This is a genomic window from Iodobacter fluviatilis (assembly GCF_004194535.1).
Classification (GTDB): domain Bacteria; phylum Pseudomonadota; class Gammaproteobacteria; order Burkholderiales; family Chitinibacteraceae; genus Iodobacter; species Iodobacter fluviatilis_A.
In genome coordinates this window covers 2,187,474-2,245,144 of sequence record NZ_CP025781.1, presented here as the reverse complement: position 1 = coordinate 2,245,144, position 57,671 = coordinate 2,187,474, and the positions used below count along the sequence as shown (strand labels likewise).

The 57,671-nt window shown below is 46.9% G+C and carries 47 protein-coding genes and 2 pseudogenes (1 of these 49 only partly in view); 26 read left to right on the top strand and 23 right to left on the bottom strand.

The annotated features are described in order from the left end of the window. Positions 1-67 precede the first annotated feature (67 nt). From C1H71_RS10095 to C1H71_RS10080, 4 genes are all read left to right on the top strand, one after another. Positions 68-2,371, top strand: coding sequence for a penicillin-binding protein 1A (locus C1H71_RS10095; RefSeq protein ID WP_130106449.1), 2,304 nt, complete (start codon positions 68-70; stop codon positions 2,369-2,371). A gap of 91 nt (positions 2,372-2,462) precedes the next feature. Then, positions 2,463-3,053 carry a nucleotidyltransferase domain-containing protein gene (locus C1H71_RS10090; protein ID WP_130106448.1) on the top strand — a complete coding sequence of 197 codons (591 nt, stop codon included), beginning with the start codon at positions 2,463-2,465 and terminating at the stop codon, positions 3,051-3,053. A gap of 116 nt (positions 3,054-3,169) precedes the next feature. Next, a complete protein-coding gene (locus C1H71_RS10085; protein ID WP_130106447.1) occupies positions 3,170-3,913 on the top strand; it encodes a flagellar brake protein in 744 nt (247 codons plus the stop codon). Continuing rightward, positions 3,910-5,364: an NAD(P)H-hydrate dehydratase gene (locus tag C1H71_RS10080; protein ID WP_130106446.1), complete on the top strand. Its 1,455-nt coding sequence runs from the start codon at positions 3,910-3,912 to the stop codon at positions 5,362-5,364. Before C1H71_RS10085 ends, C1H71_RS10080 begins: the two co-directional genes overlap by 4 nt. Before the next feature lie 261 nt (positions 5,365-5,625). Here C1H71_RS10080 and C1H71_RS10070 read toward each other — a convergent pair. The 6 genes and pseudogenes from C1H71_RS10070 to glyQ all read right to left on the bottom strand — a co-directional run bounded on the left by C1H71_RS10070 (position 5,626) and on the right by glyQ (position 11,296). Beyond that, positions 5,626-6,311: pseudogene (locus C1H71_RS10070) on the bottom strand (M48 family metallopeptidase). Next, positions 6,295-7,029: a lysophospholipid acyltransferase family protein gene (locus tag C1H71_RS10065; protein WP_130106443.1), complete on the bottom strand. Its 735-nt coding sequence runs from the start codon at positions 7,027-7,029 to the stop codon at positions 6,295-6,297. The pseudogene C1H71_RS10070 and the gene C1H71_RS10065 overlap by 17 nt, the downstream one beginning before the upstream one ends. Further along, positions 7,030-7,578, bottom strand: coding sequence for a D-glycero-beta-D-manno-heptose 1,7-bisphosphate 7-phosphatase (gmhB, locus tag C1H71_RS10060; protein ID WP_130106442.1), 549 nt, complete (start codon positions 7,576-7,578; stop codon positions 7,030-7,032). It lies immediately after the preceding gene. 85 nt (positions 7,579-7,663) lie between these two features. Continuing rightward, positions 7,664-9,736, bottom strand: a complete 2,073-nt coding sequence (gene glyS / locus C1H71_RS10055) for a glycine--tRNA ligase subunit beta (RefSeq protein WP_130106441.1) — start codon at positions 9,734-9,736, stop codon at positions 7,664-7,666. Between the two features lie 180 nt (positions 9,737-9,916). After that, the gene (locus tag C1H71_RS10050) at positions 9,917-10,396 is read right to left on the bottom strand and encodes a hypothetical protein (RefSeq protein ID WP_130106440.1); all 480 of its coding nucleotides are present in this window, start codon (positions 10,394-10,396) and stop codon (positions 9,917-9,919) included. Between the two features lie 9 nt (positions 10,397-10,405). Next, the gene (gene glyQ / locus C1H71_RS10045; protein ID WP_130106439.1) at positions 10,406-11,296 is read right to left on the bottom strand and encodes a glycine--tRNA ligase subunit alpha; all 891 of its coding nucleotides are present in this window, start codon (positions 11,294-11,296) and stop codon (positions 10,406-10,408) included. Positions 11,297-11,970: 674 nt separating this feature from the next. On the opposite strand from glyQ, the gene C1H71_RS10040 reads away from it, so the two are divergent. The 7 genes from C1H71_RS10040 to yaaA all read left to right on the top strand — a co-directional run bounded on the left by C1H71_RS10040 (position 11,971) and on the right by yaaA (position 20,567). Further along, a complete protein-coding gene (locus C1H71_RS10040) occupies positions 11,971-13,863 on the top strand; it encodes a lytic transglycosylase domain-containing protein (RefSeq protein WP_130106438.1) in 1,893 nt (630 codons plus the stop codon). Between the two features lie 11 nt (positions 13,864-13,874). Beyond that, the gene (locus C1H71_RS10035; protein WP_130106437.1) at positions 13,875-14,810 is read left to right on the top strand and encodes a complex I NDUFA9 subunit family protein; all 936 of its coding nucleotides are present in this window, start codon (positions 13,875-13,877) and stop codon (positions 14,808-14,810) included. A 42-nt stretch (positions 14,811-14,852) separates the two neighbouring features. Further along, the gene (locus tag C1H71_RS10030) at positions 14,853-15,110 is read left to right on the top strand and encodes a hypothetical protein (protein WP_130106436.1); all 258 of its coding nucleotides are present in this window, start codon (positions 14,853-14,855) and stop codon (positions 15,108-15,110) included. Positions 15,111-15,313: 203 nt separating this feature from the next. Continuing rightward, entirely contained in the window at positions 15,314-16,309 is a 996-nt protein-coding gene (locus C1H71_RS10025; RefSeq protein ID WP_130106435.1) for a 2-hydroxyacid dehydrogenase, read from the top strand. A 301-nt stretch (positions 16,310-16,610) separates the two neighbouring features. Then, positions 16,611-18,857 carry a PAS domain-containing sensor histidine kinase gene (locus C1H71_RS10020; protein ID WP_130106434.1) on the top strand — a complete coding sequence of 749 codons (2,247 nt, stop codon included), beginning with the start codon at positions 16,611-16,613 and terminating at the stop codon, positions 18,855-18,857. 115 nt (positions 18,858-18,972) lie between these two features. Then, entirely contained in the window at positions 18,973-19,587 is a 615-nt protein-coding gene (locus C1H71_RS10015) for a response regulator transcription factor (protein WP_130106433.1), read from the top strand. A gap of 218 nt (positions 19,588-19,805) precedes the next feature. Beyond that, positions 19,806-20,567, top strand: a complete 762-nt coding sequence (yaaA, locus tag C1H71_RS10010; RefSeq protein WP_130106432.1) for a peroxide stress protein YaaA — start codon at positions 19,806-19,808, stop codon at positions 20,565-20,567. Between the two features lie 121 nt (positions 20,568-20,688). Here the strand turns inward: yaaA and C1H71_RS10005 are convergent, their stop codons facing one another. Both C1H71_RS10005 and C1H71_RS10000 read right to left on the bottom strand, forming a co-directional pair. Next, positions 20,689-22,389: a potassium channel family protein gene (locus C1H71_RS10005; RefSeq protein WP_130106431.1), complete on the bottom strand. Its 1,701-nt coding sequence runs from the start codon at positions 22,387-22,389 to the stop codon at positions 20,689-20,691. Between the two features lie 10 nt (positions 22,390-22,399). Beyond that, on the bottom strand, positions 22,400-22,783 hold the full coding sequence (locus C1H71_RS10000) for a DUF6394 family protein (RefSeq protein ID WP_130106430.1): 384 nt from the start codon (positions 22,781-22,783) through the stop codon (positions 22,400-22,402). Positions 22,784-23,156: 373 nt separating this feature from the next. Between C1H71_RS10000 and C1H71_RS09995 the strand changes: the two are divergent. Together C1H71_RS09995 and C1H71_RS09990 are read left to right on the top strand one after the other, a co-directional pair. Beyond that, positions 23,157-23,387, top strand: a pseudogene (locus C1H71_RS09995) (hypothetical protein); the annotation flags it as partial. 359 nt (positions 23,388-23,746) lie between these two features. Then, entirely contained in the window at positions 23,747-25,057 is a 1,311-nt protein-coding gene (locus tag C1H71_RS09990; RefSeq protein ID WP_223146034.1) for an MATE family efflux transporter, read from the top strand. A gap of 124 nt (positions 25,058-25,181) precedes the next feature. Here the strand turns inward: C1H71_RS09990 and vioE are convergent, their stop codons facing one another. The 5 genes from vioE to C1H71_RS09965 are packed head-to-tail and all read right to left on the bottom strand — an operon-like array spanning position 25,182 to position 32,550. Beyond that, on the bottom strand, positions 25,182-25,763 hold the full coding sequence (gene vioE, locus C1H71_RS09985; RefSeq protein ID WP_130106428.1) for a violacein biosynthesis enzyme VioE: 582 nt from the start codon (positions 25,761-25,763) through the stop codon (positions 25,182-25,184). Positions 25,764-25,805: 42 nt separating this feature from the next. Then, positions 25,806-26,894, bottom strand: coding sequence for a tryptophan hydroxylase (locus tag C1H71_RS09980; protein ID WP_262488427.1), 1,089 nt, complete (start codon positions 26,892-26,894; stop codon positions 25,806-25,808). Continuing rightward, a complete protein-coding gene (locus C1H71_RS09975; RefSeq protein WP_130106427.1) occupies positions 26,894-28,183 on the bottom strand; it encodes an FAD-dependent oxidoreductase in 1,290 nt (429 codons plus the stop codon). The genes C1H71_RS09980 and C1H71_RS09975 overlap by 1 nt, the downstream gene beginning before the upstream one ends. 3 nt (positions 28,184-28,186) lie before the next feature. Then, entirely contained in the window at positions 28,187-31,213 is a 3,027-nt protein-coding gene (gene vioB, locus C1H71_RS09970) for an iminophenyl-pyruvate dimer synthase VioB (protein ID WP_130106426.1), read from the bottom strand. Between the two features lie 47 nt (positions 31,214-31,260). Continuing rightward, entirely contained in the window at positions 31,261-32,550 is a 1,290-nt protein-coding gene (locus tag C1H71_RS09965; protein WP_130106425.1) for a flavin monoamine oxidase family protein, read from the bottom strand. Between the two features lie 1,320 nt (positions 32,551-33,870). Between C1H71_RS09965 and arcD the strand changes: the two genes are divergently transcribed. The 4 genes from arcD (at position 33,871) to arcC (ending at position 39,431) form a co-directional block, all read left to right on the top strand. Beyond that, a complete protein-coding gene (gene arcD, locus C1H71_RS09960; RefSeq protein WP_130106424.1) occupies positions 33,871-35,298 on the top strand; it encodes an arginine-ornithine antiporter in 1,428 nt (475 codons plus the stop codon). A gap of 13 nt (positions 35,299-35,311) precedes the next feature. Next, a complete protein-coding gene (gene arcA / locus C1H71_RS09955) occupies positions 35,312-36,568 on the top strand; it encodes an arginine deiminase (protein ID WP_130106423.1) in 1,257 nt (418 codons plus the stop codon). A 330-nt stretch (positions 36,569-36,898) separates the two neighbouring features. Continuing rightward, complete coding sequence (locus tag C1H71_RS09950; protein WP_130106422.1) at positions 36,899-37,909, top strand: ornithine carbamoyltransferase; 1,011 nt, start codon at positions 36,899-36,901, stop codon at positions 37,907-37,909. 586 nt (positions 37,910-38,495) lie between these two features. After that, positions 38,496-39,431 carry a carbamate kinase gene (gene arcC, locus C1H71_RS09945; RefSeq protein ID WP_130106421.1) on the top strand — a complete coding sequence of 312 codons (936 nt, stop codon included), beginning with the start codon at positions 38,496-38,498 and terminating at the stop codon, positions 39,429-39,431. A gap of 25 nt (positions 39,432-39,456) precedes the next feature. On the opposite strand, the gene C1H71_RS09940 is transcribed toward arcC, so the two are convergent. After that, positions 39,457-40,389, bottom strand: coding sequence for a LysR substrate-binding domain-containing protein (locus tag C1H71_RS09940; RefSeq protein WP_130106420.1), 933 nt, complete (start codon positions 40,387-40,389; stop codon positions 39,457-39,459). A 140-nt stretch (positions 40,390-40,529) separates the two neighbouring features. On the opposite strand from C1H71_RS09940, the gene C1H71_RS09935 reads away from it, so the two are divergent. The 3 genes from C1H71_RS09935 (at position 40,530) to thrH (ending at position 42,651) form a co-directional block, all read left to right on the top strand. After that, positions 40,530-41,291, top strand: coding sequence for a 2OG-Fe dioxygenase family protein (locus tag C1H71_RS09935; RefSeq protein ID WP_223146033.1), 762 nt, complete (start codon positions 40,530-40,532; stop codon positions 41,289-41,291). A 38-nt stretch (positions 41,292-41,329) separates the two neighbouring features. Further along, a complete protein-coding gene (locus tag C1H71_RS09930; RefSeq protein WP_130106419.1) occupies positions 41,330-41,947 on the top strand; it encodes a LysE family translocator in 618 nt (205 codons plus the stop codon). 80 nt (positions 41,948-42,027) lie between these two features. Then, positions 42,028-42,651, top strand: coding sequence for a bifunctional phosphoserine phosphatase/homoserine phosphotransferase ThrH (thrH, locus tag C1H71_RS09925; protein ID WP_130106418.1), 624 nt, complete (start codon positions 42,028-42,030; stop codon positions 42,649-42,651). Here the strand turns inward: thrH and C1H71_RS09920 are convergent. Further along, the gene (locus tag C1H71_RS09920) at positions 42,648-43,193 is read right to left on the bottom strand and encodes a cupin domain-containing protein (RefSeq protein ID WP_130106417.1); all 546 of its coding nucleotides are present in this window, start codon (positions 43,191-43,193) and stop codon (positions 42,648-42,650) included. The genes thrH and C1H71_RS09920 overlap by 4 nt on opposite strands. Before the next feature lie 245 nt (positions 43,194-43,438). Between C1H71_RS09920 and C1H71_RS09915 the strand changes: the two genes are divergently transcribed. Further along, entirely contained in the window at positions 43,439-44,194 is a 756-nt protein-coding gene (locus C1H71_RS09915) for a gamma-glutamyl-gamma-aminobutyrate hydrolase family protein (protein ID WP_130106416.1), read from the top strand. Between the two features lie 22 nt (positions 44,195-44,216). On the opposite strand, the gene C1H71_RS09910 is transcribed toward C1H71_RS09915, so the two are convergent. Next, a complete protein-coding gene (locus C1H71_RS09910; RefSeq protein ID WP_188053706.1) occupies positions 44,217-44,993 on the bottom strand; it encodes a type 1 glutamine amidotransferase in 777 nt (258 codons plus the stop codon). Positions 44,994-45,132: 139 nt separating this feature from the next. Here C1H71_RS09910 and C1H71_RS09905 point away from each other — a divergent pair, with 139 nt between their 5' ends. The 4 genes from C1H71_RS09905 (at position 45,133) to C1H71_RS09890 (ending at position 49,857) form a co-directional block, all read left to right on the top strand. Then, positions 45,133-46,461, top strand: coding sequence for a glutamine synthetase family protein (locus C1H71_RS09905; protein WP_130106414.1), 1,329 nt, complete (start codon positions 45,133-45,135; stop codon positions 46,459-46,461). A 467-nt stretch (positions 46,462-46,928) separates the two neighbouring features. Further along, complete coding sequence (locus C1H71_RS09900) at positions 46,929-48,326, top strand: aspartate aminotransferase family protein (RefSeq protein ID WP_130106413.1); 1,398 nt, start codon at positions 46,929-46,931, stop codon at positions 48,324-48,326. A 272-nt stretch (positions 48,327-48,598) separates the two neighbouring features. Then, the gene (locus C1H71_RS09895) at positions 48,599-49,450 is read left to right on the top strand and encodes a mechanosensitive ion channel family protein (RefSeq protein WP_130106412.1); all 852 of its coding nucleotides are present in this window, start codon (positions 48,599-48,601) and stop codon (positions 49,448-49,450) included. A gap of 50 nt (positions 49,451-49,500) precedes the next feature. Beyond that, positions 49,501-49,857 (top strand): 5-carboxymethyl-2-hydroxymuconate Delta-isomerase, encoded by a 357-nt coding sequence (locus C1H71_RS09890; RefSeq protein WP_130106411.1) that lies wholly within the window; start codon positions 49,501-49,503, stop codon positions 49,855-49,857. 88 nt (positions 49,858-49,945) lie between these two features. Here the strand turns inward: C1H71_RS09890 and C1H71_RS09885 are convergent, their stop codons facing one another. Together C1H71_RS09885 and trhO are read right to left on the bottom strand one after the other, a co-directional pair. Beyond that, entirely contained in the window at positions 49,946-51,097 is a 1,152-nt protein-coding gene (locus C1H71_RS09885) for a metallophosphoesterase (protein WP_262488426.1), read from the bottom strand. Between the two features lie 224 nt (positions 51,098-51,321). After that, a complete protein-coding gene (gene trhO, locus C1H71_RS09880) occupies positions 51,322-52,266 on the bottom strand; it encodes an oxygen-dependent tRNA uridine(34) hydroxylase TrhO (RefSeq protein ID WP_130106410.1) in 945 nt (314 codons plus the stop codon). 267 nt (positions 52,267-52,533) lie between these two features. On the opposite strand from trhO, the gene C1H71_RS09875 reads away from it, so the two are divergent. Continuing rightward, entirely contained in the window at positions 52,534-53,826 is a 1,293-nt protein-coding gene (locus C1H71_RS09875; RefSeq protein WP_223146032.1) for a methyl-accepting chemotaxis protein, read from the top strand. An 84-nt stretch (positions 53,827-53,910) separates the two neighbouring features. Here C1H71_RS09875 and C1H71_RS09870 read toward each other — a convergent pair whose 3' ends face one another. From C1H71_RS09870 to C1H71_RS09855, 5 genes are all read right to left on the bottom strand, one after another. Continuing rightward, the gene (locus C1H71_RS09870) at positions 53,911-55,296 is read right to left on the bottom strand and encodes an efflux transporter outer membrane subunit (protein WP_130106408.1); all 1,386 of its coding nucleotides are present in this window, start codon (positions 55,294-55,296) and stop codon (positions 53,911-53,913) included. 9 nt (positions 55,297-55,305) lie between these two features. Next, positions 55,306-56,457: an HlyD family secretion protein gene (locus tag C1H71_RS09865; protein ID WP_130106407.1), complete on the bottom strand. Its 1,152-nt coding sequence runs from the start codon at positions 56,455-56,457 to the stop codon at positions 55,306-55,308. Continuing rightward, entirely contained in the window at positions 56,450-56,977 is a 528-nt protein-coding gene (locus tag C1H71_RS09860; protein ID WP_223146031.1) for a DUF3302 domain-containing protein, read from the bottom strand. Before C1H71_RS09860 ends, C1H71_RS09865 begins: the two co-directional genes overlap by 8 nt. 261 nt (positions 56,978-57,238) lie before the next feature. Beyond that, entirely contained in the window at positions 57,239-57,406 is a 168-nt protein-coding gene (locus C1H71_RS20645) for a hypothetical protein (RefSeq protein WP_188053704.1), read from the bottom strand. Positions 57,407-57,480: 74 nt separating this feature from the next. Further along, positions 57,481-57,671, bottom strand: partial view of a DUF5655 domain-containing protein gene (locus C1H71_RS09855; RefSeq protein WP_130106406.1) — the final stretch only. It continues 706 nt past the right edge of the window; only the last 191 of its 897 coding nucleotides appear in the window; its start codon lies beyond the right edge, outside the window; the stop codon is at positions 57,481-57,483.

Sequence of the window (57,671 nt, the reverse complement as noted above, 5' to 3'; positions counted from 1 at the left end):
TAAATGCCAAACATACATTCTCATATTCGCGTAAATTAGCAGCACTTCAAATATCTATATTTTAGCGATGAGCAAACGCCTCCTACTTATTTTTGCCGGTATCCTAATCAGCCTAGTGATCCTTGCCGCAGGCTTGGGTGCATTTGCACTGGTAATCACTTACCCGCGCCTGCCCTCCCTTGAAGCGCTCACAGATTACCGACCTAAAATTCCACTCCGCATTTACACCAGCGATAACGTATTAATAGGTGAATTTGGCGAAGAACGCCGCGCTTTTACCTCAATAGACCAAGTACCCTTGTTAATGAAACAAGCCATTTTGTCTGCTGAAGACGAGCGCTTTTATGAGCATGGTGGCATCGACTACCTTGGTGTACTTAGAGCCATGATAGGCAATCTGACCTCAGGGCAATCCAAATCTGGAGCCAGTACGATCACGATGCAGGTAGCGCGCAACTTCTACCTTTCTAACGAAAAAACCTTTACTCGTAAGTTCAACGAGGCATTACTCTCATTCAAAATTGAACACAATCTTTCTAAAGATCAAATTCTTGAACTGTACTTCAATCAAATCTACCTCGGTCAACGCGCCTACGGCTTTGCCTCAGCAGCTCAAACCTATTACGGTAAAGAGCTAAAACAACTTAGCCCAGCTGAAATGGCAATGCTTGCTGGCTTACCTAAAGCCCCTTCTGCCTATAATCCAGTTGTAAACCCTAAACGAGCTCAGCTGCGTCAGCAATACGTTCTACGACGTATGCACGAACTAAAATTCATCAACGACAGTGATTATGAGGTCGCAAAGAGCGCTCCGCTCGTTCTTAAACGAGGCCAGCAAGAGTACGCCGTGCATGCCGAATACTTGGCAGAAATGGTGCGGCAAATGATGCTAGAACGCTACAAAGAATCAACTTACACTGAAGGTTACAAAGTTTACACCACCCTTCGTAGTGATAGCCAAGAAACGGCCTATCAATCACTGCGACAAGGCTTGGTCGACTACGACATTCGCCACGGCTATCGTGGGCCAGAGGGCTTTGTTGCGCCTGAAGTAATTTTACCTGGCAAGGAAGAGCTACTCGATGAAACGCTTTCAGAGCAGAAAGATTCGGGCGATTTGCAAGCGGCGATTGTCTTAAGTGTCAGCCCTCAATCTGTTCGCGTCTATAAAAAAGGAGGGGAGCTACTAGTAATAGAAGGTGATGGCTTACGCTTTGCTAGAGCCATGCTTTCTGAAAAAGTGGCCCCAGCAATCAGAATTCGGCCTGGCGCAATTGTACGAATCAAGCAAATGGAGAAAGGCTGGGCTATTTCACAACTTCCTCAAGTTGAAGGTGCGCTTGTTGCATTAGATCCACAAAATGGGGCTATTCGCGCACTAGCTGGTGGCTTTGACTTTAACCGTAGCTCCTTTAACCATGTTACCCAAGCATGGCGCCAGCCCGGTTCTAGCTTCAAACCCTTCATTTATTCAGCCGCATTAGAGCGTGGTGTAACTCCTGCAACTCAAATCAACGATGCGCCATTGGTGATAGACCCAGCTCAGGTAGGAGGACAAAGCTGGGAGCCTAAAAATAGCGATGGCAAATTTGAAGGAATGATGAGTGTACGCTCTGCACTTACACGCTCAAGAAACTTGGTCACCATTCGTGTATTGCAAGCCATCGGAGTGGATTATGCCCAAGCACACATTAGCCGCTTTGGCTTTAGCCCTAAGCAACACCCTGCTTACTTAACGATGGCCTTAGGAGCAGGCAGTGTTACACCACTGCAAATGGCCGAGGCGTATGCGGTATTTGCTAACACTGGCTATCGAGTTCGCTCCTATTTTGTAGATAGAATTGAAGATGGCCACGGCCGTGTTCTAGCCAAGACCCAGCCTGAAGTTGCCGGTGAAAATGCACCACGCACTTTAGATGCGCGAAATGCCTTTGTGATGAATAGCCTGCTGCACGATGTGGCCACCCAAGGCACGGGAGCGAAAACCAATAGCTTAGGCCGCAGTGATTTGGCTGGTAAAACGGGGACGACCAATGATGCCAATGACGCGTGGTTTGCCGGTTATCAACCAGGCTTGGTGGCTATTTCTTGGGTAGGTTTTGATCAACCTCGCTCCTTAGGCGCTAAAGAGTATGGTGGAGTTGCGGCACTGCCAATTTGGGTTAACTTTATGAATAAAGCGCTAAAAGGCGTGGATAACGTCAGTTATCCTGTGCCTGAAGGCGTAACACCGCAGACCATGCAAACCGAGCGTGGCTCATATACTGAATATTTCTTCAGCGAATTCCTGCAAACCAATCCAGAATTAGGATTGGGAGGTGGAGCGGGGGCAGCCCAGCCACTGGATGAGATCAAAGAATTACTGTTTTAAAGTTGCAAAGTATAAGGTAAGGATGGGCCGAGCACTGCTTGGCCTGCCCTCATCGCGAGATCAAGGAATACTCTTTTAGGGATACCTAATCATGAGCAAGCCATACGTTCTCGATCGCCAATATGCCCATCTACGCGCACAGATTTGTGAACGTGCCGCACGCTTAATTGCGGAAGATCATCTGCATGATTTTGCCTTAGCCAAAAAAAAAGCCGCCAAGCAACTTGGGATTAGTGAGGGGCGAATGATGCCCTCTAATCAAGAAATTGAAATCGCCTTGGCAAGCTATCGAGCGGTTTATCAACCTGAGCACAACGATAGCCTGAATCATTTGCGGCTAAAAGCACTCAAAATCATGCGTATTTTGGCGCAATTTCAACCCTATCTAACTGGCTCTGTACTTTCTGGCGTGGCAGGCCCCAATTCTGATATTAATTTGCTGCTGTTTTTAGATGACCCTAAATCAGCAGAGATTTTTCTACTCAACCAACACATCGCTTACGATCTTCTCCCTGCTGCCAATGGCCGCCAACTTGCTGACTACCCTTCACTTTCTTTTTGGTATGACAATACCCAAATTAGTTTGCATGTAAAGCCAAGGGCAGCAGAAAGAATTAAAGAAGAAAGAATGCGCCTTGATGAGCTAGAAGCATTACTCTCCTTTAGTGGCATGGTTGTTTAATCAGCCTCTATTTATCAACAGGCCCTTAGCCATAACTAAGTAGCAACGCGTATATCCTAGGATTAAAGTGCCACCAATGATATAAAGTGGCTTATCTCTTACTTGCTGATTACATAATGCAACAACCCCCAACACTAGAGCCGGTCTTTGTTTCTGACCCTGGGCCTTATCTAGTTACCTCTAGCATCGAAATTAAATACCTACTTAGCCAACTACTAGAAAAAGGCGAGATCATTTGCCTGTACCCAGCTGGCAAGCGCGAGCCTTTTGCGATTAGCACCTTCCTGGCGATGGATGATCAAGGCCTACTATTCGATGGTAGTAATGATAAAAAAACCAATGAAGCCCTAACTAAAGAAAACCGTATTTTGCTCGTTGGTGTGGTGAATAAAGTAAAAATCCAATTTGAGCTACCTAATGCCAATCTAGTTAGTTATGAGAGCCGAACGGCAATCCGTAGTGCGGGCCCCGTGCAAACTTTACGCATGCAAAGACGAGACTTTTATCGCCTTGATATTCCCATGTCACAAAAAGTGGTTTGCACCATTCCATTAGCGCATGGCGGTCATCCCGAGTTATTAGTCACGGATATTAGCTTGGGCGGTTTAAGCTTATTGGGCGTTTCGCCGGATCTACCCATGGTGGTTGGAAATACTTTGCATAATTGTCGAATTCAACTGCTTGATGTTGGTTTGATTGAGATCGATATGCAGGTATGCATTGTGATTGATGTAACGCTAAAAAACGGGATTAAAACCCAGCGCGTAGGCTTCCGTTTCTTTGACTTATCAGGAAAAATGCAAACGCTTATTCAGCGTTTTATCAATAAAATTGAACGCCAAAGAATCTCCCGCGAATGAAAAATGCCCCGCTCTTTTTTAGCCACACCTTAAGGCAAATCGAAACCGCTGCGGCCAGCTTGTCGCTCATGCAAAGAGCGGGCAAAACCAGCACGCAATGGGTGCTGAAACACTACCCTAATGCGCAAAATATTTATGTTTTGGCAGGATCTGGCAATAATGGCGGCGATGCTTTACTCACCGCAAAACAGCTACGTCATGCCGGTAAAAATGTTTTTCTACGGCTTAGCGCGCCAGTAACACAGCCAGATGCGCAGCAGGCCTTGTCCGAATGGTTGGCCTGCGGTGGACAAATCCAAAACCACACCACCTTACACGCTGATTTAGCCATTGATGGCCTCTATGGCATTGGGCTTAATCGCGTACTTTCTGCCACTGATAGCCAAATAATCCAAGAGCTGCAAGCGCTGGCCTGCCCTATTATTGCTTTAGATATCCCCAGTGGATTAATGGCCGATAATGGTGCAGGCAACGCGGTGCAAGCCACTCACACACTCAGCTTTATAGCGCATAAACCTGGCCAATTTACCGGCCAAGGCTGTAATGCCTGTGGTGATATTCATTTACTCAATTTACAAATCTCCCAGTCTTTCTACCCAGAGCCAGATGGCTATTTACAAACGATAGCACCTAGCGCCATTGCCAATTTACTGCGCAAAGCGGATAGCCATAAAGGCAGTTACGGCACCGTAGGGATTATTGGCGGAGCAACAGCTATGGTTGGCGCCACGCTACTCGCTGGCCGCGCCGCGTTAAAATTAGGCGCAGGCCGTGTGGTACTTGGCTTACTCGATAAAATATTAAGCGTAGACCCCACACAGCCCGAGCTTATGCTGCATCCTGCAGCAGCTGCGCTCCAACACCCCGCGCTCACCATGCTAGTGATTGGCCCTGGGCTTGGCACTAGCCAAGAGGCAATGGCGCTGGTACAGCAAAGCATTGCCAGCCCGCTGCCACTGCTGCTAGACGCAGATGCTCTTAATCTACTGGCAAGCACTAGCCAGTTAGCCGTAGCCATCACCCAGCGAAGTGCAGCCACTATTCTTACCCCGCACCCTGCAGAAGCAGCAAGACTGCTGCAAACCAGCACCGCAGCAGTGCAAGCCAACCGCATTGCTGCAGCCAAAACCATTGCCGAGCGTTATCACGCCACGGTACTACTCAAAGGTGCAGGATCAATTTGTACGGATGGGCAATCTTGGAGCATCAACGGCAGCGGCAATGCCGCCCTTGCCAGTGCTGGCCAAGGCGATGTGTTATCCGGCATCATCGCCGCACTCATCGCTCAAGGCCTAGCGCCATTGGCGGCGGTACGAAGCGGCTGCTGGCTACATGGCAGAGCAGCAGAAGACTGGTGCAGGGAAAATTTAGGCGGGATAGGTCTAAGCGCCAGCGAAACGATCATCTATGCCAGAGCAGCCTTGAATCATGCTTTAGCGACTTGCGAGTAGATCACTTACTTACGCAATCTATTTCAGGGCCTTCAGCACGCCTCAAAACGAAAGGTAAAGCCCCATGCTGCGAGCTAAGGTGACATCCCGAGCACTTAAGTTTGAAAATACCCAAAGAAAACGGCCCCACTCAACAAAATGCCTTTCTCTATGCAGCCTGTAATTCAAGATGTCTTTTGGGGGACTGCCTTGTGCTTAGCCGTTTTCTGGCTCAGCACAATTGTGAATGAAACGCCAACAGACCCTAGCAGCCTGTCGGGCTTACCACGCAAATAGCAGCGCACCATTTTGCTTAAGCCAAAGCCGTTTTGTTTTCCAATCTGGGCATGCTTCGGCAACGATGTCCCAGAAACGTGAGGAGTGGTTAAGCTCTACCAGATGCGCTAGCTCATGAATCACCACATAATCAATCACCTGCGGCGGAGCCTGCATTAAGCGCCAGTTCAGCCGAATATCGCCTAAGGCAGTGCAACTCCCCAACGGCTTTTGGCTGAGCTTACAAACAACTGCCGTGGCTGCAAGCCCATCTGCTCGCTCCAAAAGCCAAGTCTCTGTAAAAAATAAGCCTTAGCGCTGCGCTGATAAAAGCGAGTAAGCGCTGTTGGAAGGGGGATCAACTCAGAAACGTATAAAATTTCTGCTTCTAGCCGTGTCCTGCCCGCCGCCAGCTGCACAAACTTAGCTTGGCCCTGCCACAGCACGCTACTTCCCGCCGCCAAGGCCACAACGGCGGGCATAGGCTGCGCCAGCTTGGCTAATATCCACTTTAACTTACTTTGGATCGCCCGCTCAGCTTCTTTGATAGGGGCACGTGCAGGCAAAACAATAGTCAGCCCATCGGCGGTGATTTTCAGGCCAATTGAGCGGCGGCGGCTGCTACGCTCTACTTGATAAGCGATTTCTTTATCAGCCAGCCGCAATAAATAAGCTTCATTTTTTGGGCGCATAGCAGGGGCCAACGCCGCCAAAACGCTGGATTTCAGCCTCAATCCAGTTTTCAACTTCTTGGGTGACATCGTGCGGGCTACGCCCTGCAGGATCGATCGGCTTACCCACCACCATCACAATTTCACCAGGCCATTTTAAAAAGGAATTGCGTGGCCAATACTCACCTGAATTATGCGCAACCGGCACAATAGGCACTTCCAAATCCAGCGCCAAGCGCGCCCCACCTTGCTTATAAGGCTTATAAGCACCGGATGGTACACGCGTGCCTTCAGGGAAAATCACAATCCAAAAACCCTTAGTTAAGCGATCTTTACCTTGAGAAATTAACTGCTTTTGCGCCTCAGCACGGTTAGAGCGATCTATCGCAATCGGCGATAGGGTAGCCAAGCCCCAGCCAAAGATCGGCAGCTTTAATAACTCTTTTTTTAGCACCCAAACTTGCGGTGGAAATACATGCTGCAGCGCCAGCGTTTCCCATGCCGATTGATGTTTACTCATCACCACGGCTGGGTTAGCAGGCAAGTTTTCAAGACCTTCCACACGGTAAGTCAGGCCACAGGTAAATTTAAGCCATTTGAGCATAATCCATGACCAGCCACGAATAATGCGGTAACGCAGCATAGGGGGAAGCGGCAGAATGAGAATCGCAATGACACAAAAAATCGGAGTTACTATAGGAACAGCCAACCAGTACAAAATAGAACGCAGCCAAATCATTTAATCCTCACCTTCAGGAGCCAATAAATGCGCGGCAAAAGCCGCTAAATCGTCAAATATCTCCGTACCATCGGGCAGCAGACCTTTTCGTTCAGTTTTAACACCGTTACCGGTGCGCACCAAGATAGGCTTGCCCCCCACCGCCGCAATGGCTTGCAAATCGCGTAATGAATCCCCCACCATCACTAATTGCGCGCTCGGCACATGAAAGCGGCTAGAGATATCTAAGAGCATGCCTGGATTAGGTTTACGACAAACGCAGGTGGTGTCCGGTGCATGCGGGCAGAAAAACACCGCATCAATATGCCCACCCTGCTCGGCAAGGGCACGATGCATCTTGGCATGAATTCGGTTTAATACATCCACACTAATCATCTTGCGGCCAATTGCGCTTTGATTAGTCGCCACCACAATCGTCCAGCCAGAGCGGGATAATTCGCCAATCGCCTCTAAACTGCCTGCAACGGGAATCCACTCTTCCGGCGTTTTGATATAATCAGGACTATCTTCATTGATTACGCCGTCGCGGTCGAGAATCAATAACTTCATACGCGACTCCGTTTTTCATCTAACAAGCAGTAGGGTGGGCACGTTTTTGTGCCCACCCTACACGTGCCCACCCTACATTATTTTTTTACTCAGCCAGTAAAGACAGCTCTGCCACTTGATTCATTAGGCTTGCTAAGGCTGCGAGTAGAGCTTGACGATTACCGCGCACAGCTAGATCTTCTGCCATCACCATGACCGAATCAAAGAAAGCATCCACAGGCTCTTTTAAAGCACTTAATGCTTTCAATGCGCCCGTAAAGTCTTGGCTAGCCAAAGCACTGCTCACCATAGGTTGCAGTTTCAACAACTCGGCGTGTAGTGCAATTTCAGCGGCATCGCTCAGCAAGGCGGCATTTAGTACAGGTAAGTCGCCTTCAACCTTCTTCAGAATATTGCGAATACGCTTATTGGCCGCAGCCAAGGCCGTTGCTTCTGGCAGCGACTTAAATACCGCTACCGCTTGCAAACGAATCACCATCTCATTTAAGAGGGTAGGTTTCAGCGCCAACACCGCGTCAATATCCGCAACTGGATAATCTGCAGCGAGGTAGTTTTTTAGGCGATCTAGCATAAAGCCATACACGCCTTCTACCGTACCCTCTGCTACGACTCCAGCAGGGAAGCTGCCAGCGGTAAGACTCAGCAACTCTTTTAAATCTAGCGGTAAATCAAGCACCATACGCAATACGCCCAGTGCGGCACGGCGTAAGGCGAATGGGTCTTTATCCCCCGTTGGGATCAGACCAATGCCGTAAATCCCCACAATCGATTCCAGCTTGTCTGCCAGCGAAACCGTCTGTGCTACAGCGCCAACCGGCAGGCTATCGCCTGCAAAACGCGGATGGTAGTGGCCTTCAATTGCAGCAGCAACGGCTTCGTTTTCGCCATCAATACGAGCGTAATACATGCCCATCACGCCTTGCAATTCAGGGAACTCACCCACCATATCGGCGATCAAATCTGCCTTAGCTAAATAAGCCGCACGTTTACAATCGGCTACATCGGCGTGCAGTTTTAAGGCAATCGCAGCGGCAATAGTTTGTAGGCGCTCAACACGCTCGAGCTGGCTACCAATTTTGTTGTGATAAACCACATTGGCCAATTGCGGCACACGGGAATCCAATTTTTTCTTTTTATCTTGTTCAAAAAAGAACTCGGCATCCGAAAGACGTGCGCGTAATACCCGCTCATTGCCATGAATAATATGGCTTGGGTCTGGTGTTTCTAGATTGGAAACAACCAAAAACTTAGGTAATAGCTTGCCGTTTTGATCCAGCAACGGGAAGTATTTTTGATGCTGCTGCATAGATAAAATCAAGCATTCCTGCGGCACAGCTAAGAATTTCTCATCAAAATTGCCGGTGTACACCACGGGCCACTCCACCAGCGCAGTGACTTCATCCAGTAGGCCATCAGCGGGCGCAATTTGTGCGTTTAACTCTAGGCAGGCATTGTTAAGCTGATCTGCAATCAAGGCACGACGGGCATCAAAGCTCGCCTCAACAAAGCCATCATCAAACAAACGAGCGGCGTATTCATCCGCATTAGCCAGCTCAATCGCCTCTGTTGATAAAAAGCGATGGCCCAGCGTGCTGCGGCCGGCTTCTAGGTGCAAGAACTGGGCAGGAATAACCTCGCTGCCATGCAGCACCACAAGACCATGCACTGGGCGAATAAACTGGCCGTCCCGATCGCCCCAACGCATCATTTTGGGTGCAGGCAGTTTTTTAAGCGTGGCGGCAATAATGCCCGACAAGACTTTAGTCAGCGCTTCACCAGCCTTGACCGAAGAAAAGACATAAACATCTTGCTTGCCATCTGAGCCTTGCGCCAATTGGGCCACATCCACACCGCAGCTACGTGCAAAGCCTGCCAAGGCAGGGGTTGGCACGCCATCTTTAAAGCCTGAAGCCACGGCAGGGCCGCGGCGCTCAATGGCTTGATCAGGCTGCACCGCCAGCACATTGGAGACCGATACAGCGAGCCGACGCGGGCTAGCAAAGGATTCCATTTCGGCTTCTTTGGCGACAAAACCCAATTTAGCTAATTCATCAAAAATGCCACTGGCAAATACAGCGCCCAATTTAGGTAGAGCTTTAGGTGGTAATTCTTCGGTAAAAATTTCTATTAGCAGTGTTTGAGATACAGAATTGGACATGGGATTTAATTCTCTGATATGACGCAGTGGCATTTTGAAAAAAGGTTTCGCCCACAAAAGATCACGAAAGCTAAGCCACTGATTTCGCCCCTATTTAGTCGGCAACATGCAGCAATACAGGCAACTTTGCCACACATTGTTTATGTCTTTTGTAGGTAAAAGATGTTTTTGTAACATCAGTTAATTTTCTTCTAATTTAGCTTTAGCTTCTTTCTCTGCCATAATTTTGCAGACTTGACGAACAAAATCACCGCCAAAGCTATTGGCTAGCGGCTCATCGAATTCCCACTGATAACCAGGAATATCATAACGTGCCACCTGGCGGTTTTCTGTATCACGCATATCGCTTAAAGTGCCGGCCATTTTCTTAGATGGGCAATCAATCGCATGGCGCGAGTACTTCACGCGAAATTGCTTTTTAGTTACTTCATCCGTTTGGTCTTCATTAAACTTCTGTTGCAACCAAACATAGGTGTACTTAGTAGGCGCGTAGTCGTCGTCGTGGGTAATCGATTTCACATCGACGAACATTTCATAATCCGCCATCACGCCATAACTGCGCCAATCGCCCTCTTTGGGAACTTCAAGCGGGCCATAGACCTCATCTTCAAATTTTCCACAACCCGTCAGCAAAGCAATCAAGATTAAATAGCGGATCATCGCCATCACCTAACTAACTTGGCACATTGGGAAACCCAATGCTTCACGCGAATCGTAATACGCCCTCGCCACTAGGCGAGAAAGCGTACGCACGCGGCCAATATACGCTGCACGCTCTGTCACTGAAATCGCGCCACGCGCATCCAGCAAGTTAAAGACGTGTGAGCACTTCATCACCATCTCGTAGCCTGGCAAGGCTAAGTTGGCTTCCATTAGGCGCGCGGCTTCGCTCTCAAATTTATTAAATAAATCGAGCAGCAGCGGCACATTGGCGTGTTCAAAGTTATACGTCGATTGCTCTACTTCATTTTGATGGTAGATATCGCCGTAAGTCACTTTTTGGCCATTTGGATAAACTGTCCACACTAAATCGTAAACGTTTTCCACACCTTGCAAATACATGGCGAGTCGCTCAACACCGTAGGTGATTTCGCCCAGCACCGGCTTACAATCAATACCGCCAACCTGTTGGAAATAGGTGAACTGAGTGACCTCCATCCCGTTCAACCACACCTCCCAACCTAAGCCCCACGCGCCCAAGCTTGGGCTTTCCCAATCGTCTTCTACAAAGCGAATATCGTGCACACTGGTATCAATACCCAGCTCACGCAAACTACCCAAATAGAGATCTTGGATATTGTCTGGCGATGGCTTTAAAGCCACTTGAAATTGGTAATAATGCTGCAAGCGATTTGGGTTTTCGCCATAACGACCATCCTTAGGACGACGTGAAGGCTGCACATAAGCGGCATTCCAAGGCTCTGGGCCTAGGGAGCGCAGAAAGGTTGCGGTATGGAATGTACCCGCGCCTACTTCAATATCGTAAGGCTGCAATAGCGCGCAACCATTACGGCCCCAGTAGTTTTGCAGCGTGAGCAGAATTTCTTGGAAAGTCAGCATATTCCCATTCTCGTTCTTTAATATTCTTAAACGCCCTGATTCTACTAGCTTTTACCCTTTATCGGGAGATCAGGATGGATCCTCAGCTTATGCTAATCACAGTATTTTGCTGTGTAAGCACTCAATGAAGTGATTTGTTTGCTTCGCCAAGCAACTGAAGTGCCTGCTTAAACTCCCGCTGCTGGACTGCGCATTGAATCTGCAAAAAATACCGCCAACCATAAAAAAAGGGGCATCCATAAGCTTGAAAAGAAAAAATAACGCTGACCAAAACATAATAGCTACCGTACTCGCCACTAGCGCGTTAGCAAGCCGAAGCTTTAACGCAATTGGCTTTCCCTGCTGGCCCTAGAAAATTCGTTGCAGCAGCAAGTATTGATTCCGAATAACTTTGAAAGGTTTAGTTAAAATCTAGTCAGCAAGACTTAACGTTACTTAAAAATAGACCGCCAAGGATCATCGCGCCATGTGTGACATGGTAATCACCTGCAAGAATACTCAAAACCCACCTACACAGCCCAGAGGGGCTTAGCACAGCCGACCTTGCCTCTCGTTAACCTCAGATCATGTCGCGAAAAAATATTTTCTATTTTTTACAATTACTAACCTACGAATAACAACAAGCCTAAGTTATGCTTAAGCTACGCTTGCCTGCTCAATACATTTAAAGAACTATGAAAAAACTATTATTAATTGCTTCCCTAACGCTTTCTGCCAGTGCTCAAGCTCGCTTAGATCTTGCTCAGCTTCGTGAAGCCGCCCGTAGCCGCGATTTACCCAGCATCGCAAAAATGGCCGACTCCAGCGCTGGCGAGCCCTTAGAAATGTATCCACGTTATTACTGGCTGAGTACGCAAATTTCCAGCGTCAGCGAAAGTGATGCGCAAAGCTTTTTTAAAAATTACGGCAATAGCCCGCTTGCAGAACGCTTTAGAGTGGAATGGCTCAAAGAATTGGGGCGCCGTAAAAGCTGGGTGAGTTTTGAGACCGAATACGCAAAGGTAGATAACCCAAGCAATGAATTAGTCTGCCTGAATGCGCAAGCTGGCTTGGCCAATAATGAGCGCGGCCCTTTACTAGAAGCCAAAGCGCTATGGTTTTCATCTAAACCACAAGCAGAGGCTTGCAACCCCGTATTTGATGCCTTATTTAATAGCAATGATCTTGGCACTGCCGATGCTTGGACGCGTATCCGCATTGCACTGAGCGGCAATCGCACTGAGCTTGCACGGCAATTAGCACCCCGCGTTGGTTTCCCTGCTGAATTCAGCGTTAAAAATGTGAATGCAGTCGTTGCCTCGCCCGATAAACAGCTCGGCAAGCTCTCACTCGCCACCCCTGCTGGCCGTGAATTAGCCATCTATGCCTTAGGCAGAATCGCTAGGGCTAGCCCAGATCGTGCGGCTAGCCTATTAAACAATCTAGAGAGCCAATTGCCTGCCAAAGATAAAGCTTATGCTTGGCAACAGATCGGCCTAGTTGCCGCAAAAAAACAGCATGAGCAAGCCTCCAACTGGCTGAGCAAGGGCGATGGCCAAGGCATGGAAAGCGAGGATCGCGCTTGGGCAATTCGTGCGGCTTTGCGTTTCTCTAATTGGGATACCGCGCTTGCCCGCATTGAAGCGCTGCCCACCAAGGAGCAGCAAGAAAGTAGCTGGATGTATTGGAAGGCTCGCATCCTTAAAAGCCAAAATAAAACGCTGGAGGCGAATCAGCTTTGGGCCAGTACGGCTGAGAACCACGACTTTTACGGCTTATTATCAAGAGAAGAATTAGGTAATAGCATCTCGCCCGCCAATGTGAGCTACAAGGCAAGCAGCGAAGAAATCAAACAAGTTCGCGCAATGCCTGGCGTGCAACGTGCCTTAGCACTGATCGATCAAGATTGGCGGATAGAGGCTATTCGCGAGTGGAATTGGGCAATGCGCGGCCTCAGCGATCAGCAATTACTGGCGGCATCGGAGCTAGCGCTCAAGCAAAATTGGTTTGACCGTGCCATTTATTCGGCTGAACGCACCAAGCAATTGCACGATTTTAGCCTGCGTTACCTCACACCTTACCGCGAGGTGATCGAGCCCGCGGCTAAAAACGAGGGCTTAGACCCCGCGTGGGTTTACGGCCTAATGCGCCAAGAAAGCCGCTTTATCAGTAACGCCCGCTCAGGAGTTGGTGCAGGTGGGCTGATGCAAATAATGCCTGCCACAGCCAAGTGGATTGCAGCAAAAATGGGTAATAAGCGCTTTAATACCGCAGAAGTTCACGATATTTCGACCAATATCACGTTTGGTACCTTCTATTTGCGTTATATCTGGGAGCAGCTAGACGATAACCAAATTTTGGCAACAGCAGGCTACAACGCTGGGCCAGGACGAGCCCGTGCATGGCAAGGCAAACAAACACTGGATGGCGTGATTTATATCGAAACCATTCCCTTTGATGAAACCCGCGATTACGTGAAAAAAGTGATGGCTAACGCTATTCATTATGCTCACGCTTTTTCTGGGCAAGGTATGCCACTCAAACAAAGGCTGGCCAATATTAATGCCAAGGCTGGCTCCGCCGAATAAAAGGCCACAAGATGCAAAACATTCTATTGATAGGAGGCAGCGGCTTTATTGGCCGCCAGCTAGCCGCCAAGCTCGCTACGGCAGGACACCACGTCACCTTGCCAACACGCCAGCGTGAGCAGGTGCGGGCTGACTTACTGCCGCTCACCCACCTTAATCTGATCAACGCCGATGTGCACGATCCGGCCACCTTGGCCAAGCTAGTGGCAGGCCAAGACATAGTGATCAATTTAGTTGGTATCTTGCAAGGTTCTGAAGCCAGCTTTAAACGCGCCCATGTCACGCTCACCGAAAAAATCATCACCGCCTGTACCGAGCAAGGCGTGCATCGCTATCTGCATATGAGCGCCTTGGGTGCCGATATCCATGGGCCATCCATATATCAGCGTAGCAAAGGCGAGGCAGAAGCACTGGTTTTAGCCAGCCGCTTAGATTGGACTATTTATCGACCGTCTGTGGTATTTGGTGAGGAAGATCAATTTTTAAATCTATTTGCATCCCTGCTTAAAATAGCGCCATTTGTACCACTGGCAGGGGCGGACACGCGCTTCCAACCTGTATGGGTGCAGGATGTCACGCGTGCTTTTGCCGAAGGCGTGAGCAATACCGCCCTAATTGGCAAAACACTTAGCCTCGTCGGCCCCAAGGTTTATACCCTCAAAGAATTAGTGCGCTATACCGCTCAGACTATTGGTACATGTAGGCCTATTATTTCCTTACCAAATTGGGCCGCAAGGGCACAAGCTAGCCTAATGAGCCTATTACCCAACCCTCCGCTTAGCCACGACAACCTTGACTCCTTGCAAGTCGATAATATCGACTCCGCAGGCTTTGCCCCTGAGCTCGCTTGGCGGCCGATGGCCTTAGAGGCCATCGCTCCTAGCTATTTAGCCACGAACAAAGCCAACCGCTACAACCGTTTACGTCGCCATGCAGGCAGAAAATAAATCACTATTTTTTTACTTATCCTCAATGAAAAGGGTTTAACCATGCAAATTGTTATCGGCAATCTTCCTGCTGAAGTTAGTGTAGAAGACGTGCAAACACTGCTTACCGATGAAATTGGTTTACATGAATTTGGAGCGGTAACGATCACCGAAGGCGGCTCCGATAACGCACTGGCCTTAGTGCAACTACATACAGAAAGTGCTGCGGCGGCAGATGTACTCACCGCAAAGATTTCCGGTTTTCACTGGAAAGGTCGAGCGCTCACCAGTAGCCATACCCATATGTTTAAAGAAGGCTAGCAGCCTGTCAGACTTAAGCGATCGTAGCGAGGGAAAGACCGGTTTGAGACAGATTTCGTGGGTTTTTGAAGCGAATAGCTGGCTATTCAACGAGAAAATGCGTGAAATATGGCCAAATCAGGCTTGTCCGTAGTAGATCAGTCTTAAGTCCGACAGGCTGCTAGGCTCTTAAGTTTTAAATCAAATATCAACCGAGCTTAACCATGCGCATCGCCGTTTTTGATAGTAAAAAATACGATAAAGCCTCACTTAGCCAAGCTAATCTCCCCCATAGACATGAACTGGTGTTTTTTGAAGACCGCCTCAATATTCAAACCGCAGCGCTAGCATCGGGCTTTGAAGTGGTTTGCCCGTTTGTAAATGATCGTGTTGATGCTGCCACCTTGGAGCAATTGGCTAAATTAGGCGTTAAGTTAGTGGCGCTGCGCTGCGCTGGCTTTAATGGCGTTGATCTTAATGCGGCGGCCAAGTATGGCATCAGTGTGACGCGAGTTCCCGCTTACTCACCTGAAGCCGTTGCCGAGCACGTTTTTGCCCTGCTGCTTACCTTGGTGCGCAAAACACACCGTGCGTATAACCGAGTACGGGATGGCAATTTCTCGCTAGATGGCTTAGTGGGCTTTAATTTGCATGGCCGCACCTTTGGTGTAATTGGCGCGGGCAAGATTGGTGCCGCTACCATGTCGATTGCGCATGGCTTTGGGTGCCGAGTACTGGCTTTTGATCGCAACCCCACGGCAGAACGCGCGGCAGAAATGGGCTGCGAGTTTGTTTCGCTGCCTGAGCTATTAGCGCAATCAGATATTATCTCGCTGCACACCCCTCTCACGCCAGAAACCAAGCACTTGATTAATGCCAATACCCTCGCAGGAATGAAGCACGGTGCTGTGGTCATCAACACCAGCCGAGGCGGTTTAATCGATACCAACGCCCTACTCGATGCGCTCAAAAGCGGCCAAGTAGGCGGTGTGGGTTTAGATGTCTACGAATACGAAGAAGGTGTATTTTTTGAAGACCTATCTGGCTTTGCCTTAGAAGACGATACGCTGGCACGGCTCACCACCTTCCCCAATGTCATGATCACCTCGCATCAAGGTTTTTTAACCACTGAAGCCTTAGAAAATATCGCTGAGGCAGTGCTCTGTGAAGTCAGCGCCTTTGCGCATGGCAAGCCGTTGATTAATCCTGTAACGGTGTAAGTCATTACAAGGCCTGCGGGCCTTGCCTTGCTATATAACGCGCCTAACCCAACAACCAGCTAGCCGCCTATCGGACTTAGACGGTCGAAGCGAAAAATCGCATGGTCGAGACCAGATTTTGCCGGATTTGCAGCACCAATAACGAGTTATTGGTCAAAAATCTGGTGAAATATAGGCCGATCAGGTGATTTTGCAGCTGACTGATGCTAAGTCCGACAGGCTGCTAGACAATTCCTGACATCCGTATTAGCCTTCTGTAAAGATTCCCGACCTTCTCGGGGCAATACCTTGGCTTAGCAGATTGACTATCCACTCCATCACCCGTTCCCCGCAATTTGGCCGTTGGCTACAACTACTGCCAGGTCTGATTGCCGCGTTATTTACGCTCGCTTTTTCCAGCTGGATTTTACTAACCACCGACGAAGGTAAAAAAGAACGTAGCAATCAGCTAGAGCAAGATTTGCTCTGGCAAAAACAAGCCATTACCCAACAAATCATCGCTGATACTGACGCGATTACCGCCTTAGCCGCCACCGATTACAGCAGACAATCCGCACTCTTTCAGGCGCGGGCTATGTCTTTAATTCAAAACAGCCCAGAAATCATCAGCCTCGTCATCAGAAACCAAACAGATTCAAATGTTTGGTGGGGCGCCCCGCAACAAAGAACGCTGCCTTTTAACGGTGAAAGTGGCTGGAGCTATTTACGTACCGAGCCAGAGCAGCCCTCTTTAGCCCAATTTGCGCTGCCGATGGCCGATGGAAAGCACTTCATTGTGGCCACAATATCGTTTGATCGCCTCCTTCAGCAACAGGTACCGTGGTGGATTGCTCAGCGCTATCAGGTACTCTTGCTCAACCACAATTTTGCTACCCTCGCCGCAAAATCCAGCCGCCAACTCGACCCCAGCGGTCTAAAAACCCGCATCTCCCTCGATTCCCCACCGCTTGGCCTTGCGATACAAGCCGAGCTATATCATGCACCAAGGCATAGGCTTACCGAATCATTGCCTTGGCTATTACTCGTATTGGCTATAGGTATGCTGGCTTCCACCGCACTTTTGCATCGCGTGATGCGAGTACGCTCCTTTGCCGAATCTCAGCTGCGAGCAGAAACCGCCTTACGCCAAGCGATGGAAGACTCGCTGGTCAGTGGGATGCGCGCGATGGATAAGGATGGCCGTCTTATTTATGTAAATCGCGCTTTTTGCGAAATGACCGGCTATAGCGCAGATGAGCTACTCGGCCAACAGCCGCCATTGCCATATTGGCCGCCGGAAGAATTAGAGCGCTGCCAAGCCGCCTTTGATGCCATTCGCCAAGGCAGAGCCGACCCAAACGGCCAAGCAGTGCGCTTTATGCGTAAGAATGGCGAGCGCTTTGATGTGAGCTTGCACGGCTCCAATTTAATCAATGCCGAAGGCAGGCATATTGGCTGGATGGGCTCACTCTACGATATTACCGAGCTAAAACGTGAGCGCGAAGTATTACAAGCCTCGCACCAACGCTTTGTAACGGTGCTCGATAGCCTCGATACCGCCGTAGCCGTGAGTGATGCAGATAGCGGTGAGCTGCTGATGAGTAACCGGCAATTTGATCGCTCATTCAATCTGCCAGACCGACGTGGCCGCTGTTGTATCGTGCCGTTTAGCGCCCGCCGCTTTGATACTCCGGTCGATTCCGAATGGTATGATGGCCTTCATAAACGCTGGTTTCAGATTAAAAGCCGCCATAATTTATGGGTAGATGATTCCGATGTTTGGCTAGAAGTAGCCACCGATATTACCGCGCTAAAATCTGCCGCCGAACGCGAGCGGCTACAAAACGAAAAAATCCAGCAAACCAGCCGCTTAATCTCAATGGGCGAAATGGCCTCTAGCCTTGCGCATGAGCTTAACCAGCCACTGGGCGCGATTGCCAGCTACGCCTCTGGTTGCCGCAATATTCTGGCCAACCCAACGCCTAATTTACAGCAGCTATCGCAAGCCATCGACAAGATGGGCGAGCAGGCTAGGCGAGCTGGGCAGATTATTCGTGGCATTCGAGAGTTTGTGCAGCGCCGTGCACCACATCGCCGCCGCTGCACTATTACGGGTCTGCTTGATACCGTACTGGATTTGCAATCCCACGAGGCCGTTAGACGACAAGTCGCAATTAGCATTTCAGAGCCCAGCGATTTGCCTGACCTTTATGTCGATCCCATCATGCTGGAGCAAGTATTATTCAACTTGATCCGAAACGCTATGGAGGCCATGAGCGAGACCCCGATCGAACAAAAAACATTAGCAATTATGCTCAGCCGCGAGCATGATTACTTACAAGTTATCATTGCGGATCGCGGCACTGGTATTAGCGCCGAACAAATGGAACAATTATTTAAACCGTTTTACACCACCAAAGACACAGGAATGGGGATGGGGCTGAATATTTGCCGCTCGATTATTGAATACCACCAAGGCCGTCTTTGGGCAGAAAACAATCCTAGCGGCGGTTGCCGCTTTATCTTTACTGTTCCGTTCTCTGAGGAATCTCAGGCAAATGAACCTTGACGCACGCTCTCGCAATCAATGTTGACAATGGCGTATGCGAGATGCAGCGCTTTTTTCCACCCAATATTCAAACTGACGGTAGATTTTACTGCCCCCTCAGAGGAAACCCACGCTAATGAACCTTGATCGCCGCATTGCAATTGTTGATGACGATGACGCTATTCGTGATGCCCTCGTCTGGCTATTTTCCACCCGTAATCACCGTGCCGATAGCTACGCCAGTGCCGAAGCGCTGCTTGCAGATTACTCACCCGAGCGTTACGGCTGCCTGCTACTTGATGTACGCATGCCCGGCATGGGCGGCTTAGAGCTGTTTGATCGGATCAAAGAACACCCATATTGCCCACCCGTGGTGTTTTTAACTGGCCACGGCGATGTGCCAATGGCCGTTGGCGCATTAAAACAAGGCGCAACCGATTTCGTTGAAAAGCCATTTAACGATAACGATATTGTTGATCTGGTTGAGCGCTGCCTTGCCAACGACGCCACCAAGCGCGGTGTATGGCAAATCAAAATGCAAATCACCAAACGCCTTGGCACACTCACCCCGCGCGAGCGTGAAGTGATGAAGCTAATTCTTACAGGCCGTTTAAATAAACAAATTGCCGATGATTTATCCATCTCCATGAAAACCGTAGAAGTTCACCGTGCACGGATTTTAGAAAAGATGCAGGTCAAAACCGCCATGGAACTCGCGGCCCTACTGCGCGGCTCAGGGGTTGAGCCTTAGGCTCTATTGACGTTTCATTCACGGCTGCGCTTGGCCCAGTTTTGAGGCTGAACAAGGAGAAAATTGCAACATGGCACGAGCACCATAAGCGATTTTTAACTTTCATTCCGCCCCAAGGTATTCATGTAGGCTGGGCACATTTTTGTGCCCAGCCTACAGGCCACAGATTTCTTGCCGCTTTTAGTTTTTCAACGCTCATCCAGCCATAAAAGTCCGCCATGCTTATGTTGCTCTCTCCAGCCAAAACGCTGGATTACACGACTCCCCCCGTCACCCCCGACTTCAGCCTGCCTGATTTTTTGGCTCACTCCGCTCAGCTCATTAAGCTGCTTAAGCAGCAATCACCGGCTCAAATTGCCAGCCTTATGAAGCTATCTGATCCACTGGCGGCGCTTAATGTTGGGCGTTATCAAGCCTGGCATCCAGACTTTACGCCAAGCAACGCCAAGCAAGCCGTACTGGCTTTTATGGGTGATGTTTATGAGGGGCTCAATGCGGGGGAAATGAATCAAATTCAACTGGATTATCTATCCAACCATCTGCGCATTTTATCCGGCCTATACGGCCTGCTACGCCCTTTAGATTTAATTCAGCCCTATCGCTTAGAAATGGGCACGTCTCTAGTCAATCCTGCGGGTAATCATCTCTACGCCTTTTGGGGAGAAACCATTACTACAGCAATCAACCAACTACAGCCTAAAACAGTAGTTAATCTAGCCTCTACCGAATACTTTAAATCGGTCAAGCCCAAACTATTAAATAGCCCGCTTATTACACCAGTATTTGAAGATTATAAAAATGGCAAATACAAAATAATCAGCTTCTACGCCAAACGCGCCCGAGGTCTAATGGTACGCTGGGCCGCCAGCCACAACATTAATCAAGCCGAAGATTTAAAAGCGTTTAATAGTGAAGGCTATCAATTTACCCCAAGCGTATCGAACGGAATGAGCTGGGTATTTAGACGCAATACTGAATAGATATCTCATCAGATTGTTCTACTTTATTACACCCAACCCCCAGCTACATGCTCTATTTAAGCCTAATTGTTTGTAGAGCGGGTTAGACAAGCGGCTTATGCTTGGCGTAACCCATCATCACTTAATTATTCTGCCTGCGCTCTGCCCACTTTCTAAATACCCAGCTTTGCGGCTCTATTATCCCTGTGCGAGAAAAATCTAATAAATGGGTCGCCTCCTGCATGGCTATATGCGCAAGATAAGCATCATGGTTCCCAGCAAAGAGTAATTGGTCGCCAAAGCGTAGCGGGGTATCTAAGGCAGGCCAAAGCTGCGCTTCTTCATCTTGCAAACGCAATAGCGCTTGGCATTTTAATTTCCCCTTACCAAAAGGATCGTTAATCCAATGTCCTAAGCGTAAACACGGCAACGGATTGGCTAAAAATGCATACACCGCCGCGGTGTTTTTAGCGTTTAAGGTAATGCTCCAAATCTCTGGTACTTTACCATCACATAAATTAGCCAATTGATCAATCAAAGCCTTGGCCCAAGCTTCATCTTCATCTTTTATTAAGTCTAAGAATTGCGCTAATAATGGCGTTTCAATCGAGCGTAAACATTCATGCGCCACAATTTCGCTGCGAATGGATGTAATATCAGGCTTAAACGCTTCAAACAATAAATGGTTATCGCGCAGATTTTGCCTTGCCACCACAAATAGCTTAGGGTTAATCAATTTAGCTGTAGCGAGTGCCGATAAATTATTAATATCGTGATCATGACAAACCAATAAACCCGAAGCGCGTTCAATACCTGCGGCAATTAAAGCGGTGGCATTCACACCTAGGGCTTGCACAAACTCTTTAGGCAATAAATCAGGCTGCGGGTCAGGATCGATTACAGTTACGCTTGCACCCTCTTGCAGCAAAGCCGCACGCATAGACATTCCAAAGCGGCCATAACCGACTATCACCCAATGCCCGCTAGGAGGGCGCAGTAATCCAGTAATGGGCTGCCCAGGAAAATCTGAAAGTACATTCCATAAGCGATAGGTATGCGGTGCATGCAAAAGCATTTGAAACTGCTTACCTACCGCATTAAACATATTAATTACTTTGTTTGCGCCAAACGATTGCATATTCTCTGCAACCGACTTGTTTTTACAGCGACACACAGAGACTAATTTGGGCTGTAAAACAAAGGCCGCCATTGCAATGGCCAAATTAACATTCTCATCTCCAGTAATCGCCAGCACCCCTCGGCACATTGCGTGCTGAATACCGGCTATTTTTAGTAACTCAGGATTAGAGGCATTTCCTGCGTAATAAATAGGATCTGAATGAAAATCTGCCAAGGCTAAATCATTAACCCGCTCTTCTTTTTGTTCGACCACAACAAAGCGAATATTTAAATCATCTAGTACTTTACACAACAAGCGCCCTGTTTGCCCATAGCCACATATCAAATAAAATGGCTCACGTAAACGCTGTACTTTATTTTTAAATCTAGCGTGTTGAATTGCCCGCTTTAATGCTTGATCATTAAAGAGCGTAAAAATAGACCCTAAATTATAAGCCCAACCGGTCACTGATAAATAAATACAGCATAAAACCCATAAACGCTGCGAATAAGAAAATGGATAGGGTGTTTCCCCAAAGCCAATTGAGGTTGCGGTATAGCTAATAAAATAAAAAGCATGGAAAAAATCCATTTGATAAGGACGGCCCTGATCATCTAAACCTTGAATCAGCACCAAGCCTAAAACCGAAATGGCATATATAAGAATCAGCGTAATAATCGGCGCACGCATGCGCCGCATCACCATAAAGAATATATTAGGCATCACTAATAACCTAACGCCGGTGCTGCAAAGTTTCACCGATCAGCAAGACCACCGAAACTACATTGGCAGCGAGCGCTCCGGCAGAAAATGACACGACCATGGAGGTCACTTCTGGTGTCATCCCAACTTGAGTAACATACATAGCGTGCCCCCAAACTAAAGCTGCAGCAATTAATTGCAAATCGGCCACTAAGCTGGTTGCCAAATGCAAAGCCCCTACTTGAGTACGATCGCCAAATTTAATCACGGTGGCAATAAGGCTAACCACAATGGCCAGAAATAATTCAAAGACATCATGCTGGTGAGCAACATCCATTGGCCCCAGCACAAAGCCAAAATTAAGAGTAAATGCCAATAAGATAAAAAACCCAAATACTACTTTCTCAATATTCATACTTCATACTACCCATGGCAATTAATCAGAGCATGATAAATCATAGGATATATAGCGCAATTTATATCTTTCTTTTGTAAGAAATTACTTCTTTTGAAATTCATTCACCCCCGCCCCAACTAGTAAGAAACGATCACCACTTCAGTAAAAAACCGGCTCGTCACACCCAATAAAAACCCACAAAAAAAGAAAGCAAATTACAAGAAAATGCTTTCATAGCAATTCATTCACCACTTTTAAGTTCAAACCAACTTTGTTGCACAAATCGCCTAAGCCCTACTGCTGGCATCATGAACGCATGAGGCATGCCTGAACCGAAAAAAGTATGGGTGGTCTGCAATGATTGCTCGAAAGTACGGGGATCAAGATGCAGGGCGAAAGCGAGTGGAAAAACTGGAGTGACTATCATCAGCTACTCTTGATTGAAACCAAGATGCGCTGTTTCAAATTGTTGGGTTAACGGGTAATAGCTAGGGATTTTGATCGGCAGGGGGCAGAGTTGCGAGTACGCGTTGCGATCTTAAATCGCTGCACGCAACTAGGCATACCAGTAACGGTACGGGTGGCGAAAATCCGTATGGGGTTTGGAGTGCTTCGTTCTTAAATTGATTTGTGCAACAAAGCCAAGCCACGATAACATCAAGAATTAAAAAAGAATAATAAACTTACTATCCATAATTATCGCTACACATAAAAACAATTCACTTTTTACAACGCTTTAATTAAAAACAAGGACAATTACATCCTAATATTTTACTATCTTTATTTGTATCTTAATAAGGCACATCCATAGTCTGTGCGGCATTTTATAATCGATAACCACCAAGCATGCCTTATGCTCAAACATTAAAACAAACTCAACAAAGGTCCACCATGTCAATGAAATTGGCGTATATAGATGATAACCATATAAATAGTGAATCTCCTCTTCTAAAATCACCCATTTTTCAACAATTTCTATATATGGCACTGCCAACTATTGTGGGTTTGGTCATTAATGGCATGTATATTGTTGTAAATGGCCTATTTATATCCCGCGGCATTGGCCATCATGCAATGGGTGCGGTATCTGCTGTTTTTCCTATACAAATGTTTTTACTTGCAATTAGTACCATGCAAGGAAGTGGCATGGCCTCAATTATCTCAAGGCATTTAGGGGCGAAACAGTACGAAGAAGCCTCCCGCGTTTTTTCTGCATCATTCTTACTTGCCATTGCTAGCGCAATTATTATTTCTGCCTTACTGATGATCTTTAGGCCCACCATTTATGCATTATTGGCTGTGCCCCATGAATTTATTCAAGAGGCCGATAGTTATCTTGTACCGGTACTTATATTCTCTATCGTTGGGTTTATTAGTAATCAAATCACCGAAAGCTTTCGTGCATCAGGTAATCCAAAAGCAATGATGCAAGTATTAGCCACGGGATCAATTCTAAATATTATTTTTGATGCCCTTTTTATTTTCGTTTTTAAGTGGGGCGTTGCAGGCGCAGCTTGGGCCACGGCCTGCGCCATGAGTATAGCTTTAGTGATGGCATTACAACTGCAAAATAAAGGTGAAAACGCAGCAAAATTTAAGCCACAATATTTTTTTTCTAAATTAAAAGTTTATTTAGATATCATCAGCTTTGGCATGCCTGTTTTACTTTCTCATGGTGGCTTTTCAATTATCATGGCAGTATCGGTTTACTCCATATCTGTGGTGATCCCAGAGCAATCGAGCACCCTGATTAGCGCACATGGTATTTTAATGCGTTGTTATATGTTTTTATTTTTACCCATTATTGGCATGATGATTGCACTACAAACATTATCTGCATTTAATTATGGTGCACAGCAATTTAAGCGAGTACAACAGGCTTATATTTCTGCCCTTATTTGTAGCAGCATATGGGGCGTAATCGTTACGGCGCTGCTTTGCTTTAATCCCGAATGGCTATTACTACTTTTCACACAAAGCCCAGAAATTATTTCTGAAGGAAAAAAGATTGCAGCGATTTGCTTTCTTGGTTTTCTAGCTTCAGGGGTATGCATGATGTCTAGTGGTTTATTTCAAGGCATGGGCAAAGCACTACCTGCCATGCTGCTTGATGCAGCTAGAACCTATATTCTACTTATTCCCCTTATTTTTATCCTTCCCCTTTACTTTCACAGCACAGGAATCTGGTTATCTTTCCCAATTGCTGATTTGATTGGCGGAACAATAGCCCTCACATTTTCAAGCCGTTACTTAATGAAACTCACAAAAGTAATAAAAACGAGAGCGCACTAATTTATTGTAATCAACGCTATTGCCCTATCGGGCATCCCACATCAATACGAGATGCCCGCTAAAGAAATTAAATTAAAAAGGCAGGGCAATGATTGCCCTGCCTTTTTAATTGATGCAATGCCAATTAAGCGCCGTTTAAAAACACCTCATCAGCAATAGCATGCGTTGTAAAATTAGGAAAATCACGAATAGAAGCATGCACCTCAGGATCTCCCGTCACCATTCTAATCAATTGATTAGTGCCTTTTACAAAGTAATACGTTGAGGGACCTTTACCTGGCTTAGTAAAAGTCCAAGCTTCTGTTTCCCTGCCCAACAAAGTCTGACTTCCTGCATAGCTGGCTTGGTATTGCAATAAAACATCCTGCCTTAATAAGACTTCGTGGCAAGTTTCTAAATCATCATCAAGAACGACTGCTGCATACTCTGTCTCACCCTGTGCCGGTTCACGATAGTAAGCAATTTTTGATTTCTTCGTTTTACCCTCACTGGCCGTCACAATTTCTGACATCCAGAGGCGATGGCCCGTTTTTTCCTCTGACCATGGGTTAAATAAACCATCAATCCGGCAACGATTTTGCTCATAATCAAACCAACAAATACCCGAGGTAATCTGGTCATCTTTTTGCATAGGCTGCCAGTAAGAAATATAGCTACTGCTCCATTGCTCAGGTAAGCGTGGCGGTAGAATTTGCTCTGAAATCATCTTAATATTCCTTACGCAATAAGGCCATGCCGAGTGCCTGCGCTAAGGCGGCAGGCAAAGGGGGAGCTGCTCGCGACGCTCAGCAAAACTCTTTGCCAATTCGCCAACGCTTAAATCCATTCTTTCTGCCGCAGTTTCAAACCAAGTACGGCTGATATGGGCATGCCCGCTAAATAATTGCATAAGCGGCATAACCTTTTCATTAAAATCCTCTAAAGCGCTATTTAATTCTGCATGCTCATAAAGTGCCTTTACCAGCATTTGCGCAGCAACCACCGCCATAGTCGTGCCATGACCAATAGAAAAATGGCCTGTTTGCAAGGCATCACCAATCAGCACTAAATTGCCTTCATACGCTTTGGCATGGCTCAGCGTTACAAAATTTCGCCATTGCAAACCGGGCTGAGCTTCAACCGGCTGCCGATCAAGCTCAATATTAAAGATATTGGCAATAAATACTTTTGCTTCTGCGGCCGATAAAGACTCAATACCGGCAGCATGATACGTTTCCTCACTGCACTCAACCACAAAAGTGCTCATCGAGCGGGAATACTTATATGCATGTGCAATAAATACACCATGAGCCGTTTGTTTAAAAATTAGGTTCATCGAATCAAATATCTTTGGCGTGCCATACCACATATAGCGATTCTTACCGAACTCAACATCAGGTGCTAAAGCTTCATTAAAATAATTGGATATATTATTAATTCCATTCGCAATAACAATTAAATCGTAGGCATCCGTATCCAAGCCTTCTCCATCAAATAATGGCGAAGAATAGCTAATTGGAATCAGTAAATCACTGCAAAGCGCTCTTAAAGCGCCGACTAAAGATCGTCTTTCTATGCCGCACAAAGTAATACCCGTACTTGCCTTTGCGTATTCGCCTTGATGAACAAAACAAAATTCATTCATATATTGCGCATCAACTTCTTGATCATTAGCTAAATAACTTAATGGATTAGCAGGGTGCTGGGGGGCCCTGCCAGGTAAAACCACACCCCAGCCGATAACCTCATCCATTGTATTTTTTTCTACAATGGCGATATCCCAATTTTGTTTAATTTTCTTTAACTGACTGGCAAACATCAGGCCCGCAGGCCCTGCTCCGACGACTAAGATCTTCATTAGTTGACTCTCCCTAGTTTGTACCAAACATTTTGCTTCTGCTGAATATCTCTTAGCTCCCGATAAGCCATCGAGGTGAAATAAAGCTTTTCAGCCATATCCGGAGGATAGCGGGCAGGGAATTTATTACTCATATAACGAGTATATTTTGAGCGCATAAAGAAAATAGGGTTAGACCGACTCAGCACTTCATAATTATTAATGGCCATCTCTTGCATTGCATCGGCCTCAACTTTCCTTAACTGAGTGAATTCAGGCAGAATTTTTTCAAAATCATCCTCATGCTTTTCGAATAATGCATTCAAGATATAAGCGTCTTCTAACGCCATATTCATTCCCTGCCCCAGAAAAGGCGCAGTGGCATGGGCTGAATCTCCCAGAATTAATGCATTTTGCTTATAATGAAAAACTGAAGATTTTACATTAATCAAATCATTACTTGGCTTTTCTATAAACTGTGATAGCAGTTCTTTTCTAGTTTCTTCAGGCAGCATTGCATAGTACTTATCAAAAAAGCGCCCCATAATTGCGCTGTCTTTAGTATTTAAACTAATCTCCCCCTGATAAGGTAAACAAACTGCAAAGCTAATACTGCCATCAGGAATGGTAGCTGCACGCCCAGCAAATATACCGCCAGAATCCATTCCAAAAAAATAGATTAAATCTTTTCTTAAATTAAGCGGGCTGGCATCTGCGATAACGAGTGTTTTATATCCATGTTTGAAAAATGATTGCTGATATTCAAATCTGCGGATATTATTTTGCATAGCTTGCCGCACAGCAGAGCGTGCTCCATCTGCACCAATCAATAGATCGCCCTTATGCTCAACAATCAGCCCATTATTATCTTTAGTGGTGATTGTTTTATCATCTAAATTAACTTCTAAGCATCGTTGACCATAGTGATAATGAACATTATTAATAACTGCATATTTATTTAATAATTTCTGAAAATCCGCCCTGCTTAATGAAAGAGGCGAAAGAGAATCAATGGCGGGCAATTCTCTGGTTTTAAATTTTCCAGCAATACAAAAAGACATGCCAGTGATAGGAATCCCACATAAATCTAACTCTTCTTTAGGAATACCTGCATTTAAAACCGCTTGAATCCCACGCACCGTCATACTCACGCCTATCGCCCGCGAGCTAACTTGATCTATATAATCTGAATACGCCAAAAAAGGATCGCCACGTTTTTCAAAAACATGCACATCATGCCCACGTTTAGCTAAATAAATGGCGGCCAAACCACCTGCTAAGCCCCCCCCCACAATAATTATTTTCTTCATTTATCAGCCTTCCCGTGAAAGTTTTCCAGTTGCAAGATCCATCATTTGTTTATCATAAAACTCAAGTAATTCAATTTGTGCTATTGCAGGTTTAATCCCTTTTATTTCTCTCGCGTATTTTGCAAGCGCTCGGCATTGCATTGCGAGTGCCTCACAACCGGCCTGATGATCTGCAATCAAGCTAAATTGAATCGCCTGTGGCACAGGTGGGCCAGCATTACGGCCAGGAACGCCTGAAGGTATTGACATAATTTGTACCGATAAAGGCCTTAATATCCCTGCCATAATATCGATTGCAGCATTCATTATTCTTGAGCGGCGCAAACTACCTAAAGGCTTTTGCCCAAAATGTTGAATCATCATATGAAAGGTCAGCTCATGGCAGCCTTTATATAAAACCATAAGCTGCCTAGCCTCGGGGTTTAATACTGTATTGCAGCCAGGTGTTGGGTCTAATGCAGGGTTTTTTAAAACTGAGATTGCAGGCTCAAATGGCACTTCACTTGTGAGTAATGTGCGGGATATTTCTCTTAATCGATTAAAATGGCTTTGGGCATAATAGGGCGAATCTGCTGCGGCCCCTTCGCCCTGCTCTGTAACAAAATCAATGGCGAATAATGCTGTTTCTCGATTATTTACTTCTAATTGATAAGCTGGGAACTTTCTGTTTGTAAGCTCATTTAAAAACAAATGATGCTCACCGCTTGATTTAGCCACTTCTCGACTAAATAGATCAGGGATATTGGCAAATGCCCTGCGAATTAAGGCATAAAAATCTGCTATCGATTTTCCTGTAGATGGAAAATAATGCGGCCATTCAAACCTAACAAACTTTGCTAGCACATGCTCTGAAAACGGTTCAAAAGAAAACTCAGTATCAAGGCCAAATTCTTCAGCTGCTTTTGAACCAAACAAGGGCGTACCTAGGAAAAATGGCTCGCCTAAAGACATTAATAGATTATTCACAATCAAATAATGAATCATTTCTTCATGGGCAATTTCTAAAATTGTGCCACGCCAACCAGAATACTGTCTTCGATCTGCCCCACCGCAAACTAAGGCTAATTGCTCTACGTTCCATCTTTTGCTAGCCACTAATTGCTCACCAGCAGCATAGTTTGGCAAGGAATATGCGGCATATAGGTACTGCAGCATGATGGATAATTCTAAATTCACCGCTTGCTTTAATACCTTAACTAATTCTTCTTTACTGCTAATTTCACCATTTTTTTCATTTTTGACTAGGGCTGTTGTTTTTTGATCGCTTAAGGCCGATTCTTCAACATTTCTTAAATATTTAAGAAAAAGTATCGATTTAGCATAAGACATTTCTCTGGTACTTGGCATGTAATAACTTTTATCACGATTCAACGGATCACACATTTGCCACATTAATCGCGCATAAGTTTCGCATTTGCACTGATCGGCCATGCTAAATACTTTATCGGCCATAAATGGATAAATCAGCTCGTAATAACTCATGACCTGTTCATACAGAAAAGTGTAATCCACCAAATGATCAGGGGTATCTAAGAGCGCCCAATCATCAGAGAGTACACGTACCAATATCTTTCCCCTGTGGTCGCCAACAAAAACCTCACTCACTCCCGATTTTCTGCTCGTAATCATCAGCGAGGCTTGGCCCTGTTCATTGCTAGAGACCATTAATTGAGCCGTGCTAACAATCGCTTTGTTCTCAATGAAAACACAGATATCTTTTTTAGCTTTTGGCTTGCCACGATAGTAGCTAAATATTTTTATATCCTTAGAGAAAAAAGTATTGTTTTTTCTGTCGGGTGCTTCTAAGGAAATAACATTTTGCTCTGCTTGAATCAGCCAATCAGATTCTAACCATTGATTGCCAACACCATGCAATATTAAAGAATCATCTGTGGCGTTTATTAATAATGGTACATCAAAAACTCCAGCCGTTTTCCAGAATGGGAGATATACTGACTCAGGTATTTTGGCCAATAATGCCCCACTTTTAGTTCTGAGCTCTAATGTGCCCAGAGAATACTTTGGCCCTAGAGCATGAGTTAGCTGCTGCCCAGTACATTGGGCTTCACGGCTAGTAAATGGAATACTGCAAGCCATACTGATACTTGCCCACTCACCTTGGATCTTAATCGCCACAGGGCCAAAACCCTGATTATTATCGGGATATAAAACCCTAGCATTGCTAAATGTGGCCATATCTTGCTTTAGCCATAAACCAATACTGCCACTTAAATCATAGAATACCGGCGTATCTGGCTGTTGTGGAGTAGACATATTAAAAACGCTGTACTGAATGCTCAGCCCTAATACATCGTTTCTTTTTAGCTCTTGCTGCAAGTATTCAATAAACTCAGATTTAAGATCTAATTGATTGAAAATAAAATGTTCAGCATCTTTAGCTACAGAAAATTGAAATACCCTAGTCTTAGCAAACTCTGGCCCTAAGAAATGAGCCTGCTTTTGCTGAATATGATTCTCACCATAGCAGCGAACCGAATGCACACAATCAATCGCTGAAGAAAATAAATAGGGGGCATTAGCCGCAGCTGCTGCTTCTTTAATACAGAGCTGCCCAGCATATATTTGCGAAGTATCGTCTCGGCTTGGATCAATATCTACCCACCTTGCCCGATTAAATGTTGTGCGCAAATATTCATTGTAATGTCCCCATAGCTCCAGCTTGCAACCGAGCAATGAATCGTTTTCCACTAGCATACCAGGCTGTATTTGCAGCGCTGTAATCTGTGTATTTTCCCAGGAGAAATGATTATTTCCTAAGAAATTATGCCCAGCAGCTTGATTAAAAACACCCTCGTCATCAGGCAAACCCTGCAAATTAAACCTTGGTGGCAATTGCTTTAGATACTGATGAAACTCGCTTGGGTGCTTTTTTAAATCAAACAACGCGCCATCTTGATACACACGATTATTTGCTATATCTAAAGTACCGGCAATATTTCTATTCCCCGTTGGCACATTAAGCCGTGCAGCACCTTTAAAGTGAATACGTGGAAAATTCAAAATGCTCATTAAATATACATACCAGTTAAAATTAATAAGGTTGTTTTGTGCAGTATTTACTCAGAAATTAATTTATCTCTCTCTGTTACTGCTAATTTTTCTAATTTTTTTAATAGATGCTCTGCCGCATTTTTGCCAGCAATAATCCCCCCCTCCATCCAGCCGCAATGTGAAGTATATGCATCTGAAGCAGCGATAATTGTGCCATTATTTTTAGATAAAATAGGAGGGTGCTCGGGGGAGGTTTCTAAAGCAAACTCTACGCCATTCGGCCAATACTTAAATTTATGACTTACTGGCCAAGGTATTTCTTTAATTGAAATATTTAAGGCTACACTGATTAAGTTCATGACTGTATTTATATACTCATTTTCACTTTTTTTTGTTTCTTCTTGCCAAAAATCAGCATAAGCACTGTCGGTATAAAAGAAGATATATTTATCACTTTTAAAATATAATTTCCTTAATGGGTTATCGACAATAGTTACTTTATTTTCTAAATTGTAATCTTGCCACCAAGGGTGATCAAAAAATATAAACCCTTTGAATAGAGGGATAGATCCATAAGTATAATCGCTCCAGCTATCTGGAAAATCGATATTGAGTGATGACATTGCTGTTGGTGGAAGTGCCAGTATGGTGTATGTACTGTTATGCCATATCTCTTGCTGCTCAGAGCCAGAGAACTCAAGCAAAGTACTATTTGATTTTGTTTGCAGATTGACTAATTTATGTTCAAAATAGAATTCAACACCTAGTACAGCCGCTCTTTCATATAGGCTTTTAACTAATACGGAAAAACCATCGACTAAATTAAACCATTCATAAGATGAATTATCCGAAAAGCACTGAATTTCCGGGTGTTTTTCAATAATATCGTAGCCAATTTTTGGTGAAATTTGTGGCAAAAATAAGGAATCATAGCCTAAGCCATTAATAATGGCATGAGATTTTTCACTCCCTACATAGTTACATAAAAATTGAAAAAATGATTCATTATCGCTATTGAAGATTTTTGGCTTTAATTGTGCCAATACTTCTTTCAACCCCGTATGTTGTGGGTGTGGGTGTGCAATTTTTGTAAAAGGAAAAACCTCTATATTCTCTGCTAACTCACTAACAAGCTTGGAAACATTTGGATGCAAAGCGGGTGAAAACCGCCCTGCCCCTAAGTCTATGCTGAAATCATCCACTTTAATTGAATGCGCTCGGCCACCTGTTTTATCCCCATTCTCAAAAATACGAATCGTATAGCCTTTAGTTATTTCTGAGCCGGCTAATTTTAATGCGCAGCTTAGTCCTGTGACCCCAGCGCCTACTATAGAGATTACTTTGTTGTTTAACACAGTCAAATACCTCAATATAAATCTAAATTAATATTTATTTTTTAGCAATTAATTAAAACACTCAGAGCTAAGCTACAAAAAATATTTATATGAATTAAAATAACGTAATTGATAACAAGCTGTAATGATCTAAATCATTCTTATTTCGGCAAAAAAATTGCAATAACATCAGATGTAGTAACACCACTTAGCGGGAAAATTGTGCCAGCTATATTTACCCAATCGAGGAGGCTACTTCATTTAACTTTGCATCTTTGTGTAAATAGATAAGATCAGGACAAAACTTCAGGTTTATTGCTTTAGTATTAAATAATATTGTGTGAATGTAGTTCAACTATGCAGAGATTGTAAACATAAGCATAGATGTTGTTGTAAATAAGTAGAAATTTAACAAAATACTGTTGAAAGTATTTTGAAAATAAATGTAAGCGTATGTTTGTAAGTTGCACAAACTGCTCAAGAAATAAGCCAACAGCCTCTACTAAGCTCTTGAGCGATCTACAGCTCCATTTACAGTGTTTTTAGAAAGCAAAGTGACTTGCTTGATTATTTTCATTTAACCCACAGTTTTTTCAAAGCAAGCTGAAAAATGTCTACTCATTGATCAGCAGTACACCTCACCCTACCCCTCCCCTCATGCACCCAATTGCTTACAAAAACCCATGAAAAACATCGGCGAAATGACCATGATACTTGTAAGTAATCTTTGTGAAATAAAAAATAACCTCGTGTAACTAGCAAGCATGAACTCTTTAATAAAAATGACAATAACGTACCGCCAATTCATAAACTACAAAAATTTGTGAATGCCTATCCAAGCCCATTTTTTATTTACTTGTCCATTGTTAATTATCAACAATAGGTAGCCATAGTAATTACAGTCCTGTACTGCTTCAGCTCATTTTCAATTTTCCATACAATGAGCTCACCAAAACATCGCAGAAAAACACCCAATAAATGCTTATTTATAAGTTATTTTACGGTAAATTTATGCCAAATACATTTAAATGAGCCAAAAAAACTTGATAAATAATATGATTTAATTTAACAAAAAAGCTTAGGTAATGATTGATAAAATCTTTGTTTTTCTTAAAGACAGCTAAATTCAACAAAGAATAACAATTTTGTTTTTCATCAAAAACAACGTAGTCGCAAAAGAACAGACTACGCACATCTTCTGCTGTGACTCATGCAAGGCTCACAAAATAAGCTTACATTTTGGCGAGTATGCCGTAATAACATCGGTTCAATTTCTTACAATCTCGAGCTAAAGTTCGGCACGAGTAGCGTTTATCTCACTACGCACCGAGGTGCTTTATCATGACGCAATCGTCCCATAAGCTAAAACTAACCGCGCTCATTGCGATGGTGGTCGGATCAATGATTGGTGGGGGTATTTTCTCCTTGCCACAGAATATGGCGCAAAGCGCCGGTGCAGGAGCCACGCTAATTGGTTGGGCGATCACGGCGGTGGGGATGCTGATGCTGGCGTTTGTGTTTCAGACCCTCGCCAACCAAAAACCTGAATTAGATTCCGGTGTTTATGCCTATGCCAAAGCAGGCTTTGGTAATTACATGGGGTTTTCATCGGCTTGGGGTTATTGGATCAGCGCTTTTCTAGGCAATGTCAGCTACTTTGTTTTGCTATTTGGCACGCTGGGTTATTTCTTCCCCATATTTGGCGATGGCAATACCATCCCCGCCATTATTGGCGCTTCTATCTTGCTTTGGGCAGTACACTTTTTAATATTACGCGGCGTTAAAGAAGCGGCGTTTATTAATCAAGTCACCACCGTAGCCAAGATTGTGCCGCTGGTGATGTTTATCATTCTGGCCGCCGTAGCTTTCAAGCTAGATGTATTCACCACCGATTTTTGGGGCAAGGGCAATCTTAAGCTAGGCAGCGTGATGGATCAGGTGCGCAATATGATGCTGGTCACCGTTTGGGTGTTTATCGGTATCGAGGGCGCAAGTGTTTATTCCGCCCGAGCTGAAAAGCGTGCCGATGTGGGCCGCGCAACCGTGATTGGTTTTCTCAGCACATTATTATTGCTAGTGCTTGTGAATGTCTTATCCCTTGGGGTAATGAGCCAACCTGAGCTAGCTGGCTTAAAGAACCCGTCAATGGCCTATGTGCTTGAGCATGTTGTTGGCCACTGGGGCGCAATCTTTATCTCGATTGGGCTGGTGATTTCGCTACTGGGTGCCTTGCTTTCATGGACCTTGCTCTGTGCCGAGATTTTGTTCTCCGCCTCCCGTGATCAGACCATGCCGCGTTTTTTGCACAAAGAAAACGCCAATGGCGTGCCGGCCAATGCACTTTGGTTATCTAACGGCGGCGTGCAAGTTTTTCTCATCATTACTCTATTTGCAGCCAGCACCTATACCAGCCTGCTGCTACTCGCGACCTCAATGATTTTAGTACCTTACTTTTTATCTACCGCTTACGGCGTGATGGTGGCTTATAAGGGCGACGGCTATGCAGAGCATGGTGGCAATCGCAATAAAGACTTAATTATTTCAGTGGTGGCTACGCTCTACAGCATGTGGCTGATTTACGCGGCTGGGGTGCAATTCTTACTGTTATCTGCCCTGCTGTATGCGCCAGGCGCCATTCTTTATACCAAGGCGCGTAAAGAATGCGGCCAGATTGTTTTTACCACCATTGAAAAATTTATCTTTGCAGCCGCTGTAATTGGGGCCATTGCGGCGAGTTACGGCCTTTACACCGGTTTTCTAAAGCTTTAATAGGAGCTATGTGATGAGTACCGAAAATCTACAACTGGGCGTTCACTCTGAAGTAGGCATGCTAAGGCGGGTGATGGTTTGCTCACCGGGGCTAGCGCATATGCGGCTCACCCCCAATAACTGCGATTCTTTATTGTTTGATGATGTGCTGTGGGTAAGCCAAGCCAAACGCGATCACTTTGATTTTGTTTCCAAAATGCGTGAACGCGGTGTGGATGTGATTGAGATGCACAATCTACTCACCACCACCGTGGCTAATCCCGAAGCTAAAAAATGGATACTCGATCGCAAGATCACCGCAGATTTGGTAGGCATTGGTTTGCTGGAAGAAGTACGTAGCTGGCTAGAGTCTCTAGAACCACGCCATCTAGCAGAGTTTCTAATGGGCGGTGTAGTTGCCCCCGATTTGCCAATAGACACGCCATCAGAAGTGCTTAGCATCTTTCGTGAAAACTTTGGCAATGCCAGCTTTATCTTGCCGCCGCTACCTAATACCCAATTTACCCGTGATACCACCTGCTGGATTTATGGCGGCGTCACGCTCAACCCCATGTATTGGCCAGCACGACGACAAGAGACCCTGCTCGTCACTGCTATTTATAAATTCCACCCTGATTTTGCCGCAGCCGATGTCAAAGTTTGGTGGGGAGACCCCGATGTCGACCATGGCAGCGCCACACTAGAAGGCGGCGATGTGATGCCGATTGGCAATGGCGTCGTCTTAATTGGTATGGGCGAGCGCACCTCGCATCAAGCCATTGGCCAAGTTGCAATGTCCTTATTTAAAGCCGGAGCCGTCGAACGAGTGATCGTGGCCGCCCTGCCAAAATCCCGCTCTGCCATGCATTTAGACACCGTATTCAGCTTTTGCGACCGCGATTTAGTCACCATCTTCCCTGAAGTGGTCAAACAAATCGTCGCCTTCAGCCTGCGCCCTGATGAAAGCAAAGCGAATGGCATTGATCTACGCCGCGAAAGCAAACCATTTTTAGATGTGGTGGCTGAAGCACTCAAATTACCTGCGCTGCGCGTAGTGCAAACCGGTGGCAATTCTTTTGAAGCCGAACGCGAGCAATGGGACGACGGCAACAACGTAGTCGCCCTGCAACCCGGTGTGGTTTTAGCTTACGACCGCAATATCCACACCAACACCCTGCTACGTAAAGCTGGCGTAGAAGTCATCACCATCAGCTCCGCCGAACTAGGCCGTGGCCGTGGCGGTGGCCACTGCATGACCTGCCCAATTATTCGCGATCCGGTTGATTACTGATTGTTGGGCGTTTGTAAAACCCAAATCTTGAACCACGGAGGGCACGGGGAACAAGCGGGGAGGGGGATCGCTTGGGAAGGAGTATCCAGCCAATCCCGCCCGCCACCGACCCGATTATCCGCAGCTGAGGGGCTTTCGTGCTTATGCTGTTGTCGCTTTGCTTACTTTCTTGGCGAAGCAGAAATCAACCACTTCGCGGGGGAGTCCCGCACCTAAACCAACGTGCCGAAGGCACTTAAACGATCTTTTTTGCTTTGCTCATAGGAAATCAGCGGCCCCCTGATGCCGCTTGGTTCTTTTTGTATTTCTTTCGTTTGTCTGGAGAAAATCATGTCCTTCAATATGCATAATCGTAATCTGCTTAGCCTGATGCATCACACCCCCCGTGAGCTACGTTATCTGCTGGATTTATCTCGGGATCTAAAACGCGCTAAATACACCGGCACCGAGCAGCAGCATCTAAAACGCAAAAATATTGCGCTCATTTTTGAAAAAACCTCCACCCGCACCCGCTGCTCCTTTGAAGTAGCCGCTTACGATCAAGGCGCAAACGTCACCTATATCGACCCAAGTTCATCGCAGATTGGTCATAAAGAAAGCATGAAAGACACCGCCCGCGTACTGGGCCGGCTGTACGATGCCATTGAATATCGTGGCTACAGCCAAGAAATTGTTGAAGAGCTAGCCGCCTTTGCCGACGTGCCGGTATTTAACGGCTTAACCGACGAATACCACCCCACCCAAATGCTGGCCGACGTGCTAACTATGCGCGAGCACAGCGACAAGCCGCTGCACGATATCAGCTACGCCTATCTGGGTGACGCCCGCAATAATATGGGTAATTCGCTGCTCTTAATTGGCGCAAAACTAGGCATGGATGTCCGCGTTGCCGCTCCTAAAGCACTGTGGCCACACGAAGACTTTGTTGCGCAATGCCGTAAATTTGCCACTGAAACCGGCGCACGCATCATGCTGACCGAAGACCCGCTGGAAGCCGTAAAAGGTGTCGATTTTATCCATACCGATGTCTGGGTATCGATGGGCGAGCCAGTAGAAGCATGGGCCGAGCGAATCAAACAATTACTGCCCTACCAAGTTAACAGCGCAATGATGAAAGCCTCCGGCAACCCACGCACAAAATTTATGCACTGCCTACCTGCTTTTCACAATAGCGACACCAAAATGGGCAAACAAATTGCCGAGCAATACCCATTTTTAGCTAATGGCGTTGAAGTCACCGAGGAAGTGTTTGAATCCCCAGCCAACATCGCCTTCGAGCAAGCAGAAAACCGCATGCACACCATTAAAGCCATTCTGGTTTCAACCTTGGGGGATATTTAACCTTGGCGGCACTGACAGAACCCAAGTCTTGAACCACTTCGGTCCCAGAGAACACGGAGTTTCACGGAGGAATGCGGGTTTGAAGTAAGCCTGTTTTCCTTGGGTCTTGAGCGTGTTCAAACTCAGCAATCTGGATTTTTTTCGCCGCGCATGGCACGGGGCTTAAATCTCCCCTTGAAGTACGTCGAAACGAGGAACAAGCGGGGTGGGGCAGTCGTCAATTCGTGTTTGAGCGAAGCGAGTTGAATTGACGCCACCTCGATTGTCCGCAGTGAGGGGCCTTCGTGCTGGCCGGGGCGGCCTCTTTGCGTACTATGATTTCTGGCCGTTCAAGAAAGTGAGTCCCACGCGGGGGAATCCCGCACCTAAACCAACGTGCCGAAGGCACTAAAAAGATCTTTTTGTATTTGCTAGCGCTTACGAGAAAGCCCCGCCAGACATTGGCATGAAACGCTACAAAAACGGCAAGTTTCACCCGCCCTACGATGATTCAATGCTTGCAGACGTATAGCAGTAACAGTTACTCAAAAACCAAGGTGCCAAAGGCACTAAAAATTGCGATGTAAACCACCATAAAGGATTCATTATGCGTATCGTCATCGCCCTAGGCGGCAATGCTCTGCTTCGCCGTGGCGAAGCCATGAGTGCAGATAATCAACGTGAAAACGTCATCATCGCCGTCAAACAAATCGCCCGCGTTGCCCCAAAAAATGAGCTCGTCATCGCCCACGGCAATGGCCCACAAGTGGGTTTGTTGGCCCTACAAAACGCCGCCTACAGCCAGGTCAGCCCCTATCCCCTGGATGTTTTAGGCGCCGAAACCGAGGGCATGATCGGCTATATGATTGAGCAGGAGCTAGGCAATCTGCTACCCGTCGAAACCCCGCTTGCCACCATTCTGACCCAAGTAGAAGTCGACGCAGCCGATCCTGCTTTTAACAACCCAACCAAACCCATCGGCCCGGTTTATAGCAAAGAAGACGCCGATAGGCTGGCTACCGAAAAAGGCTGGTCTATTGCCCCCGATGGCGATAAATTCCGCCGTGTGGTGGCTAGCCCTAGGCCAAAACGTATTTTTGAAATTCGCCCAGTAAAATGGCTGCTAGAACATGGCACCATCGTGATTTGCGCTGGCGGCGGCGGGATTCCAACTTGCTACGATAAAGAAGGGAAATTGCACGGCATTGAAGCCGTGATTGATAAAGACCTCTGCTCTGCCCTGCTGGCCGAAGAGCTAAACGCCGATTTGCTGGTGATTGCCACCGATGTCAGCGCTACCTATATCAACTATGGCAAGTCCACCCAAAAAGCCATTGCCAGCGCCCATCCCGATGAATTAGAACGCCTCGGTTTTGCCGCAGGCTCGATGGGCCCCAAAGTACAAGCAGCCTGCGAATTTGCCAGCAACACCGGCAAAGTAGCGGTGATTGGTTCGCTTAATGATATTGAAGCGATTGTGCAAGGCAAGGCAGGTACACGCGTTTCAACGCAGGCACTAGGGCTGAGCTATCGTTTAGACTAATGCTTTTCCTGCAAGCGTCTACAAGCTATGCCAAAGTGCTATGAGGGCATAGCTGGGTAGGCACAAGCAAGCTCCCCAATGCCTCATCCGATTTTTGAAACTCTTGCCTAATCCAATCCAAAAACACTAAGCGCCGCTCATCTTGAGCAAACGGCTCTGCGGACAAAACAAAATAACGAGAACCATCCGGCACAAAGCCAAATGGAGCCACTAGGCGGCCATTTATTAGCTCTTCTTCTATCATATAGGCCGAAGCAATCGCGACGCCTAAGCCTGCAGTCGCCGCCTGCAAGCTTAAATAAAAATGCTCAAAATATGAGTTTTGGCGGCTCGTGACCGCCTGCTGCGCCTCCTCCCCCCAACGGGCCCAAGCATTTGCTCGGGTACGAGTATGCAAAAGACTGCTCTGTTCAAGGTTTATGCCCCCATCTTGCAACTGCTCTGGCACACACACCGGCCCTACTTTTTCCTGCCCTATTTCTTCTGAATAGCAATCTTTCCCCCAGTTGAAATCATTGCGCCTGATCGCTAGATCAATATGCCCGCCTTGAAAATCAACCACGCCTCCTGCTGTAAATAAATGCAACTGAATCGCCGGATAGCGGCTATGAAAATCGCTTAAGCGAGGAATAAGCCAGCGCATGGCAATTGTTGGCTCACACGATACAACCAAGGGCCTATCGTAAGGGTTTCCCTTGAGTTTTTGCAATGTAAGCGCCAATTGCGCCAGCATCTCTTGGCACGTGTTTTTTAGTAGCTCGCCCTCTCTGGTCAGAAAAATGGCCCGATTCCGGCGCTCAAATAGCAACACATCCAAGCTTTCTTCTAGCTGCTTAATCTGGCGGCTTACGGCTCCCTGCGTAACAAACAATTCTTCTGAAGCGCGAATCAGGCTGAGATGCCGTGCTGCCGCCTCAAATACCCGTAAAGCATTGAGTGAAGGAATTCGAATACTCATCGTTGACTTTTTCTCATTGATTTTATTGAGCATAAATCGATTTTACTGAACGAGCAAGATAGACAAAATAGCAACAAGCCATGCAATAGCTGACGCACAACTTCCATCAACAAATCAAAAAATGAAAAATAGGTTTTTAAATGCTGCAAACCCCTTACCGTAATAACAAGCAAGCGTCTTCAGATCTAGCGCAAGTTCGTAAGCAAATGACTCAAAAAAACTTCTGTTTTATTCCTGCAGAGCAGGTCAGATCAATATTGCAACAACAGCAAGCTACCGCACTGCAAGACTGGAAAGCCTTTCAAAATAGCTGGTCTGATCTGGCTCTTGACACCTATATGGCCGACCAAGGCAGCTATCGTAAACGTAAGCACGCCACACTGAGCGCCCCAGCCGCCAGCCGCCTATGGCAAAAAGAAGCACATCAACCGCATTACCAAAGCTTAACTTACAACAATTTAAATGGCGGTATTGCTCGCCACTATGCACCGATTAGCGATGCGGTGATGCAAAGCCATAGCATGAATAACTTGCTTACCTTGGCTTGCGATATTTTTAGTCAACTGATGCCAGAGCATGCTTGGCATATTGAAGCACACCAATTTCGCATTGAAGCCAATACAAAGCAAGCAGGCCTGCCCACACCAGAAGGCGTGCATAGAGATGGCGTTAATTTTGTGATGATGCTGATGGTGCAGCGCTCCAATATGGTGAATGGCGCAACCACTATTTATGACCTCAACAAAAACCGCTTAGATCAGTTTGTTTTAACCAACCCACTGGATATGGCACTGGTCAATGATGAGCAAGTGTTCCATGGCGTAACGCCCATCATGCAGCTCGATAGTGACCGGCTGGCTTCACGAGATGTGCTTGTCATTACCTTCCGCCGCAAAACGTAATCCCCAACGACTGCCGATTGATTTAAAGGATAAATCCAATGAACGAAATTTTTGCCGTCGCCCTCATCACCATTCTAGCCGTTATCAGTCCCGGCGCTGATTTCGCAATGGTCACCCGCAATAGCTATCTCTACGGCCGCAAAGCAGGTTTATTGGCCGCACTAGGCATTGCCTTGGGCGTACAAATCCATGTGATGTACACCATGTTGGGTGTAGGGCTGATCATTTCACAATCACCAGCACTGTTTACCGTGATCAAAATAGCAGGTGCGATTTACTTGATTTATATCGGCTACAAAACCTTTACCAGCAAAAGTAAGCTCGATATAGATTTAAGCGCTGATGCAGGTTTAAGCCCTTTTTCTGCGCTAAGAAATGGCTTTCTAACCAATGTACTCAACCCTAAAACCACGCTTTTTGTAGTAAGCACCTACACCCAAGTTGTTAACCCAAGCACTCCGCTGACCCAGCAAATTGGCTATGGCTTATTTATGTCTTTAGCGCACGGTGTTTGGTTTTCACTCGTAGCGCTGTTTTTCTCTCACCAAACTTTAAGATCCGCCATGATTAATGGGCAAAGTGTGCTCAATAAAATCATTGGTAGCGCCCTGCTTGGGTTAGGTGTATCGCTTGCCTTTGCACCACTCACACATTAAGCCAAAGGGTGCGCTCTGCGGTGGCGGAGTGCGTCTTCCAGCTTTACACATCCACACTTTTATCCCCAAAGGCTAAACAAATGAAAATTGCATGCATCGATATGGAAGGCGTATTGATTCCAGAAATGTGGCCACATATTGCCCAATATACTGGAATTCAATCGCTGGCTATTACCACGCGCGAAGAGCCCGATTATGTGCAGTTGGTTTCAAAACGCATCTGCATTTTGAATGAAAACCACCTAGGCCTTGCCGATATTGAACATATGATAGCCAAACTTGCACCCTTGCCTGGCGCAATTGATTTTATCAATCAGCTACAAAAACACTACCGCATTGTACTGGTTTCTGATGCTTTTCAAGAAATGCTCATGCCGCTGTGGAAGATGCTGGGTCAGCCAGAGCTACGCTGCCATCGCTTTGTTTGCAAACCGAACGGGCAAATTCGCTTCGCCAGCTATAGCCGCACTCATGGTAAGCATGAAGTGATCGAAGAATTTGCAGCAATGGGTGCTCGCACCTTGGCCGTAGGCGATGCCTTTAACGATATCAGCATGCTGCGCAAAGCCACACATAGCTATTTATTTTGCCCTTCCGCAGAAACAAGACAAGCCGCGCCTGACATACGTGTAGCACTCAGTTATCAAGAGATTTTAAATGACATCATCCTTGAGCCTGATGCTGTATTAAGCTCGGTAAATTAAAAAGAACTCGGCGTATTGGCGCTAATTACTTCGGCAGCGCCATCGCCGATATTCCGAAAACGATGCGGCAAATTGCTTGGAAAATAATAACCATCCCCCGCCTGCAAATGATGCACCTGCCCTGCGATAGTCAGCTCCATATACCCTCTCACCAACACACCGCACTCCTGCCCCTCGTGCTGCAGCATTTCACTACCGGTATCTGCCCCCGGCTGGTATTGCTCCCGCAATAAACCGATATGCCTATCCTGAAACCCAGACCCAACCAAGTGCATTTGCAAAGCGGCATTGCCCAAATTGGGTTGCTCGCCTGCGGGGAAGATATAGCTGGGCGCAATACTATCTTGCTCAAAGGTAAAGAACTCCGCCAAAGACATCGGAAACCCTTCCAGCAGTTTTTTTAATGAGCTAATCGAAGGGCTAACCCGATTTTGCTCAATTAATGAAACGGTGGCATTGGTTACGCCAGCCCTTTTCGCCAACTCCCGCTGCGATAAGCCAAAGCGCTGTCGCACCCGTTTTAGCCTTGCGCCAACGTCCATAGCCAGCTCCGTTCAAAATAATCAACACCCACTTAAACTATGTCATGCAAGAAGAATAAGCCAGCGAGCCAGTGCTGCATTTTTTTGCGCTACAGGAATTTACTTAGCCCAAGCACAAAGCCACACCTTGTCAAATATATTTAACAGGCTAGTCTTAATACATAAGGTGGCCAAAATCCACTGGCGTGCATCGTTTTAATCAGCACTGCATTCGCTAATCCACCCCATATCAGCAGAGATGCATCATGGCTCAGCCCATTATTGGAATCACTTGCTGCCGCTGGCGCTTAAAAGAAGATGGCCATTTCTTTCATTTAGTTGGGGAGAAATATATTCAAGCCGCCACGGCCGCAGGCGGCTTACCGCTGCTTATCCCCGCACTAGGTGAAACCAGTCAGCTTGAGCAAATATTAAGCAGCATCGATGGCCTGCTGCTCACCGGTAGCCAATCAAACATCGAGCCACGTCACTACCAAGGCCAAGTGCTAGCCGATGATTTTAATGATCCGCAAAGAGACGCCACCACCCTGCCCTTAATTAGAGAGGCGGTTAAGTTGGGAGTACCGGTTTTGGGTATTTGCCGAGGCGCGCAAGAGGTGAACGTAGCATTTGGCGGCACACTAGAGCAGGCCGTGCATCAGCAAGCGGGAAAGCTAGACCATCGTGAACAAGGCGGCAGCCTTGATGAAATGTACGGCCCAGCACATGAAATAGAGCTAGTGCCCGGCGGGCTGCTACACCAGTTATATGGCCAGACGAGCGCCAGAGTTAATTCTTTACATCATCAAGGCGTTGCCACATTAGGGGCGGGCTTGCAGATAGAAGCCATTGCCCCCGATGGGCTGATCGAAGCCTTTAGCGTGAGCCATGCCACCAGCTTTGCGCTGGCGGTGCAATGGCATCCAGAGTGGAAATTTCAAGACAATCCACTCTCTATGGTCATGCTGGCAGGATTTGCGGCGGCGTGTACACAGCGTCAACTTAGCACTAGAAAAAGGTGAGCCTATGCGCAGATACCAGCCCCTATTTAAGCGCCTCCAGCCAGCCAGCACCACCATTTGGCCGCTGTGTTCTAACCAAATGCGCATGCAGAGCACCCGATACCCCTCCCAGCCACTGCCGGTAAACATGATCGGCAACTTGGTGCAGCACGGCTACTTTTTCATCCAAGCGATGCAAAATCTGCGCCTCGCTCTGCACCGAGCTTTGTGCTTGCCACTGCTGCAACACCTGCCTGTCTTCGGCACACCACTGGCGAATGCTCTGCGCGGTGACTTCCAGATGCGATTGCAGCCCCAAATGCGGGCCAAGGGCAAAGCCTTTATTCATGCAGTAATAACCAAACAACATCCGCTTTGCACCACGCGGCACTTCAAAAGTATCAAAGTGCCAGTGAAACAAATCCAGCTCACGCTTATCGCCCAGCCACTGGCGCGCCTCATCAAACTTGGTCACCAGCACCTTGCCCCAGCCGATTTGCGGCACGCTATTACGACGTACCTCGCCCCCCAAGCTTTTGGATAGCAATTGCCCACCAAAACAATGGCCAAGAATGGGGCGCTCCAGCCGTAAAGCATCTTTCAGTAGCGCTTCTTCCCGCTTAATCCAAGCGAGACCATCGTTAACACCGGCATTAGAGCCAAGAATCACCACGCCACTAAATTCGGCGGCACAACGAGGAGGGGTATCACCCGCATCAATAGCAAATACGCGATAAGGCACGCCGTGTTTATCTAGAAAGGATTGTAAATAGCCCGGCCCTTGAGTGGCTTCATGACGACAGATTGCAATGGGTTTCACTAGTACACACCTAGGAGTAATTAACACGTTAATCCTATGCAATCAAAAAGAAAGAAATTGTAAAAACACAGCAGGCCAGTATTAAATTTATATAAAGATGCAGGCCAATCCGTCTAAATAAACCCCAAAGGGAGGCACCATGAGCTTAATTAGCGACTGGCTGCGAGAACGCCGAATCACTGAAGTGGAATGTGTTACCCCCGATTTCACCGGCATTGCCCGCGGTAAAATTGTGCCCAAAGAAAAATTCAGCGAAGACGAAGGCATGCGCCTGCCTATTACCGTACTGGTGCAAACCGTCACTGGCGAGTACGCCCAAAACATCACGCCAGTCACCGATCCGGACATGATTCTGATTCCCGATCCCAACACCATACGTATCGTTCCATGGGCCAAAGACCCCGTGGCGCAGGTGATTCACGATTGTTTTTACTTTGATGGCAGCCCCGTTGAGTTATCGCCACGTTATGTATTACGCCGTGTATTAAAACTCTATGCAGAGCGCGGCTGGAAGCCCGTTGTTGCACCAGAAATGGAATTTTATCTAGTCGATATCAACCGCGACCCAGATCTGCCCCTGCAGCCGCCACTTGGGCGCACCGGCCGGCCAGAAACCGGCCGCAAGGCGTATTCAATTGATGCGGTCAATGAATACGACGATTTGTTTGAAGATGTTTACGATTACTGCGATGCGCAGGGCTTACAGATCGACACACTGATCCATGAAGTGGGCGCTTGCCAAATGGAAATCAACTTTTTGCACGGCGATGCCTTGGAGCTGGCCGATCAGGTATTTCTATTTAAACGCACAGTAAGGGAAGCGGCGATCCGCCACAATATGTACGCCACTTTTATGGCTAAACCTATGGAAAACGAGCCAGGCTCGGCCATGCATATCCATATGAGCGTGGTAGATGCGATCAGCGGCCAAAATGTATTCTCGAATATCGACGGCACGCCCAGCGAGGTGTTTTATCAATCGGTAGCGGGCATGCAAAAATACTTCCCGCAGGTGATCGCGCTATTTGCCCCCTTTGTAAACAGCTACCGCCGCCTAACCCGCTACTACGCCGCCCCCATCAATGTGCAATGGGGCTTTGATAACCGCAGCTGCGGCATACGCGTGCCACACTCCGACCCCGCCGCCCGCCGCATAGAAAACCGCCTACCCGGTGTGGACTGCAACCCCTATCTGGCCCTCGCCGCCACGCTGGCTTGCGCTTATTTAGGCATAGACGAGCAGCTAAAACCCAGCGAGCCCCTTACCGGCGACGCCTACACCCTACCCTTCGCCTTCCCCCGTGGGCTAGACGCCGCCACGCAAATCCTTAGCGATTGCGCCCCGATATCCAAGCTACTGGGAGAGCGATTTATCAAAGCCTATTGTGCTGTAAAAGAAGCCGAATACGTGGAATACGCCAAAGTCATCAGCCCATGGGAAAGGAAACATTTACTGCTGCATGTGTGATGTTGCAAAAACCAAATCCTGATCCACGGAGGGCACAGAGAACACGGAGTTTCACGGAGGAAACCCTTTTAAAATCGGGGCAGATCTTAGGTTTTAAGTAGTTTCAGCGTCAGTAACCTAAATTTTTATCGCTATTCACCGCACGGGGCTTAAATCCCCCCTTGAAGCACGCCGAAGCGAGGAACAAGCGGGCGGGGTTTCGGCGAGGACTGTTTGAGCGAAGCGAGTTCCGCAGCCGCCGCTCGATTGTCCGCAGATGAGGGGCCTTCGTGTTTCGTGGGGTCGCCTTCTTTTGGTTCTTTTCTTGGCGAAGCAAGAAAAGAACGCCCCCGCGGGGGCACCCGCACCTAAATCAACGTGCCGAAGGCACTAATAATGCCTTTAGTTTTTGATTTTATTTGCAAACAACACACCACATTCAAATTATCGCGTGGGCACAGGCCCACCCAGAAACAAGGAGACACTCGATGAATCCAAATCTCATCAACCAAGACCACTCCAACCTTGGCCGCAGTACCAGCGAATACCAAGCACTAGATGCCGCCCATCATATTCATCCATTTTCTGACACGGCGGCACTGAATACCCACGGCTCACGAGTGATTGTTCGTGGCGAGGGGCTTTACTTATATGACTCGGACGGCCACAAGATTTTTGATGCCATGAGCGGCCTATGGTGCGTCAATATTGGCTACGGAAGACGTGAGCTGGCGGATGCGGCTTACCAGCAAATGCTAGAACTCCCTTTCTACAATACTTTTTTTAAAACCACCCACCCGCCGGTGGTTGAGTTATCCAGCCTACTGGCGCAAATCTCCCCTGATGGCTTTAATCACGTTTTTTATACCAACTCAGGATCAGAAGGCAACGACACCATTATTCGCATGGTTCGCCATTACTGGGCCACGCTGGGCCAACCTAAGAAAAAAACCATCATCTCGCGCATCAACGGCTACCACGGCTCAACCATAGGCGGGGCCAGCTTAGGTGGCATGCACTATATGCACGAGCAGGGCGATTTACCTATCCCCGGTATTGCCCATATTGAACAGCCTTGGTGGTTCGCCAATGGCGGCGAGCTTAGCCCCAAAGAATACGGGCTTAAAGCCGCCAGAGCGCTAGAAGACAAAATTCTAGAGCTAGGCGTTGAAAACGTCGCCGCCTTCATTGGCGAACCGGTGCAGGGCGCGGGCGGCATTATTATTCCCCCCTCCACTTACTGGCCGGAAATCCAGCGCATTTGCGATCATTATGGAATTTTACTGATTGCCGATGAAGTGATCTGCGGTTTTGGCCGCACCGGCTCATGGTTTGGCAGCGAGCACTACGGCATTCGCCCACATCTCATGACTATCGCCAAAGGCTTAAGCTCTGGCTATATCCCAATTGGTGGCGTGCTAATACACGATAAAGTAGCCAACGTACTGATTGCAGGTGGAGATTTTAACCACGGCTTTACCTACTCCGGCCACCCCGTGGCATGCGCGGTTGCCGTCGCCAATATTCATATTCTGCAAAATGAAAAGATTATCGAGCGCATGAACCAAGACGTCGCCCCCTACGCCGCCCAGCTCTGGCACGACGCTTTCGATGCGCACCCGCTGGTAGACGATGTACGTAGCTTGGGCTTTTTCTTTGCAGTGACCTTGGTGGAAGACAAAGCCAGCCGCAAGCGCTTTAGCAACGGCAGCGAAATGGCACTACGCTGCCGCGATATTTGCCTAAAGAATAAACTGATCATGCGCGCCACCGGCGACAGCATGATCGCCGCCCCGCCCCTCATTATGAGCCGCGCACAAGCCGCCGAATTTGTAGCGCTAGCACTAAAATGCGTGGATGAATATGCGAGGGAAATTGGCAGATAAAAACAACAAAAGGTCTGTAGACGTAGAAAAAAATAAACACTCTGAAAGAACACTTAAAACAGCTCAGATGAAGAGTTTAATCTGTTTTTCCTGCTCTTTTTTAGCCCTCTCTGTGTTCTCCATATCTACAGACTTTCTTATATCAACTCAGCAAAGCGGTCAAAAAATGATGTGTGCAGCATTTCCTATTTAAAGCGTAATTTATTCTCTACGAATAGGCCGCCATTTCTGTGACAATTGATAGCACTGTCACCCAAATAAATGAGCATCGAATGAATTGGATTGAAATACTGCAAGCCCAGGCCATCAGCTACGCTCCAAAATTATTTTCCGCCATGCTCACGCTCTTTATCGGCTGGAAATTAATTGGCATTGCCACGCAATTGCTAGAAAAAATGCTGACTCGCAGTCATGTTGAACCCACATTACGCCACTTCTTAGGCAGCCTTGCCAATGTGGCATTGAAAGCGCTACTACTGATTAGTGCCGCTTCAATGATTGGTATTGAAACCACTTCATTTATCGCTATTTTAGGTGCGGCCAGTTTGGCAATTGGTTTGGCATTACAAGGTAGCCTCGCCAATTTTGCGGGTGGTGTATTAATCTTAATGTTTAAGCCATTTAAAGCAGGCGACTATATCGAGGCACAAGGCCAAGCAGGTACGGTAGAAGGCATTCAGATTTTTACCACGCGTTTGCGTACTGCCGATAATAAATTAATTGTGGTTCCCAATGGCCCCTTAGCCAATGGCAATCTCACCAACTATTCAGCCATGCCAACTCGCCGCGTCGATTTTGTCTTTGGTATTGGCTACGACGATGATATCGATCACGCACGTAAAGTGATTTTATCGGTACTGAATAAAGACCACCGCATCCACCAAGACCCCGCACCAATGGTGGTGGTTTCTTCACTGGCCGAAAGCTCGGTTAATTTTACAGTACGCGTTTGGGCTAATAGCGAGCATTACTGGCCTATCTTTTTTGATACTACAGAAAACATCAAAAAAGCATTTGATGCGGCAAATATTTCGATTCCTTTCCCACAGCGCACGATCCATCATATTCAGCATCATGAAGCGAGCAAGCCTTTATCAAAAGCTCAGTTTGAGCATGTTGATTAAGGATTAAATAGATATAATCTTCAGGGTCTCTCTCACCCTGAAGGTGTCCCATGCCCCATCTTAATCTTGAATACAGCAAAAACTTAAGCGGCTTTAATCCCCGCCTTGCCCTGCAACAATTAAATAATGCCCTGATTGAATCAGGGCATTATATTGAATCAGATATCCAAAGCCGCGCCATGGGCTTTGATGATTTTTTGATTGGCAATAAAGATGAGGGCCGCGCCTTTATTCATATCAAGCTACGCTTGCTCAGTGGCCGCTCGGCTGAAATCAAAAAAGCACTTTCAGATGCGTTAATTCAAGCCATAGAAATAGATAACCCACAAGCATTAAACATCAGCATTCGAGCCGAAATCATCGACATCGACCGTGGGTCTTATGGCTCAAAGAATATGGTTGGCTAATAGCCCGTAGGGCGGATGCAACCCGCCAATATTTAATACAAGAAAAACGGCGGGTTACACCCGCCCTACAATGGCGCACCAACAAAACTCACCCGCGCCTTAAGGTAATTCGGGTAATTTCCGAAGGCGCAAACAATCGTTTGGGTGGGCCCCAATAGCCTGTGCCTCGGCTGGTATATACCCACACATTGCCTAATAGATTTAGGCCTGCGGTAAAAGGCTGCTGAAAGCGCACAAAGAAGTTCCAAGGGAAAAACTGTCCGCCGTGGGTGTGGCCAGATAATTGCAAATGCAGGCCTAAATCCTGCGCCTTAAAGGCACTACGCGGCTGATGCGCGAGGAGTAGTTTAAACGGTGAATCGGGCGATCCTGCCAGCGCGGCCTGTGCATCGCTTTGATGATCAGGGTAAAAATGCCCAGCGCTGTAATCAGTTACCCCAGCCACCACCAACTGATGGCCGCCGTGGGAGAGCAAAACATGCTCGTTCAGCAGCACTTGCAAGCCTAAACGGCGCAGCTCGGTAATCCACGCTAGCGCGCCAGAATAATATTCATGATTACCCGTTACAAAAAACGTGCCGTGCGTGGATTTTAATCGCGCTAGGGGTGCGGTATGTGCGCCCAGATCGGCCACATTACCATCAACCAAATCACCCGTTACCGCCACCAAATCTGCACCAAGGCCATTTACTTTGTCCACAATCGCATCCAGATAAGGCCGCTTAATCGTTGGCCCTACATGAATATCGCTGATTTGCGCGATAGTAAAACCCACTAATTCTGCTGGTAAATTAGCCACCGACACGGCCACATCCACAATCGCCGCGCTGCGCCTTGCATTAATCAGCCCCAGCAAAGTAAATAGCGCCGCCCCTGCAAACACGCCCAAAGCACTCTGAATCCGCCAGTTGCTATACGCCGCATCGCTTAATAAATAAGCTAAAGGCAGCAAAGACACATCACGCAGCAGGCAGAGTACAAACAAGGACGAAAACAGCCCCATCGCCATTAAACCCAGCCAAGCAATACGATCGGCCCAAGGCGGCTGGCTGATAAATCTGGCAGCTAATCCCAAGGGCAGTAACAGACTAGACAGCAGCAAGGCCAACCAGCCCACGAATAAACCCGTGCCATACAGACCCAAAGCAGGAAACAAACGCACTCCCAAATAGCCATGCGCCAGCAAGATAATGCCAAGCATAAGAAGCAGGGATGAACGAGGAGGCGTGGTGTGTTTCAAAAGGCACTTCCTTAGAGAGGATCGGGCTAGTTTGTATGTATCGTAATATCATTCGTAGGGCGTAATAAAGCCAAGCGTTTTTGCTTGGCTGCATTACGCCGCATGGTGGTTTGCACACACGGCGCAATGCGTCTGAATAAAACCTCAGACTTATTGCGCCCTACTGTTTGTGGCTACTTTTGAGCTTAATTTGATGCCTGCATGGGCACAGTGCCCACCCTAGATTAATCCTTATCCCGCATATTGCGGCCAAGTGGGCTGGGCTGATTGCGCTTTTTGGCGAGCTCGATCTGCTTTTGCCGCTCACGCGCACCGTTTCTGGTTTTCTCACTTAGCGAATTCCAGCAGTGTGGGCAGCTGATCCCCGCTACGTAATGCGGTGATAGTCGCTCTTCCACCGATACAGGCTGGCGGCAGGCGTGGCAGAGGTCGAAATCGCCTTCGCTTAAATCATGGCGAACGGTGACGCGGTTATCAAACACAAAGCAGTCGCCATTCCACTTGGTTTCTTCCTGCTTTACCGTTTCTAGATATTTAAGAATGCCACCTTTCAGATGAAAGACTTCTTCAAAACCCTCGCCCAGCATATAGCTAGATGCTTTTTCACAGCGAATACCGCCAGTGCAAAACATGGCGACTTTCTTGTGCTTGGCAGGGTCGAAATGCTGCTTAATATAATCTGGGAATTCGCGGAAACTGGCCGTTTTAGGATCAATTGCACCTTCAAACGTGCCAATTGCCACTTCATAATCATTGCGCGTATCGATTAGCAGCACTTCAGGATCGCTAATCAGCACATTCCAATCCTCTGGCTCTACATAAGTGCCAACGGCTAGATTCGGATCTATGCCCGGCACGCCCAAGGTGACAATTTCTTTCTTTAATTTAACTTTGCTACGGTAAAACGGCTGCTCATCACAATAGGATTCTTTGTGATCCACATCGATAAAGCGTGCATCGCTTTTTAGCCACGCCAATAAGCCATCAATCCCCGCGCGGGAGCCTGCTACCGTGCCATTAATGCCTTCAAAAGCCAGCAGCAAAGTGCCTTTTACTTCGTTATCCAGCATGGATTGCAATAGCGGCTCTTTGAGCGCTTCAAAATCAGCCAGCGTTACAAATTTATACAGGGCAGCCACCACAATCGGCTGAGTATGCTCTTGCTTCATTTTTTTAATCTCCAGGTGGTCATCCGCGTAAAGGATGGACCGTCAATTTGAGGGCGGAGTTTACCCGATGCAGAGCTTGATCTCACCCTATATAACACTTTTTACTTGCCAAACGGCGGCTAAGTAAGCGCAAGCAAAACACACAATCAACGCAATCTGGCCTTGCTATAAGCCATGTGCAAGAGCTAATTTTATAGAGTGATAGGTAAGCTACGATAGATAGCTTGGCATCTGTAATCTGGGAGGATAATAATGGCTATGCCAAGCATGAAAAAAATCTTTGTCTCTAGAGCGTTATTTTTTGTGCTGCTCATGTTGCTACTTTATGTGTGTATCTATAGTTTTAACCAAATGGGCGAGCAACTTTTTACGGCCCAGCAGCAGCAAAATTCAGCAATGCTATTTAGCCAACAATTACGTGAAGATCCTCAGCTCATCAATAAAAGTAAAACAGATACTTTTATTCAAGAAACGGGCTTTAACGCGCAAGAAATAAATCTAATCCATGCATTCAATAAATCAGACATTCAAGGGTTACCCTTTTTATCTGATCAATTAATGAAAAGCGTTCAAAATAGGCCTAGCATCGCTCAATTAAATAGTAACAAACAAAATTTATTTTATATTGTTAGCCTAGCTACGCTACTTACTTGTATTTTTTCCTTAATACTGATTTACCAGACCTATATGGGAATTATCAATAGAATTGGCTGTGGCCCAGGCGAAGCACGGCGTTTAATATTAGAAGTGGTGGCAGGCAATTTACGCGGGGAATTTTCTGCGAATCATGAAAACAGCCTGCTCTATGCCCTACACAGCATGATAGAAAAATTGCATCTGGTATTAGGCGAAATCCGCGCAACATCGCATTTACTGGCAAAAACATCGCATTTAATTAACTCATCGGCCAAAGATCTGACTTATAACGCGATGGAGCAAGCCACCAGTATTGAAGAAACCAGCGCCTATTTAGAACAACTAACCGCCATCGTGGCGCAAAATAATGAAAACACCCGCATTACCGAAGATATCTCTGCGCATTCATCCATGAATGCCATTGCAGGCGGCGAAGCGGTTAAAAAAACCGTATTGGCCATGCGTGAGATTGCCAAAAAAATCAGCATTATTGATGATATTGCCTATCAAACGAATCTATTAGCCCTGAATGCTGCCATCGAAGCCGCCCGCGCAGGCGAGCAAGGCAAAGGCTTTAGCGTCGTCGCCGCCGAAGTCAGAAAACTAGCCGAGCGCAGCCAAACCGCAGCGCAAGAAATCAGCCTACTAGCCAGCAATAGCGTAGAGCAAGCCGAACGCGCAGGCGCATTGCTGAATGAAATTGTCCCCTCCATTAAAAAAACTGCCGATCTAGTCCAAGAAATCTCTGCCGCATCGCGCGAGCAATTTATTGGCATTGAACAAATTAATCTATCCGCCACTAAATTAAGCAATGTCACCCAAGCAACCGCAATGGCCGCAGAAGATTTATCCACCACATCGGGCGAGCTTTCCCTGCATGCACAAAAGCTAGAAGAGGTAATTAGCTTTTTTAAAATGAAGTAAGCAAGCTCGCAAATAAAAAAACCATTGCAATGGCTGCCATGGTTTTTCGTAACTCCCTCAATGGGCTTTGAATGACATGTCAAATCATGATGAAAAATGCCCGCCCAAAGCCTGATGTAAATTCACTCGATTTGCCAAACGATCACTACTCACCCTCAAGCCACCCGCCTGCGCGCCCAGCCAATTTAGCTGTTGTTGCAGGAGCTGATATTGATCCCCCTTGCCTACTCTTTTCTGAATTTGAGCGAATTCAAACGACTTTTTCAGCTGATCACTCTGCATCTGCAAAGCATTTTGGCGCTTGCTCAGCGCACGCTCCGTTGCCAGTGCGCCTTCTACTTCATTAAAAGCAATCAAGGCGGCCTTGCTGTACTGGGCAATGGCCTCTTGCTGCTTGGCAGTTTTTGCCTCTAGCTGTGCTTCTAGCTGGCCACCTGTAAAGATCGGCGCAAGTAGCTGGCCACTTAATCCCCACAGCGGGTTATCAATGCCAGATTTCAGCATGATATTGGTCTCTTCAATATAAGCCACACCCCCAGTTAGCTTTAATGAAGGCAAGCGCGCACGTTTAGCGACTTCCTGATCCTGAAACGCCGCCCTAAAGCGCTGCTCGGCCGCCAAGATATCTGGGCGGCGCGACATAAGCTCCGCAGGCAAACCGGCGGGCAAGGTAAACTGAGCCACAGGAAAACGCCCAGCCGTTGTGACTTCTGCCGCTGGATAGCGGCCAAGTAAAACCTCAAGCGCTCTTTTGACTTGATCCAGCATCAGCTCATTGCCTGCTAGCTGATTTTGATAAACCGCTAATGCCGCTTGGCTAAGCACCACATCTTGGGCGGTGTTGCGCCCTATCTTCTGGCCAACTTTCATCAATTGCAGCTGTTTATCGGCGATGCGCGCCATATCGCGTGAAAGCTCTAGCTGCAAAGTGGCCTCTGTAGCGCCAAGCCAAGCGCGAATAACGGCAGCGGCAATCGCTTGCTGGCTATATTGCCTATCTAAAGCGGCCGACTGATAACGTGCATCACTACCCGCCTGCTCACTGCGTAAACGCCCCCAAAGATCCACTTCCCAATTCATAACTAGGCCAACGCCTGTAACACTCATACTAGACGTGGGTAAGGTTGAGTCTCCGGTCTGTAACCCTATGCCCAATGCAGGCAATAACGGGCCACCAGCCGCTTTAAGCGCCGCCCTTGCTTGATCTACCCTTGCTGCGGCAATGCGTAAATCACTGTTGTATTGCAAGGCCTCGCTGATCAGTGTTTTGAGTGCGGGGTCTGGAGCAAAGCCCAGTGCCTGCTCGTCAAACGTGCCTGGGCTTTGGGTGTTTTTCCAACGCTCTGGTAGCTGCTTTTCGCCCAAAGCCAAGGACATTAACTCATGCTGGGCTGGCGGCGTTGCTACTGCACAGCCCAGCAATAAACCCGCCCCCAGCAACATGGATAAGCCTGTTTTCAATGATGGCATGGCTATTCCTTAATGCAGCTTAAGTACAAGGTAATTTAAGATGGCCTGACCACGAATCATCACCATGCGTAGCAGGTGCAAAGGTGCCATTTTATCGGTGTAAATTGCGCCACCACCCCTAGCCCCCATCGGAATAAACGGCAGCACTTCGCCATCTTTAGCCACTGGAATTAACTTAACCGCGTATTTTTGCGCCAAAGGAGCTCGCACAACTTCCATAGGGGCATTAGGCACAACGCCAGATTGTGCAATTTGGCCCTGACCATTAGCCCAGACTATTGAATCTACTTTGGCAAAAAGCAGCTCGCCAGGCAGTGTCTGCAAAGCAATTTCTGCCTTATCGCCCGGCTTAACATAGCGCAGCTCATTTTGATCAAAGAAAGCCAGAATGCGCTGCTCGTGCTCTACAAAACTCATCGCGGGTCTAAATGGCATTGAAACCAGATAATTACCTGGGCGCACCATCACATTGATCGCAATACCATCTGCAGGGGCGCGAATCACCGTGGATTCCAAATCATAGCGAGCCGATTCTAGCTGCGCTTTTACTTGAGCCACGCTCGCCATATCAGGGCCAACCACGCCTTCTAACTTGGTTTGCACTTTAACTTCAGCAGTCTTTGCATTGCTTAGCGCCGCCTCAGCTTTTTTAACTTCGGTGCCAAAGCTTTCCACATCGTACTGATTACCTGCGCCCAGCTTGGCCAGCTCAGACGATTCGGCATAGCGTTTTTTCATTAAATCTAAATGAGCTTGAGCGGCAATTGAGCTGCTTTTAGCGCTATCCAGATCCTGCCAAAGCGTTCTGGCTGAGGCGGTAGCCTCTGCCAGCTTGGCTTCCAGTTCTTTCACTTTTAAGCGGTAAGGTGTGTTATCAATTTCTAGTAAAACATCACCTTTTTTAATGAGGGTATTACCTTCAATAGCCACACGGGTCACGATGCCCTGCACCCTTGGCACAATTTCGGCCACAAAATTAATCACCCGCACATCACTCGATGAAGGCGTAACCACATTAATGGTAAAGATAATACTGGCGGCCAGCACGATCGCCCCCGCAACCGAGCCCACTTGTGATTGAATATTCCACGGAAATAGTTTTAATTTGATAAATACCAGCCAAACTAAAAACGCATAACCACCCAGAATGATCTCAAGCATGATCTTGCTCCTTGCCTTCAACGACCACTTCTGGCTTTTTTTGCTGCTGAATAATTAACTCGCGCTTTTCCGCCAAACGCGCCATTTTTTCTTTTAGCAGCATCATTTCATCATCCACAATCGCCAAATCCATTGGCTTATTACTGTGCTCACCATCGGGCTTTAAAAAGTAATCGTCGTGCTTATCCGTGCCATAAGCCATTTTATAAACAGCAGGTTTGCTATAAGCCCAAAGCCAAGCAATAGGCCAGAGCAAACCACCAAAAGCCAGTGATAATAAGCACAGCACCTGAATGCCTTCTTTTTGCGGATGATGCCGTTTCTCTGCGATCACCTCAGGCAGCACATGCAGCTTCCAGAACAAATATATCCCCGCAATAGGCATGCCCAGCACAACCACCCAGACCATTACATCGGCAATTTTCTCTTCCATACCCGGTGCAAAAGCCCAAGCCTGAGTTGGCAAGGCCATCGCAGATAGAGCAGCAATCGCTGCCATGCTCCGATTGATTGTTCTCATATATTCCCCTGAATATGCTTACTAACAAATTGCAGCCGGCTATAGGGTGCAGCTGGTGAATCTTATCATTCTAGTAAACAATAAAACCCAATGCATAAATTTATCAATATGAATATCAAATTAATTAAGACTAGGCCATTTATTTACCACGAAATAAAACTCGCCAATTTCAATTGCACACGGCCACCAAACCAACAATCAATTTAATAAATAATGAAACGATGAGTAATTGATTAACATACATATGTTTAATTATTTAATTTATATCAATACAAAACTGCAATGAACAGCAATAAGCCGATCGCCCATTTTGTATAAAATGCAGCTTGAGGATGATTTCAACTCAGTACACAACTCCAGCTTAGGCTCTGGGCGTTGCGCCATTTTAACTGCCGCCCTATCCATCGGCGGCACAGTCAAAATAGCCATACTTAGGTCATAAAAATGAGCAGGCGAAGCGCCACAGAAGTGGTTAGAATTATGGGTTTAGCAGCTCATCGCACTTACTGCTCATAGGCCTTAAAAATAAAGACCTTGGCCACATCAAAGTCTTGTTGGCTTGCAATACTCAGCTCTAGATTTCCAGTCCCCCAATGGCCAATATCACTGACATCTCGGCCATTACTCGGCATGGCGTGCAAACTTGGGTCTAAATGCAAAAATAATAATAAACGGCCCTTTTGCAAAACAATGG

Excerpts from the sequence above, each read along its gene's own strand:
- C1H71_RS09890 (WP_130106411.1), top strand. The coding sequence starts at position 49,501 with ATGCCCCATCTTAATCTTGAATACAGCAAAAACTTAAGCGGCTTTAAT.
- vioE (WP_130106428.1), bottom strand. The coding sequence starts at position 25,763 with ATGATTTCAGAGCAAATTCTACCGCCACGCTTACCTGAGCAATGGAGC.
- C1H71_RS09975 (WP_130106427.1), bottom strand. The coding sequence starts at position 28,183 with ATGAAGAAAATAATTATTGTGGGGGGGGGCTTAGCAGGTGGTTTGGCC.
- C1H71_RS09920 (WP_130106417.1), bottom strand. The coding sequence starts at position 43,193 with ATGGACGTTGGCGCAAGGCTAAAACGGGTGCGACAGCGCTTTGGCTTA.
- glyQ (WP_130106439.1), bottom strand. The coding sequence starts at position 11,296 with ATGCTGACTTTCCAAGAAATTCTGCTCACGCTGCAAAACTACTGGGGC.
- C1H71_RS09940 (WP_130106420.1), bottom strand. The coding sequence starts at position 40,389 with ATGAGTATTCGAATTCCTTCACTCAATGCTTTACGGGTATTTGAGGCG.
- C1H71_RS09860 (WP_223146031.1), bottom strand. The coding sequence starts at position 56,977 with ATGAGAACAATCAATCGGAGCATGGCAGCGATTGCTGCTCTATCTGCG.
- arcA (WP_130106423.1), top strand. The coding sequence starts at position 35,312 with ATGAGTACCGAAAATCTACAACTGGGCGTTCACTCTGAAGTAGGCATG.
- C1H71_RS10095 (WP_130106449.1), top strand. The coding sequence starts at position 68 with ATGAGCAAACGCCTCCTACTTATTTTTGCCGGTATCCTAATCAGCCTA.
- C1H71_RS10040 (WP_130106438.1), top strand. The coding sequence starts at position 11,971 with ATGAAAAAACTATTATTAATTGCTTCCCTAACGCTTTCTGCCAGTGCT.
- C1H71_RS20645 (WP_188053704.1), bottom strand. The coding sequence starts at position 57,406 with ATGGCTATTTTGACTGTGCCGCCGATGGATAGGGCGGCAGTTAAAATG.
- yaaA (WP_130106432.1), top strand. The coding sequence starts at position 19,806 with ATGCTTATGTTGCTCTCTCCAGCCAAAACGCTGGATTACACGACTCCC.
- C1H71_RS10030 (WP_130106436.1), top strand. The coding sequence starts at position 14,853 with ATGCAAATTGTTATCGGCAATCTTCCTGCTGAAGTTAGTGTAGAAGAC.
- C1H71_RS09980 (WP_262488427.1), bottom strand. The coding sequence starts at position 26,894 with ATGAAGATCTTAGTCGTCGGAGCAGGGCCTGCGGGCCTGATGTTTGCC.
- C1H71_RS09875 (WP_223146032.1), top strand. The coding sequence starts at position 52,534 with ATGAAAAAAATCTTTGTCTCTAGAGCGTTATTTTTTGTGCTGCTCATG.
- C1H71_RS09865 (WP_130106407.1), bottom strand. The coding sequence starts at position 56,457 with ATGCTTGAGATCATTCTGGGTGGTTATGCGTTTTTAGTTTGGCTGGTA.
- C1H71_RS10085 (WP_130106447.1), top strand. The coding sequence starts at position 3,170 with ATGCAACAACCCCCAACACTAGAGCCGGTCTTTGTTTCTGACCCTGGG.
- thrH (WP_130106418.1), top strand. The coding sequence starts at position 42,028 with ATGAAAATTGCATGCATCGATATGGAAGGCGTATTGATTCCAGAAATG.
- C1H71_RS09915 (WP_130106416.1), top strand. The coding sequence starts at position 43,439 with ATGGCTCAGCCCATTATTGGAATCACTTGCTGCCGCTGGCGCTTAAAA.
- C1H71_RS09990 (WP_223146034.1), top strand. The coding sequence starts at position 23,747 with ATGGCACTGCCAACTATTGTGGGTTTGGTCATTAATGGCATGTATATT.
- C1H71_RS10025 (WP_130106435.1), top strand. The coding sequence starts at position 15,314 with ATGCGCATCGCCGTTTTTGATAGTAAAAAATACGATAAAGCCTCACTT.
- C1H71_RS09935 (WP_223146033.1), top strand. The coding sequence starts at position 40,530 with ATGCTGCAAACCCCTTACCGTAATAACAAGCAAGCGTCTTCAGATCTA.
- C1H71_RS10015 (WP_130106433.1), top strand. The coding sequence starts at position 18,973 with ATGAACCTTGATCGCCGCATTGCAATTGTTGATGACGATGACGCTATT.
- C1H71_RS10000 (WP_130106430.1), bottom strand. The coding sequence starts at position 22,783 with ATGAATATTGAGAAAGTAGTATTTGGGTTTTTTATCTTATTGGCATTT.
- C1H71_RS10090 (WP_130106448.1), top strand. The coding sequence starts at position 2,463 with ATGAGCAAGCCATACGTTCTCGATCGCCAATATGCCCATCTACGCGCA.
- arcC (WP_130106421.1), top strand. The coding sequence starts at position 38,496 with ATGCGTATCGTCATCGCCCTAGGCGGCAATGCTCTGCTTCGCCGTGGC.
- C1H71_RS09930 (WP_130106419.1), top strand. The coding sequence starts at position 41,330 with ATGAACGAAATTTTTGCCGTCGCCCTCATCACCATTCTAGCCGTTATC.
- C1H71_RS10080 (WP_130106446.1), top strand. The coding sequence starts at position 3,910 with ATGAAAAATGCCCCGCTCTTTTTTAGCCACACCTTAAGGCAAATCGAA.
- C1H71_RS09895 (WP_130106412.1), top strand. The coding sequence starts at position 48,599 with ATGAATTGGATTGAAATACTGCAAGCCCAGGCCATCAGCTACGCTCCA.
- C1H71_RS10065 (WP_130106443.1), bottom strand. The coding sequence starts at position 7,029 with ATGATTTGGCTGCGTTCTATTTTGTACTGGTTGGCTGTTCCTATAGTA.
- C1H71_RS09900 (WP_130106413.1), top strand. The coding sequence starts at position 46,929 with ATGAATCCAAATCTCATCAACCAAGACCACTCCAACCTTGGCCGCAGT.
- C1H71_RS09950 (WP_130106422.1), top strand. The coding sequence starts at position 36,899 with ATGTCCTTCAATATGCATAATCGTAATCTGCTTAGCCTGATGCATCAC.
- C1H71_RS10005 (WP_130106431.1), bottom strand. The coding sequence starts at position 22,389 with ATGCCTAATATATTCTTTATGGTGATGCGGCGCATGCGTGCGCCGATT.
- vioB (WP_130106426.1), bottom strand. The coding sequence starts at position 31,213 with ATGAGCATTTTGAATTTTCCACGTATTCACTTTAAAGGTGCTGCACGG.
- trhO (WP_130106410.1), bottom strand. The coding sequence starts at position 52,266 with ATGAAGCAAGAGCATACTCAGCCGATTGTGGTGGCTGCCCTGTATAAA.
- arcD (WP_130106424.1), top strand. The coding sequence starts at position 33,871 with ATGACGCAATCGTCCCATAAGCTAAAACTAACCGCGCTCATTGCGATG.
- C1H71_RS10050 (WP_130106440.1), bottom strand. The coding sequence starts at position 10,396 with ATGATCCGCTATTTAATCTTGATTGCTTTGCTGACGGGTTGTGGAAAA.
- C1H71_RS09870 (WP_130106408.1), bottom strand. The coding sequence starts at position 55,296 with ATGCCATCATTGAAAACAGGCTTATCCATGTTGCTGGGGGCGGGTTTA.
- C1H71_RS10035 (WP_130106437.1), top strand. The coding sequence starts at position 13,875 with ATGCAAAACATTCTATTGATAGGAGGCAGCGGCTTTATTGGCCGCCAG.
- glyS (WP_130106441.1), bottom strand. The coding sequence starts at position 9,736 with ATGTCCAATTCTGTATCTCAAACACTGCTAATAGAAATTTTTACCGAA.
- gmhB (WP_130106442.1), bottom strand. The coding sequence starts at position 7,578 with ATGAAGTTATTGATTCTCGACCGCGACGGCGTAATCAATGAAGATAGT.
- C1H71_RS09905 (WP_130106414.1), top strand. The coding sequence starts at position 45,133 with ATGAGCTTAATTAGCGACTGGCTGCGAGAACGCCGAATCACTGAAGTG.